Genomic DNA, 54,685 nt, shown 5'->3' on the forward strand with positions numbered 1-54,685 from the left:
CGCCCAGGGCCAGTTCGCCCGATAACAACAATTGCGTCTGCAGCTCGGCGCAAGAACCCAGCGCCATGGAAACGAAGCGCGCGTAATCCTTGGTCGAATGCCGCGCATTGCCTTCGGCGATGTTCGAAGGGATCGATACCGCCGACCGCTGCAGCTGCGCCGTCAGGCCGAACCGTTCGTCGCGCGGAAAGCCCGCGGTCAGTTCGTACACGTTCTTGGCCAAGGTCATCGCCAATTGCCAGACTTCCAGTTCTCGATAGTGCGAGATGCTCATCCCGCCCCTTTCGAGTCCCGAGTCCCGAGTCCCGAGTCCCGCATCGCATCGACGAAACGGTCGAACAGCGGCGACACGTCGTGCGGGCCGGGGCTGGCTTCCGGGTGGCCCTGAAAGCTGAACGCCGGCGCGTCGGTCAGGGCGATGCCCTGGTTGCTGCCGTCGAACAGCGAGCGGTGGGTGATCCGCACGTTGGCCGGCAGGCTGGCTTCGTCGACCGCGAAGCCGTGGTTCTGCGAGGTGATCATCACCCGGCCCGAATCCAGGTCCTGGACCGGGTGGTTGGCGCCGTGGTGGCCGAACTTCATCTTCAGGGTCTTGGCGCCGGAGGCCAGGCCGAGCAACTGGTGGCCCAGGCAGATGCCGAAGGTCGGGATCTTGCGGGCGACGAATTCCTTGATCGCGGCGATCGCGTAGTCGCAGGGCTCCGGGTCGCCGGGGCCGTTGGACAGGAACACGCCGTCCGGATTCAGCGCCAGCACCTCGGCGGCCGGGGTCTGCGCCGGCACCACGGTGACCCGGCAGCCGCGCTCGGCGAGCATGCGCAGGATGTTCAGCTTGACCCCGAAGTCGTAGGCGACCACGTGGAAGCGCGCCGGCGCGTCGACGAAGGCGTTGCGGTCCAGGTCGAGCTGGCCGGCGGTCCATTCGTAGCGCTCGCGGGTGCAGACTTCCTTGGCCAGGTCCATGCCCTTCAGGCCGGGGAACTTGCGCGCGGCTTCCAGCGCCTTCTCGACATTGATCTCGCCCGCCATCAGCGCGCCGTTCTGGGCGCCGGTGTCGCGCAACAGGCGGGTCAGCTTGCGGGTGTCGATGTCGGCGATCGCGACCACGCCGCGCTCGCTCAGCCACTGCGGCAGCGCGACCTGGCTGCGCCAGTTGCTCGGCCGGCGCGGCACGTCGCGCACGATCAGGCCCGAGGCCCAGACCTGGCGCGCCTCGTCGTCCTGGTCCGTGCAGCCGGTGTTGCCGACGTGCGGATAGGTCAGCGTCACCAGCTGGCGCGCGTAGGAGGGATCGGTGAGGATTTCCTGGTAGCCGGTGATCGCGGTGTTGAATACGACTTCGCCGACGCTGAGGCCGGGCGCGCCTACGGAAACGCCCTCGAACACGGTTCCGTCTTCGAGGGCGAGGATTGCGGGTTGGGTCACGGGGGTCGCCTTGGCTGCCGAAGGATCTGATCCCGTGCGCGACTGCGGCAAAACGCGAGTTGCAGCAAAGCGCGGACGCGGTGCTGGACCGGTCCGGCGTTCGGGATTCAGGCGAGCCGGAATTGTAGCGGCGAAGCCCCCCGGGCGCCAGCGTTTGCGCAGCCCGATTCGCCCCGGCCCGCGCGCGGCGGCGCGCGGACGCGGCCGCCGTTCAGGCAGTCGGCCCCGCGGCGGGCAGGCCCGTGCCGGGCCGTCGCGACCGCTGCGGCGGCGCCTGGACGGTGCCCGCCAGGCGTTTCCCCCCTCGCCCGCCCACCTTCGCCGCGGCCCGCTCAGGCCGCCGCGAAGGTCTGCAGCGCAAGGCCCGCGCGGACTGCCCGAGCAAGCCGCTCAAGGCAATGCGCCCGGCCCGAGCAAGCCCGGACCGACCGTTCAGGCCAGGCCGTTCACGTTCCCAGCGAGGGCTTGTAGGTCGCGACCATGTCCTGCATGCGGATGCTCTGGTCGTCGGAGAACGTGGTCATGCACGAGTCGTAGCTGTAGTCCATGAAGTTGGTGATCGGATCCAGGCCGCCGCCCGGGCAGCTGTCGCGGCCGACCGGGCAACCGGAGCTCGGGCTGGCCTGCGGCGGCGTGTCGGCGACGAAATCGCCCGGCTCGCTGCAGCCGCCCTCGAAGGTGTGTTCCAGGCCCAGGTGATGGCCGACTTCGTGGGTGACCGTGTCGCCTTCGTTGTAGTTGCTCGACGAGCCGCCCGGCAGCGATGAATGCAGCACCACCACGCCGTGGCGCTTGGACGACTCGGGATAACTGTCGGGCAGATAGGCATAGCCCAGGTAGCTGCCGGGCTTGCAGGTGTAGATGTTCAGATTGCGCGCCGGATCCACCGCCAGCGCGTTCTTCATCTTCATCTCGTTGTTGACGCAGTTGCCGTACCAGGTGTTGTTGCGGGTCCGGGTCACCCCGGCCAGGGCGAATTGGAAGCCGCGTCCGACGTAGGCGGCGTTGAGCACCCGCATCTGCTCGGCGATGCGGGCGTCGCTGACGTTGCCGGTGTTGTCGGTGCGGGTGACCACGTGGAACCAGACCGGCACGGTCTTGCTCGCCGCCGTCGCCGACCACGCGCCGTTGCGCAACGGCGTAGCGGCGCGCAGCTGCTGCAGGCGGCGCTCGACCTCGCGCCGGCGCTGCGGCGTGGATGGCGGCGCGCCGCAGCGCAGGCCGTCGCGCTGGAAACCGTGCTCGTCGACGATCTGGATCAGCGGCTGGCGCTGGTAGCCCTCGGCGCCGGCCACCACGGTCTCGGCATCGCCGGCGGCGGCCGGCCCGACCAGCAGCGACGCGGCGACCGCAGCGGCTGCGAACATCCCGTTCTTGCCCATGATCTGCCTCCCGGAAAGTAAAAACGCCGCGGATCTGCGGCGTTCTCACTGTGCTCCGGCGCCGGCCCGGCCTGCAGCGCGATTCGCGCCGCAGGCCCGGCGCGGAGCGCGGGCGGCATCACAGATTGGGAAACATCAGCTCGGCCAGGCCGTAGCGCCCCGGCGCCTGATGGGCGACCCGCAGCGCCGCCTCGAGCGCGCCGCGGGCGAAGATGTCGCGGTTGGTGGCGCGGTGGATCAGCTCCAGACGCTCGCCGGCCGCGGCGAACTGCACCGTATGTTCGCCGACGATGTCGCCGGCGCGCAGGCTGGCGTAATGCGGCGCCGCGCCGCGGCCGATCTCCGCCGCCGCGCCCAGGTGCAAGGCCGTGCCGGAGGGCGCGTCGAGCTTGCGGGTGTGGTGCGCCTCGACCACGTCGCAGTCCCAGCCCGGCAGCGCCGCCGCGGCGCGCCGGACCAGCTCGGTCAGCACCGCCACGCCGAGGCTGTAATTGGCTGCCCAGACCACCGCGATGGCGCTGGCGGCCTCGTTGATCGCCGCGTTCTGGGCCGAGCTCAGGCCGGTGGTGCCCGACACCAGGGCCTTGCCGCGCTGCGCGCACAGCGCCAGCACCGGGTCGAAGCCCTGCGGCAGGCTGAAATCGATCGCGACGTCGAACGCCGGCGCGCCGTCGAGCTCGCTGGAGGCGAACTGCGGCACGCCATCGACCACCCGCTGGCTCGGCTGCGAACGCGAGAAAGCGGCGACCACCTGCACGTCGTCGCGCTCGGCCGCCAGGCGCAGCAAGGCCTGGCCCATGCGCCCGGAGGCGCCGTGAATCAACAGTCGTAGGGGTGCGCTCATGCGCGCAGGCTACCGGCTGCGCGGCCGCGACGGCAAGCGCGGCCGCGGCGCCTATTGCTGGTACACCACCTGCGCCTTCAGGTTCGGCCGAACCTTGCGGGCGAAATCGCGGTAGCTGCGGTTGTACTCGTTGCTGCACACCGGCCCGGCGGTCGCATCCTCGATCACCCGGCTCGCCTCCAGCACCTGGCCGTCGAGCTTGTAGCGCGCGACGTAGCTGGAGTCGCCCGAGCGCAGGCTCAGGTCCGGCGGCACCGCGATGACCTTGACCGTCTGCGGAAACTCGATCCGGTAGATTTCCTCCGAACGGCCGCCGCCGCAGGTGCCGTCGCCGGTCAGCTTGTCCAGCGCATCCGTGCCGGCGCTGCCGGTCAGCGCCGCCACCGGCATCGGATTGAAGAACAGCGGACCGAGCGGGAACGCGCCCGGCATCGGCATCGCGTCCTTGACCTCGAACTCGGCGCGGTAACGATGCTCGGCGCGCAAAGGCTTGGGGTCGTCCTGGGTGAAAGTCCCCTGTGCGGTCAGGCCGCTGGACTGGAACAGCTTCTTGACCATGTCCTTGGCGTCTTCGGCGCTGAGCTCGCGCAATCCGGCGCGGGTGCTGATCGCCGGCAAGCCGGCCAGTTCGACCTCGACCTGGCCCTTGACCGAACCGTCCTCGAGGATGACCAGCCGGCTGACCATGCGCTGGCGGTTGCGCAGCGGCGCGAAGCCCGGCGTACGCGCGGCCAGGTCCGGCCGGTCGATGCGCAGCACCGGCTTGCCGGCGATGACCGCCGGCAGCTCGCCGAAGGGAATGCCCTTGGCGGTGGCGTCGACGTACAGATCGAACTGCGGCAGATAGTTCAGCACGTGATTGACGCTGGCCACCACCGGCACCGACGGCAAGCTGTAGACGTTGCCGGCATTGATCAGGGCCTGGGTCGATTCGATGCCCTTGGCCGACAGCAGCGCCTGCAGCAGGGTGGCGTGGTCTTTGCAATCGCCGAGACGGTTATCGAGCACGAAGGCCTGATCGCGCGGCACCACCGCGCCCAGGCCGATGCAGTTGCCGCCGTAGTCGATCTGGGTCGACACCCACTCGTACAGGGCCTGGGCCACCTCGCGCGGGGCGGTCTTGCCGGCGGCGATCTCGTCGGCCAGCTTGCGCACGCGCGCGCTGGGCTCGGCCTTGGGCAGGGCCCGCGCCGCGTAGGCGCGGGCGATGTCGGCATAGCCAGGGAAGGTCGAGAAGGCGAAACCGGGGAAGCGCTCGATCTGGTACACCGAGTAGTCGTTGGTCTCGTCCTCGACCGGTTCGCGGTTGCGGTAGCTCCATTCGATCAGGCGGCGGCCGCCGGCGACCTCGTCGCGCACGGTCTTCAACCCGCCGAAACCGCGCGCCTGCGCGGTCAGCGCCGCCGGAGCGTCGATGCGCACGCGCACGTCGCCGTAGTAACGCTCGCTGCCGCCGAAGCTTTCGATCTCGGAAAAATGGCCGTCGAACATCGGCTGGATCGCGGTCAGGCGGTAATCGATCACCACCGTGTCGCCGACCGCGACCTCGGGGAAGACCACGCTGGTGGTGGCCCGGTCGGAGAACGCCGGACCGCCGCCGGCGCGGCCCTGGTGGGTCTCGACCTGGTAGTTCGACTTGGGCACTTCGACCCGGCGTCCGTCGGCTTTCTGGGTGTAGGCGGCGATCACGTCCAGGCGCTGCAGGCTGGCGCTGTAGCTGATCGAGCGGTGCTTGGCCGCCTCGACCGCGCGCTCTTCCATCACCTTCACCGCCATTTCGCGCCGCTCGCTGTAGGCGCCGTCGGGTTCGATGCGGTAATCCACGTGCAGACGCTCGATCCGCATCGGCTCGGCTTCGGCGGGCTTCGCGGCCGGCGCCTGGGCGGCGGCGGGCGCGGGCGTTTGCGCGGCTTGTGCGCCGGCCATGCCGGCCGACAGACTCAAAGCGATCGCGGCCGAGAGCCGCAACATGATGGTAGGCATCCTTTCGTCCCCGTTTCCCTGAAAGACGGCGCCGGACCGCGTCCGCGCACCGCGCCGCGATGGCGGCGCGCCTGTTCTACCACATCGCCGCGACGCCGCAAGCGGTCGCGAACGATGACGGATCCAGGCACATTGAATCGGCGGCGCGGGGTCGCGGCCGCGGCTTGCGACCGAAGGACATTCCCGCGGGACGCCGCTCCTACCCCAAGGACGCGGTTTCGATCGGTGGCAAGGCGGCCGACGGCGCTGCGCGTCCCGGGTCGCGGCTTATGCCGCTGCTACAGGAAGCGGCGACGCCCTGTCGTTCCTCCACGACGCTTCGGCTGCGCCCCCCCCCTTTGAAAAAAGGGGCCAGAGGGATTTGCCGTTGCCGTTGCTCACGGCTTCGACAGCTATTGCTGTTGCTTTCGCTTCCGCCCCCTGCTCAAGGCCGGTGGAACTGCGCCAGCGAGCGGCGCAGCGAGCCGCCGTCGGGCGAGATCAGGTCGGCGATGCGCCAGCAGCCGCGCTCGTGGACGAACAGCAGCTGCGCGCTGCGCTCGCTGCGTTCCTCGCCCAGCTCGAAGCGATAGGCCACCCGCACCCGGTCCCGGCCCTCGGCCTGGAAACGCGGGTCCACCGCTTCGCCGTCCTGTGCGCCGAGCCAGGGATCGGCGTCGATCGCGCACAGTTCGCCGCCGTCGCGGCAGGCGTGTTCGCTGCGCAGCAACGCCAGCAGCGGCGCGGCGACGGCGTCGCCCAGGCGCTGCGGCGCCTGGTCCCAGAACAGGTAGTGCGAGCGATAGAAGGACTGCGCCACCGCCGTCGGCGTGGCGCCGCTGCAGGCGGCCGCAGCCGGCAACGCGGCCGCCAACGCCAACACGAAGGCGACTGCCCTCGCCGCCCGGCGGGCGAGCGCAGGCCGCGCGATCGGTGTCCGGTTCGGCGTTGCGTGGCGTAGCGGCATCAGGGACTCCATGTCGATGGGAACGAGGCAGCGAGCGTTCGGCGAGGCGCTGCGGATCGCGACGCCTTGCTCTCGGGCGTGCTTTTCTAGCACATCGCTGCGTTCCTGCCCGCCGGCGCGCGCAAGCCGCCACATCGAGCGAAGAATCGTATCGAACCGGATGCCGAGGCCGCGGCCGATCGTGTGCGGGTTGCCGCATCGCGCCTGCGTTTTGGCACCTCGCTCGGGCCGGTGTCGACGCTGTCGGGAGCGCCACCGCAGAAAAGACCGCCTGGCGGCCCTGTCCAGATCCAGCAGCGAGCGGCACGGCGCGCCGCCCGGCCAGGAGGTCATTCGGAACCACCGCCGCAAAAAAAGAAAGGACCGCATGGGCGGCCCTTTCCAAATGCGAACGGCGCAGCACGCCGCCCGGCTCAGGACGTCATCCGGTCCCAGAAGCCCTTGACCCCGTCGAGGAAGGTCGAGGAACGCGGCGAATGCCTGCGCGCGCCGTCGCCGACGAAGGTGGCCTCGAACTTCTCCAGCAGCTCGCGCTGCTCGGGAGTGAGGTTGACCGGCGTCTCCACCGCCACCCGGCAGTACAGATCGCCCGGACGGCGGCTGCGCACCGATTTGACGCCCTTGTCGCGCAGGCGGAACAGCTTGCCGCTCTGGGTCTCGGCCGGAATCCGCAGCTCGACCTCGCCGTCCAGGGTCGGCACCCGGATCGAGTCGCCGAGCGCGGCCTGGGAGATCCGGATCGGCACTTCGCAGTGCAGATCGTCGCCCTCGCGCTGGAAGATCTCGTGCTCGCGCACGCGCACTTCCACGTACAGGTCGCCCGGCGGCGAACCGGCCGGGCCGGCCTCGCCTTCGCCGGTCAGGCGGATCCGGTCGCCGTTGTCGACGCCGGCGGGAATCTTGACCTGCAGGGTCTTGGTCCGCTCCACCCGGCCCTGGCCGTGGCAGTCGCCGCAGGGATTGGCGATGGTCTGGCCGCGCCCGTTGCAGTGCGGGCAGGTCTGCTGCATCGAGAAGATGCCGCGCTGGAAACGCACCTGGCCGCGGCCGTTGCAGGTGGTGCAGGTCTCGACCTTGCCGTCGGCCGAGCCCGAGCCCTTGCAGGTCTCGCACTCGTCCAGGGTCGGGATTTCGATCTGCTTCTCGACTCCGCCGACCGCTTCCTCCAGCGACAGCTCCATCACGTAGCCGATGTCGGCGCCGCGGCGCGGACCGCGCGCTCCGCCGCCGCCGGCACCGCCGAAGATGTTGCCGAAGATGTCGCCGAAGATATCGCCCATGTCGGCGAAGCCGGGACCGCCGGCGCCGCCGCCCATGCCGTGCTCGAACGCGGCATGGCCGTGCTGGTCGTAGGCCCGGCGCTTGTTGGCGTCGGACAGGACTTCGTAGGCCTCCTTGCACTCCTTGAACGAGGCTTCGGCCGCCTTGTCGCCCGGATTGCGGTCCGGGTGGAACTTCATCGCGCAGCGGCGGTAGGCCTTCTTCAGGTCGTCGTCGCCGGCGTTGCGCGCAACGCCCAGCACTTCGTAGTAATCGCGTTTGCTCATGGGCTGGGAATCGGGAGTTGGGAATCGGGAATGGTTGGATCAAAAGCCAACGGCGCGGCGTGCGCGCCGTGAGCTACGGATACGAGAACGGGGAACCGGGTTCCTGACAGGTCGCGGCGCTCGCCGCTGCTCCCATTCCCGATTCCCCATTCCCCATTCCCGGCTTACTTCTTGTCGTCCTTCACTTCGGTGAACTCCGCGTCGACCACGTCGTCGGACTTGGCCGAGGCGGCGCCGGCGTCGCCGGCCGGGGCGTCGGCATGGCCGGCGCCGGCGGCGGCGAACAGCGACTGCGCGGCCTCTTCCAGGGCCCGCGACTTGGCCTCGATCTGGGCCTTGTCGTCGCCCTTCATCGCCGTCTCCAGCTCGGCGATGGCCGACTCGGCGCGGCCGATCGCCTCGCCCGGCAGCTTCTCGCCGTGCTCCTTGATCGCGCTGCGGGCGCTGTGGATCAACGCGTCGGCGTGGTTGCGGGCCTGCACCAGCTCATGGAACTTCTGGTCTTCCTCGCGGTTGGCCTCGGCGTCGGCGACCATCTTGGCGATCTCTTCCTCGGACAGGCCCGAGCCGGCCTTGATCTCGACCTTCTGTTCCTTGTTGGTCTTCTTGTCCTTGGCGCTGACGTGCAGGATGCCGTTGGCGTCGATGTCGAAGGACACCTCGACCTGCGGCATGCCGCGCGGCGCCGGCTCGATGCCGGACAGGTCGAAGCGGGCCAGCGACTTGTTGTAGCGGGCCTGCTCGCGCTCGCCCTGCAGCACGTGCACGGTCACGGCCGACTGGTTGTCCTCGGCGGTGGAGAAGGTCTGCGAGGCCTTGGTCGGGATGGTGGTGTTCTTCTCGATGATCTTGGTGAACACGCCGCCCAGGGTTTCGATGCCCAGCGACAGCGGGGTCACGTCGAGCAGCAGCACGTCCTTGACGTCGCCGGCCATGACGCCGCCCTGGATCGCCGCGCCGACGGCGACGGCTTCGTCCGGGTTGACGTCCTTGCGCGGCTCCTTGCCGAAGAACTCGGCCACCGCCTGGCCGACCTTGGGCATGCGGGTCTGGCCGCCGACCAGGATCACCTCGCTGATGTCGCTGGCGCGCAGGCCGGCGTCGTTCAGGGCGATGCGGCAGGGCTCGATGGTCTTCTTGACCAGGTCCTCGACCAGCGACTCCAGCTTGGCCCGGGTCAGCTTGATGTTGAGGTGCTTCGGACCCGAGGCGTCGGCGGTCACGTACGGCAGGTTGACTTCGGTCTGCTGCGAGGACGACAGCTCGATCTTGGCGCGCTCGGCCGCGTCCTTCAGGCGCTGCAGGGCCAGCGGATCCTTGCGCAGGTCGATGCCCTGGTCCTTCTGGAACTCTTCGACCAAGTAGTCGATGACGCGCTTGTCGAAGTCCTCGCCGCCGAGGAAGGTGTCGCCGTTGGTCGACAGCACTTCGACCTGCATCTCGCCGTCGACCGAGGCGATCTCGATGATCGACACGTCGAAGGTGCCGCCGCCGAGGTCGTACACGGCCACCTTGCGGTCGCCGCCCTTCTTGTCCATGCCGTAGGCCAGCGCGGCCGCGGTCGGCTCGTTGATGATGCGCTTGACTTCCAGGCCGGCGATCTTGCCGGCGTCCTTGGTCGCCTGGCGCTGGCTGTCGTTGAAGTAGGCCGGGACGGTGATCACCGCCTCGGTGACCGGCTCGCCCAGGTAGGCTTCGGCGGTCTTCTTCATCTTGCCCAGCACTTCGGCCGAGATCTGCTGCGGCGCCATCTTCTTGCCGTCCTGGGTCGCGACCCAGGCGTCGCCGTTGTCGTGCGGGACGATCGCGTACGGCACCAGGCCGAGGTCCTTCTGCACTTCGGCGTCGGTCATCTTGCGGCCGATCAGGCGCTTGACCGCGTAGAAGGTGTTCTTCGGATTGGTCACCGCCTGGCGCTTGGCCGAGGCGCCGACCAGGACTTCGCCGTCCTTGGTGAAGGCGACGATCGACGGGGTGGTGCGATCGCCTTCGGAATTCTCGATGACCTTGGCCTTGCCGCCTTCCATGATCGCGACGCAGGAATTGGTCGTGCCCAGGTCGATGCCGATGATCTTGCCCATTGCTGTGCTCCCTCTCGAATGCTTTGGAATTTAAGGGGCGGGGCGCGCTGGGCGCCGGCCGCCGATGTCCGTTATCTGGGGCCCGGTGCCGGGCAGTTCAAGCGCCCGTGCCCTGCCCCGTCGGTCCCGGTACCGGCCCTTCGCCGGTCCCCGGACGCAGGTCTCACGCGTCCTGGCTGACCACCACCAGGGCCGGCCGCAGCAGGCGCTCGTTGAGCAGCCAGCCCTTCTGGTAGACCTGGACCACGTGGTTCGGCGCCACGCCCGGTGCCGGCACCAGGCTCATCGCCTGGTGGTGTTCGGGATTGAACGGCTGGCCGGCCGGGTCGACCGCGACCAGGCCGTTGTCGGCGGCGACCTTGAGCAACTGGCGCAGGGTCAGTTCCATGCCCTGGCGCAGCGCGCCGCTGTCTTCGCCGGCCGCGGCCAGGCCGGCCTCCAGGCTGTCGATCACCGGCAGCAGATCGCCGAGCAGGCGTTCGTTGGCGAACTTGCGCGCCATCTCGATGTCGCGCGCCACGCGCTTGCGCTGGTTATCCAGCTCGGCGCGCTCGCGCAAAGAGTCTTCGCGCAACTTGCCCAGTTCGGCGCGCAGGGCGTCCAGTTCGGACACTTCTGCGGCCGGCGCCTCGTCCTGGGCGGCCTGGGCCGATTCGGGGTTCAGATCGTGTGAGTTCATGCTGGTTCCTGGCGGTCCATCCGCGACAGGGGCAGCTATGGGGCCGCGCCGGCGCCATTCAAGTGCCGGGATCTGCGCCGATCGGCCGGGATCGGCGCCGAGCCGCGGGGTTCGTGAACGGCTGCGCGGTCCGGTCGGCCGGAGCGAAACGCCGTAGCGTTTGCTGTTCGCTCCGTTGCGAAAGGGGGGCTGGGGGATTTGCTCCTGCCTTCCGGGCCGCTTGCGCCGGCCAGCGCGGGTTCGCGGTCGCGGCTGGCGCCGCTCCTACCCGGGAACGCCATCGCCTTTGCTGTTCCCTCTCTGAAAAAGAGGCGCTGCTCTTACAAGGAGCCGGGGTGTTGCGGGGGCTCGCCGCCCTCGCCGGGCTGGAACGCATCGCCGAGCGCGTCGGCGGCGGCCTGCACCACCGGGATGACCCGGTCGTAGGCCATCCGGGTCGGCCCGATCACCCCCAGCACCCCCAGCACCCGGCCGCCGGCGGTGTACGGCGCGGTCACCAGCGACACCCCTTCCAGCGGCGCCAGCCCGGTTTCCTCGCCGATGAAGATCCGCACCCCCGGCGCGCGCACGGTGCGCTCGAGCAACTGCAGGATCTCGCGCTTGCGGGCGAAGGCCTCGAACAGCTCGCGCAGCCGGTCCAGGTCGGCCAGCTCCTGCAGCCCCATCAGCCGGGTCTGCCCGGCCAGGACCATGTCGTCGCCGTCAGGCGCCAGCACCTGCTCGGCCAGCTCCACCGACTGGGCCAGCAGGGCCTGCATCTCGGCCTGGGCATGGCGCAATTCGTGGACCAGGGTGGCGCGGATCTCGGCCACCGGCCGACCGGCGAAATGAGCGTTCAGGTAATTGCTGACCCGCTCCAGCTCGCCGCCGTCGTAGGGCCGGCGAGTCTGGATGATGCGGTTCTGCACGTCCTGGTCGGCGAACACCAGGATCGCCAGCACCCGTTGCGCGTCCAGCGGCACGAAGTCGATGCGCCGGAACGCGAACTGCTCGCGCTTGGGCACGCTGACCACGCCGACGAAATGGGTCATCGCCGACAGCAGCTCGGAAGCGCTGCCGAGCAGGGCCTGGGTGCCCGAGCCGGCCGGCAGTTCGCTGCGCAGCCGCGCGACCTCGCCCTCCGGCAGCGGCCGCACCTGCAACAAAGAGTCGACGAACAGCCGATAGCCTTGCGCGGTCGGCACCCGCCCGGCCGAAGCGTGCGCCGCACTCAGCAGCCCGGCCTCCTCCAGGTCGGCGAGGATGTTGCGGATCGTCGCCGGACTGACGTCCAGCCCGGCGTGCCGGGCCAGGGTCTGCGACCCGACCGGCTCGCCGCTGTGGATGTAGCGGCCGATCAGGGTGCGCAGCAACTGCCGCGCACGCGGGTCGAGGACGGGTTCGGGCGTTCGGCGGGTCATTGGTGTCGATATAGGCGTCGAGGCGAGGAGACGCAAGGCTTCGGCTGCAGCGGGACTCGGGATTCGGGACTCGGGACTCGGAGAAGCCGAGGCGCAGTAGTCGCCCCCCGTCCTTGCTCGCCTTCAACCTCTCGGCCCCGCCCCCCCACTTCGAGTCCCGAGTCCCGAGTCCCGCAGCGCCGCAGCCGCAGCCGCAGCCGCAGCCGCAGCCGCAGCGCACAGTCTCACCTGGTGACCCGCCATTGCCCTACCCTGCGCCGCTGTCCGTCTCCCATTCCCAGGCCGCCGGCCCTCAAGGCACAATCGCCGCCGCATGCTCGCCCATCTCTCGCTCAAGCAATTCGCCGTCGTCAGCGCCGCCGAACTCAGCTTCGGTCCGGGGCTCACCGTCATTTCCGGCGAGACCGGCGCCGGCAAGTCGCTGCTGGTCGACGCGCTCGGCCTGCTGTCGGGGCTGCGCGCCGACAGCGGCGTGGTCCGCCACGGCGCCGACCGCGCCGAGCTGGTCGCCGACTTCACCCTCGACGACGCCCCGCAGGCCGCGCAGTGGCTGCGCGACAACGAACTGGACGAAACCGGCGACGGCGACGTCGCGGTATGCCAGATCCGCCGGGTGATCCGCGCCGACGGCGGCTCGCGGGCCTGGATCAACGGCCGCCCGGTCACCCTGGGCCAGCTCGGCGACCTCGCCGGGCACCTGGTCGAGATCCACGGCCAGCACGAGCACCAGGCGCTGATGTCCAAGGCCAGCCAGCTCGGCCTGCTCGACGCCTACGGCCGCTGCGAGGCCCAGCGCGAACCGGTCGAACGCGCCGCGCGCGCCTGGAGCGCTTTGCTGCGCGAGCGCGAGACCCTGCTCGCCCAGGGCGACGTCAGCGACCGCATCGGCTGGCTCGAACACCAGCACGCCGAACTCGAGCGCGAGGCGCTGGAGCCGGAGGCGCTGGCCAAGCTGCTCGCCGACCACCGCCGCCACGCCCACGCCGCCGGCCTGATCGCCGCCTGCGAAAGCGCCTTCGCCCGGCTCGGCGGCGACGAGGGCCCGTCGCTGACCCGCACCCTGCAGCAGGTGCGCGGCGAGCTGCAGAAGATGAGCGAGCACGAGCCGCGCCTAGGCGAGGTCGAGGCCATGCTCGACCAGGCCGCGATCCAGATCGACGAGGCCGTGTCCCTGCTCGACCGGGTCCGCGACGACCTCGACCTGGACCCCTCCGAGTTCGAGCAGATCGAACACAAGATGGGCCGCCTGCACGAACTGGCGCGCAAGCACCGGATCGCGCCCGAACACCTGGCCGCGACCCGCGACGGCCTGGCCGCCGAGTTGGAACAACTGCGCGGCGCCGGCGAACGCCTGGAGCGCCTGGACGGCGAGATCGAGGCCGCGCGCGCCGGCTGGCGCCGCGCCGCCGACGCGCTCGGCCAGGCCCGCCGCGAGGCGGCGCGCTCGCTCGGCGCGCGCGCCACCGAGCTGATCGGCGAACTGGGCATGGGCGGCGGCCGCTTCGACGTCGCGATCGAACCGCTGGACGAAGACCGCCCCGATCCGCAGGGCGGCGAACGGGTCGAGTTCATGGTCGCGGCCAACCCCGGCCAGCCGGCCCGGCCGCTGCGCAAGGTCGCCTCCGGCGGCGAACTCTCGCGCATCTCGCTGGCGATCGAAGTCGCCGCGTTCGGCCTGGACGCGGTGCCGACCATGGTCTTCGACGAAGTCGACTCCGGCATCGGCGGCGCGGTGGCCGAGATCGTCGGCCAGAAACTGCGCACCCTCGGCGCCAGCCGCCAGGTCCTGTGCGTCACCCACCTGGCCCAGGTCGCCGCCCAGGGCCATGCCCACTACCGGGTCAGCAAGGCCGCCAGCGAAGGCGTCACCCAGAGCGCGGTGGTGGTGCTGGGCGCCAAGCAACGCGAGGAAGAACTCGCCCGCATGCTCGGCGGCATCGAGCTGAGCAAGGAAGTCCGCGCCGCGGCGCGGCGCTTGCTGGCGGATGTGGGGTGAGTTTTGGGGCTCGGGCTTCGGGACTCGGGACTCGGGCTTCGGGACTCGGGACTCGGGACTCGGGACTCGGGACTCGGGACTCGGAAAGATCGTCGTGGTCGCGAATGCGGGAATCCAGGGCGAGCGAGCTGGAACAGAACGCGAGGTTCGGCGCCCGCTTGAGGCGGCGGCCCGCGCGGGCGCCTGCCCCGGAGGCTCGCCTAGGCCGAGGTGAAGCAAGCTTGCGTTCGCGGGAACGACGACATGGGGCCGCCGAGCCTCAGGCGTCGATCCGATCAAAGCCGCCCGCTATTCGAAGCCCGCACCGCGCAGCCGGCCTCATCCCGTCCCGCTCGGCTCGAAAACATAAGGCCCGCATCGAGCGGGCCTTGTTCTGTGCGCCGGTTTCGCGGATCGAAGCTTTCGGTCTGGAACCGCGAACGATCAGGCGGCGCAGAACCGCTCGAACCATTCCCTGCTTCCTCTCCCTCTCCCTCCCCCTCTCCCGACTCGCGGCCCTCAGCGCTTCTTGCGCACGTACAACACCAGGGAATGCTCCTCGATCTCGTAGCCGTGCTTGGCCGCGATCTTGCGCTGCAGTTCCTCGATCTCGGCGCTTTCGAACTCGATGATCTTGCCGGTGTCGATGTCGACCATGTGGTCGTGGTGGTGGCCGCGGTCGAGCTCGTAGACCGACTGGCCGGCTTCGAAATTGTGCTTCAGCACCAGGCCGGCGGACTCGAACTGGGTCAGCACCCGATAGACCGTGGCCAGGCCGATGTCCTCGCCCTTCTCCAGCAGCATCCGGTAGATGTCTTCGGCGGTCATGTGGCGCGGCTTGGATTGCTCCAGCAGCTCCAGGATCCGCATCCGCGGGTGGGTGACCTTGAGTCCGGCGTTGCGCAGGTCTTGCGATTCCATGGCGGTGTTCCTTGCGATCGTTTGCGGCCCGAAGCATCGGGCCCGGGTCTAGACCGGCTGGCCAGGCCGCGAGCGCCTGCGCGTTGAGCGGACTGGGCTGGCTGGGCCGGAATGGCGGATGAACGCGAGGGGTCGCCGCGCGCCCGTGCCCGCCCTTGGTGGGTGCGGGCTTCAGTGTATCATCGGCCCCGTTGCCTTCGACTGCCGCAGACCCCGACCCGATGCGTAAGCTCCTGCTCGTCCTCTCGCTTTCCGTGCTCACCGCCGGCTGCGGCATCATCTACAAGCAGCCGATCTACCAGGGCAACCTGCTGGAAAAGACCGCGGTCGACCAGCTCCAGACCGGGATGAGCAAGCAGCAGGTGCAGATCCTGCTCGGCACCCCGTCGATCGAAGACCCGTTCCACCAGAACCGTTGGGACTACACCTCGACCCAGCGCCTGGACCGCCTCGGCCACACCTCGCGCAAGAACCTGACCCTGTGGTTCGAGAACGACGCCCTGACCAAGTGGGAAGGCGACTACTTCGCCGAGCAGGATCCGGAGATCGCCAAGGCCTCGGTCAAGCAGTTCGGCCGCAACCTGGCCAAGGAAAAGGACAAGAAGCGCCGTCGCGGCGGCTGAACGCCCGCCCCGCCGAGTGCGCGAACGGCCGCCCCAGGGCGGCCGTTTTCGTTGCTGCGCCCTGCGCGCTCGCGTGGCGCACCGGCCCGGGGCTCGGAAGCACGCTCGTTCGCACACTGGCCGGCCCGGCCGGGCGCAGTCGCGCTATTTCTTCGGCGGCGGCTTCAGCGGCCGGTCGGCGGCGCGGCGGCGCCGCGCCTCCTTGGGATCGAGCTGCAAGGGCCGCAGCACTTCGACCCGGTCGCCGTCGCGCAGCGCGGTGTCGGCGCTGGCGCGCACTCCGAACACCGCATAGGCGACGGTGTCCGGGGCGTCCTGCCAGCCGGCCGCGGCCAGCGCCGCGGCCACGGTCGCGCCCTCGGCCAGTTCCAGGGCCAAGGCCTCGTGGCGGCGCGGCCAAGCCCGAACCAGCTCGATCTTCACGTCGCCGCCGCCCCGGCCACCGGCGCGCCGGGCTCGGCGCCGCGGTCGGCGACCCGGACGAAGTCGTCGACCATGCGGTCGGCCAGGCTCTGGAAGCCCAGCGCCAGCGCCGGGCCGAGCAGCTTCACCGCCGGCTCGAACTCCAGGGTCAGGGTGACCTTGCACGCCGACTCGTCCAGGGCGTGGAACTCCCAGCGCCCGCCGAGCTTGCGGAACGGGCCGTCGACCAACTGCAACTCGATGTGATGCGGCGGCGACAGGCTGTTGCGGGTGGTGAACCAGGTCCGCAGCGCGCCCAGGCCCAGGTCCAGCCGCGCGACCATGTGCTGCTCGGAGACTTCCAGGATCTGCGCCTGCTCGCACCAGTCGAAACGGCGCGGATAGGCGGCCACGTCGTTGACCAGCGCGAACATGCGCGCGGCGGAATGTTCGACCAAGGCGGAGCGGCGGATGGTAGGCATCGGGTTCGCTAGTTGGGATCGCAACGCTGGTTTCAAGCCGGCCGGACCGGATCGCCCGTTGCCGCAAACATCGCCGGCCGAGGGTCCGCAGGGCCGCGAAGCCCCCCGCCGCCGCGCCGGCTACTCAAACCGCCTCCGGATCGGAGACAATCGCGGCATGGCTAAAAACACCAACAACAAGGCCGGCAAGGATAAAGGAAAGGGCGCCGCCGGCGGCACCATCGCGCTGCACAAGCGCGCCCGCCACGAATTCCACCTGGAAGAGCGCTTCGAGGCCGGGCTGGCCCTGCAGGGCTGGGAGCTCAAGTCGATCCGCGCCGGACGGGCGAACATCACCGAAAGCTACGCCGTGATCCTGCACGGCGAGATCTACCTGATCGGCTCGCAGATCACCCCGCTGATCTCGGCCTCGACCCACGTCGTCGCCGAGGAACGCCGCACCCGCAAGCTGCTGCTGCACCGGCGCGAGATCGACAACCTGATCGGCCGGGTCCAGCGCGACGGCTACACCGTGGTGCCCACCGCGCTGTACTGGAAGGGCAACAAGGTCAAGATCGAGGTCGCCCTGGCCAAGGGCAAGCAGACCCACGACAAGCGCGAGGCCAGCAAGGAACGCGACTGGGCGCGCGAGAAGCAGCGGGTCATGCGTCGCCACAACCGCGACGCCTGACTCCGCCCCCACCGGTAGGAGCGGCGTAAGCCGCGACCGGGGCCGCGCAGAAACCGCACCCCCACCGCCGCGCATCGACGCCCGACCGTCCTCACTCCCCGCGCGCGGTCTCCAACGGCAAGGTGAAGTAGAACGTCGCGCCTTCGCCTTCGCGCCCCTCGGCGCGGATCGTGCCGCCGTGGCGCTCGACGATGCGCTTGACCGAGGCCAGGCCGATGCCGTGGCCGGCGAAATCCTCGACGCTGTGCAGGCGCTGGAACGGCCGGAACAGCTTGTCGACATAGGCCTGCGGGAAACCGGTGCCGTTGTCGCTGAGGAAGAACTCGCGCCCGCCGCCGGGCAGCTCGCGCAGGCCGAAGGCGATCTGCGCCGGATCGCGGTCGCGGCTGAACTTCCAGGCGTTGCCGAGCAGGTTGCCGAGCAGGTTGCGCAGCAGCGAGGTGTCGCCGACGACCCGCATGCCCGGGTCGATCCGCACCTCGACCGCACGCTGCGGTTCGGCCAGACGCAGCTCTTCGATCAGCTCCGCCGCGATCCGGCTCAGGTCCACGCTCTCGTGCTTGAGTTCGCCGCGCGACAGGCGCGACATCTTCAACAGCGCGTCGATCAGGTCGCCCATCCGCGAGGCCGCCTTGCGCACCCGGCCCAGGTAGTCGCGGCCGGCCGCATCGAGCTGGCCGGCGTATTTCTCGCCGAGGATGCGGCTGAAGCCGTCGATCGCACGCAACGGCGCGCGCAGGTCGTGCGAGACGCTGTAGGCGAAGGCCTCCAGTTCCTGGTTGGCCTGGCTGAGCTCGCGCGTGCGCAGGGCCACGCGCGCCTCCAAGGTGCGGTTGAGCGCGTGCACCCGCGCCTCGGCGCGCAGCCGCTCGGTGACGTCCTCGACCTGGACCAGGCCGGTGATGTCCTGGCCGACGTTGCCCGGCACCGGCGAATAGGTCAGCTGCACCTGGCGGGCGACGCCGTGCTCGCGGTGCAGGCGCCGGGTGGCGCGGTGCACGCCGTCCTCATCGGTGCGCCCGTCGCCTTCCTCCTGGCCGTCGTCGTGTTCCAGCAGGTCCTCGAAACGCCGCCCGTACAAAGACTCGATGCCGGTGCCGACGATCCCGGCCAGCGACGGGTTGGCGTCGACGATGCGGCCTTCGCTGTCGAGCAGCGCCTTGCCGATCGCCGAATACTGCATGGCGCTGCGGAAGCGCGCCTCGCTGCGGCGGAAGTCCTCGGTCATGCGCACGGCGATGTTGCGCGCGCGCGACTCGGTGCGCGCCAGCATCAAGGCGATCCCGTACAGCAGCAACGAAGAGAACAGCCCCAGCGCGAACATGTTGCGCAGCGCGTCCAGGCGCGGCACGGCCTGCTCCACCGGCGTGGACTGGTAGTCGATCCGCCAACTGCGGCCGTAGATGTCGAAGCTGACCCGATGCACGAACGCCGCGGCCTGGCCCTTCATGCCCGGCGCCTCGTACAGCAACGTGTCGCGTCCGCCGCTGCGGTCGTAGATCCGGAACAGCATGTCGTCGTGGCTGCCGCCGAGCGCGGTCTGGACGAAGCGCTCCATCCGGAACGGCACGTACACCCAGCCCTGCATCTCGGCCCGGCGCAGCGACTGCGACGGCGGCCGGCCGCCGCCCAGATACACCGGCAGGGTCAGCAGCAAGCCGGCCGACTTCGGCACCGGCCCGTCCTGGATCAGGTGGATCTTGCCCGACAGCCGGGCCTGGCCGGTGTCCATCGCCGCGGCCATGGCCTCGCGGCGCACCTGCTGCGAATAGATGTCGTAGCCGATCGCGGCGACGTTGTCCGGGGTCCGCGGCTCCAGGAACAGGATCGGCGCATACACCTCGCGCACCCCCTGCGGACGCACCGTCAGCAGCCCGTAGCCGGCGTCGCGCCATTCGTTCTGCAACTGCACCAACAACCGTTGCGGCACGTAACCGGCGAAGCCCAGCCCCAGCGTCGCCGGAAACCGGCGCTGCATGTTCATGCCGTCGACGTAGGCGCGCCACTGCTCGGCGGTCGGCCGCTGCACCGACGCGAACAGCGACACGCCGCCGCGCGCGACCAGCTCGTAATTGACCAGGCGTTGCTGGATCAGCTCGGTGACTTGGGCCGTACGGCCGACGAACTCGGCCTGGGCCGAACGCAGCTCGCGGTCGCGGGCGATGCGCCAGGCGGTGAACACCAGGATCAGCGAACCGATCAGCACGCCCAGCGCCAACAGGTAACCGCGCCGCGGCATCAGTCCGCTCAGCTCGGCATCGTCGTCGCCGGACGCCGAAGGGGCGTGCTCGGCCGGGTCGCTCGTCGTCATCCGATCAAGCATACCTGCCCCTTCGTGTGCGCCGCACTCACGCCCGCCGCCGGGCGCTCAATCCTTGCCCCGTGCCGCGTTTTCCTCGTCCCAGGCGCCGTCCAGCATCAGCCGGTTGATGCACTCCAGGTGTTCGGCGGCGACCTGCCGGCACAGCCGCGGCCAATGCCTTTGCAGGCTCACCGGCCGCCCCTCCCACTGCTGGCAGGCCAGGAAGCGCTCGATCTCGTCGGCCAGTTCCAGCAGCGCGCGGCCGTTGCGGTCGGCGCGTCGGGCCAGTTCGATCCGCCCGCCCCACGGCGACGCAGGCGGGGGCGGCGCATGCGGACGCCCCGACAGCGGATGCCAGGCGCCCGACGCGACCCGCTCCAGCGCCGCCCACCATCGCCGCGCGCGCATCACTTCGCCTCCACCGGCAGGGCCAGCAACTCGGCCGCCTGGATCCGGAAGCCGCAGGCCTGCGCCATCACCAGCGCGCGGCCGCGGGTCGACACGTAGCCGCGCCCACGCATGCGCCGCAGCATCGCGGTCGACACCCCCGCCGCCTCGGCCGCCGCCCGCGCGGTGGCGAAACAGGCGATATACCGTTCGATGGGATTGGGCTCGCGCGCCGGCGCAAGCCGCGGCAGCGGTGCGCCCTCGTCCTGTGCGGCCTGTCGCGATCCCTGCCCGGAACCGCGTCGCGATCCCGCCTTGCCTTTCGAGCCCATGTCCTGATCTCCGGCCTTGCATCCATGCCAGGCCAACTTACCACCACAAATTGCTCTTTTCAACGACCGCAAAGAGTGATGTTTTGGCGAGGGGGTACGCAACAATGAGTTGCGCTATCCTCCCCTCGGCCGGCGGCCCGGGACGGGCGGCGCCCACGTTTAGCCCTGCAGGATGCTCCGGCGAGACCCCATGACCAACGCGCCCCACCAAGAATTCGCCAACCGCCTGCACCAGGCCCTGGATTTTTCCGGATTCGCCAAGGGCCGGGCCCGCACCGGCGCCCTCTCCGCCTACTACGACGTCAGCCGCGAGACCGCCCGCAAATGGCTGGTCGGCCTGGCCCTGCCCGAACTCGAGCGCATGCTGCAGATCGCCGTGCAGCAGCACGTCAGCTTCGAATGGCTGGCCACCGGGCGCGGCACGATCGAAGGCAAATCGCTGTCGGTGCGCGAGAACGCCGCCAAATACAGCGACCCCGACGAACTGCGGCTGATGGGCCTGATGCGCAAACTCTCGCGCAAGAAGCGCCGCGCCCTGATCGAGCTGCTGGACGGCAACTGAGCCGGCGCCGCGGCTGAACCCCCGCTGCGCACGCCCAAGACAAGGCTTGAGAACGCGCCGCCAGGCCCTATACTGAACGCGTCAGCGCAGTTTGGCTGTCCCCGGGGGTGCACTGGCTTCGACGGGGGTCGCGAAATCGCTTGGCGCATGCCGAGGGGGTAGCTTTCCTCGTAAATCCAGCTGCAAACTTCTAGTTGCCAACGACGACAACTACGCTCTCGCCGCTTAAGGCGTAAGCCCCGAAACTGCTTGTGTCCGTGCTCGCAGCGTAGGGTCACTATCACGGAATCGCCCGGAGCGGCCGCCTGCCAGCTCCGGGTCAACCTATAGCAGGCTGGTCCGGGGATGCGCTTTGCGCGCCGTGCTGTCCCGGGACGAGATCCAACGGAGCGCTAAGCATGTAGTGCCGGGGATGGAGTGCCTTCGGACGGCGGTTCGATTCCGCCCACCTCCACCAATACCGATCGAAAGATCGCGAAAGGCCGGAACCTACGGGTTCCGGCTTTTTTCGTTGGACGCCGTGGATGTTCTGGCAATAGCCCGCGAAGCGCCGCTGCGGTCCAACAACCGCCCACGATCAAGCCGGTGCGGTTTTCGCGCCCGCGTTCTGTGCCGCTGCGACATCCGCGCCGGCGGTATCGGGTATATCTCGCCAGGTGTCCGGGCGCGGCATCCAATCGCCGCCCCCCAGCACTACCGCGGCCAGATCCTCCAGCGGATAGCCCAGCAATTCGGAAGCTGCGTCGCCACCGTCGCCGGCTTGCGCGAGCTGCACGAACGCGACGAAAGCATCGTGATCGCGAGCCGCCAAGCCAACCATCTTCTTGGCCAGATCGTAGGACAGCAGGTTGCCGTCGTCGGTGCGCAGGAACGAGGCGCCCGACCAGAACTCCTGAATCCGCTGCGGGTTCCAGAACGCGGCATGCTTGCCTGCGATCTCGGCCGGCGAGTAGAGCTGCGTCCGAGGGTCGGCCAACTGCGGGAACAGGCTGTGTTCGGTGTTGACCGCCATGCCCTCGTTGAGCCACATCGGGATCGGCAGGTGCGACAGCAGGGCGTGGGTCATTTCGTGGGCGATGGTCGCGCGCATGGCGTCGATGTCGCCCTCGAACAGGGCGAAATGCCCGTAACCGGCGCGGATGAACATGCCGCCGGACAGGGCGTACTCGCCGCCGTCCGGGTAGTAGTGGGCGATGTAGTCGTAATACGCATCCTCATCGGCATAAATGAGGCACACATGCTTGCCGCCGCCGGGCGGCAGCGCGAGCTCGCCGAGGTTGCGCACGATCCGGCGCCGGGCCGATTCGCAGAACGACAGGAACGCCTTCGCCCGCTCCGGCGGCAGGGCCGACAACAGCAGGAAGCGGTCCGAGGCCTGCAGGCCGTAGTCCGGCGCCAACGACTCGGCCAGCGCCGTCAGCCAGTGTTCGGCGGCCCGGGTCCAGTAAGCGTCCCGCAACGGCTCCGACCATGAGCCGTCCTCGGCTTGCGCCAGGCGCTCCCAATCCGGGATCGGCTGACGCGTGTCCGCCTGCCAGTGCATGGCCACTTCCGGCGCCGCTACCCCGATCGGCGCAGGACTTGCGGCCGCGGCGGGACCTCCGAACAAACGACGCAAGCGGGCGAGCATATGCGGTCCATGCAAGAGCCTAGCGTCAAGATTAACATCCCGCGCGGAGGCCTCGATTACGCATTCGCACTCAATAACGCGCTCCAATCATACCGACCATGGATCGCGTCCGAAGCCCGTCTGACGGCAGCAGCGCCGCCGCTTCGGACATCCCAAGGCGGCATAGAAGCCGCCTCGTAAACCGGCCGTCGACGGCGACGTCGCAGGCCTCCGGCCGACGCCCCACCTATGGAACGAGCCCATGAAGGAACGCATCAATCAAGCCGCTCAGAAGCTGCTGGACAGCGAGGAAACCGCGCCGCTCAACCGCCTGGTCCAGCGGGTCGCCGAAGAGGCGTTCCGGTTGACCGAATGGCTGACCCTGGCCGCAGCCATCGGCGTGGTCGGCGCCAAATTCGACAACGCGGCGGCAACCGCGATCGGCAAGATCCTGATCGCGGTCATCGCCGCCTATCTCGGGGCCAAACTCGCCCATTGGATCAATGTGTTCTTCGGCAGCGGACGTCCGATCCTGGCGGTCCTGGTCCTTGGGGTGCCCTTCGCCCTCGGATCGGCCTGGCTTATCAGCACCCTGATCGCCGGGTTGATACGGACCGCGGCGGCCTGACCGCGGCGCGCCGACCTGCGGAGGCGTTTACGGGCATAGAATCGGGTCATCGCCACGGGCGCACGCCCAAGGAGCCGGGTCATGGGAACCCCCTGGCAGACAAGGACGATCTGGACCGCCGCCGGCGCGTGCCTGGGCTTTCTGGCCAGCGCCGCGCTGGCGATGCCGTGGCTGGAGCCGCTGCCGGATTACGTGGTCAACGCGGTCGCCGGCGTCTGCACCGCGGCCATCGCCGTACTGGGCGCGTTCTGGCTGTGGCATCGCCAGCAGTTGCACCGCAGCGAGCGGATCAAGCAGACCCTGGTGCTGGTGTTCCAGGACATGATGGAAGACATCAATACCGCGCGCCTGGCCTTGGACCGCACCGGCGCCAAGCGCATCGTGCGCGAGATCGACCCGGACTGGAACGAGGCCGGGATCGATCGTTTCCAGATCCACACCGCGCCGCGCTTGCTCGAGGTCGCGCAGGCCAAGACCTGCATCGCCATCGACCTGTTCCATGCGGTGCAGGATGCGACGCTGTCGTTCCAGGCGCAGGATCTGAAGGCCGTGCTCGCGCTGTACCACATCGCCTGCGAAGCCAAGCGGCAAATCCCGGAAACGCTGAAAGGCGTCCAGGCGCAGATCCAGCGAGGGCAGCTGCCGACACTCGACGCGCGCAACGAGGGGCTGTGGAACGCCGGCGTTTCGCAGTGCGCCTACCATCTCAACCGTCTCGATGGCGGACGGCGGGACTGTTCCTACTTCGATGCGTTCGGCGATACCTACGAGCGCATATCGGCGGTCGCGCGCACTCAGTTCCCGGTGCCGCCGGCATCGCCGGCGCGAAACGCCGCATCCTCGGACCCGGTCGGCGGCGCCAAGCCGCCGACGCTGCAGCATTGGCAGTAAGCGCGGCCTAGCGCGGCCCTGACTCGCTCTAACTCAGCGCACCATCCGCCCGCGGAACGTCGGCACCAACGCGCCTTCGGCCTCTTTGCCGCTGGGCTTCCAGACCACGGTTTGCTTGGGAAAGGAATTGTCGCGGGCGTAGGCGCCGGCCTTGGTCGCGAGCAGCTTGACCGCGCCGCGCGCCTGCGGATTCCAGGCGAACACGCCCTGGCGGCCGTACCAGACCACCGGGGTCTGGGCGTCCAGGCGCAGGTCCGGGCAGAGGACGAAGTCGCGCTGTTCGATCATGCGCAGGGCGCTGGCGGGGATCGAGCGGATGCCCGGGCCGGTGCGCTCGGCGCTGTGGTCGGGGCAGACGCGCGAGGCGCGCTCGATGGCCGCGTCGTACACCGCCCGGTCGGCGCTGGCCTTGCCGCCGCCGCGCTGGCGCTGGGCCTGGGCCGGCAGCGCAGCGATCAAGGCCAGGCCCAGACCGGCGATCAGGATGCGTGAGCGGCAATTCATGGCGACTCCTTACCTACTGCATTGAAGGCGACGGCGCCCCCTCGGGCCGGCGACCGGCGCGAAGCATAGCAACCACAAGTGGCGAGTTCAGCACAATGCGGATCGTGGCGGCGTGGAGACGGCCGCCGCAGCTCGCGGACGCAGGCGCGACTTTGCCGGATCCGGCGCTGCGGCCGCGGCGCCGGCGGCCAAGCCGCCTTGCGCGCCCGCATCTGCGCCCCGCCGCCCCTGTGCTGGGCTCCCGGCCAGGGTAGCCGGGCGAAGTCTCAAGGCCTGCGTCCGGCCTGGCGGGGCCGCTCCAGGCAAGCCCGCTCCAAGCAAGTCCGCTCCAAGCAAGTCCGCTCCAATCAAGTCCGATCCGACCAGGCCCGCCCAACCCATCCCGACCAACCGGTTGCGTTCAACCGGCCCGATAGATGTCCGGCGCATAGCGTTCCATCAGCGTGTGCGGACGGCTCGGCGCGGCGAAGCCGAACTGGGCGTACAGGCCGTGCGCATCGGCGGTGGCCAGGGTGAAACGGCGCAGGCCCTGCAGCTGCGGGTGCGCCAGCACCGCCCGCACCAGGACCTTGCCGTAGCCGCGGCCGCGGTGTTGCGGCAATACGAACACGTCGACCAGGTTGGCGAAGGTGGCGCGGTCGGAAACCACGCGCGCGAACGCGACTTGCTCGGTGCCGAGCAGGCCGGAGAAACACAGCGAATGGGCGATCGCGCGCTCCAGCGTCGCGCGCGGGATGCCTTGCGCCCAGCCGCTATGGTTGGACAGGAAATCGTGGACGCGGCCGAGGTCGATCTCGGCCGGATCGGTGCTGATCCGCAGAACGGGCGTTTCGGTCATCGTGGGCCGCATCGGGCATGCGCCGGTGGCTCTCCGGCCGAGGCCGCCCCGTTCGCGCCGTCGGCGCCGGGACCGCCGACGCAGTCTGCCGACACCGCCGCGCCGCGGTATCGGCCATAGGTCCCGTTGACCGCGGCTCAGCGCTCGTCGCGGCGTTTGCAGCCGCAAGCTTCGGCGTAGACGCGGCTGAGTTCGCGCTTGAGCGCGGCCTGTTCGGCGGCGAGGCGGGCATGATCCGGCGCGGGCGCCGCCGGCGGCGATGGCGAGGGCGGCGATGGCAAGGGCGGCTTCGAGGCGGGCGGCTTCGATACGGACGTGTTCGTTGCGGGCGTGGCTGCTGGGCGGGAAAGCGGCTTCGCTGGGCCCATGGTTCGGCTCCGGGTCGGCATTCGAGGTTCTGCGGCCGAATCTAGCACCGCCCCCGTCCAGGCCATGTCGCCCCGCCGACCCTCGGCCCGGGTCGGGGGCGGTCGCGCCAAACTGGGCAATGCGTCTAATTTTATGCTAAGGTCAGTCCCAATCCAGACAACACCGTCGCTCATCCCATGACCAAAGCCGCCAAGAAGCCCTCGCCGGCCAAGCCGCCGCTCAAGTCCCTGGAACGGGGCAAGGCCACGCTACGCGAGAGCCCGCTCAATCTGCGCGACGCGCCCTACCCGGCGCGCAAGCGCGCGCCGTCGCTGAAGGACCCGGTGCCCGACATCGGCCCGGCGACGCTGAAGGGCTACGTCAGCTATCTGCGCACGGCCACGCCGCTGCAGCGGGTCGCGGTCGAGCGCGAAGGCGTGCCGGCGCAGGTGATCAAGGACATGGCCGCGAGCATGGAATTGCCGGCGGTGCGGATGTTCAACATCCTCGGCATCGCCAAGGCCACCGCGGAGAACAAGGCCGCGCAGCAGGCGCGCATCGCCGGCGCCGGCGGCCAGGCCGCGCTGGGGCTGTTGCGGTTGATGGTGATCGCCCAGTCGATCGTCGACGCCAGCGTGTCGGCGCAGGCCGGCGAGTTCGACCTGGCGCGCTGGCTGGGGCGCTGGATCGAGCAACCGCAGCCGGCCCTGGGCGGCCGTCGTCCGGCCGACCTGCTGGACACGCCCAGCGGTTTCGACGTGGTCGCGCGCCTGCTCGGCTCGCTCGAAAGCGGCGCCTACCAGTGACGCGCCGCGCCGCCGCAAGGACGAGGCCCGGCCGATGAGACTCTGGCGCATCGCCACCGAAACCCGCGCTTACCGCGCCGACGATCTGAGCGGCGCGGGCGCGGCCAAGTACCCGGGCCGCTGGAACGACGACGGCCAGCGCGTGCTCTACACCGCGACCTCGCTGGCCCTGGCCGCGCTGGAAACCGCCGCCTACGTCGACGCGCACGGCCTGCCCCTGAACCGGCACGTGGTCTCGATCGAAGTGCCGGCCGCGGTGTGGAAGGCGCGCGTGCAGTTCACTCCGCACGACTTGCCCGGCGGCTGGGACGCGGTGCCCGCCGGCCAGGCCAGCGTGCGCGTCGGCGCGCAATGGCTGAGCAGCCAGGCCTCGGCGATTTTGCTGGTGCCGTCGGTGATCGTGCCGGAGGAATACAACGCGCTGATCAATCCCGAGCACCGCGACGCGAAGAAGCTGCGCGCGACCGCGGGGCGGCGGTTCCATTACAACGTGTTGTTCCGCGCGCCGTAAGCGCCTGGGGCGGCGCTTGCGTCCGGATCGTCATGCTCGCGGGCGCGGGCATCCACGCACTTCAGCGTCGTGTCGCGTTGGAGACTTCGGAGCGTTGTCGCGGTGAAGCCCTGGATCCCCGCATTCGCGGGGACGACGGTGGGTTGCGTCGCGTCCTTTCAAGCCGTCATGCCCGCGCAGGCGGGCATCCAGCGACTTCAGCGTCAGGCATCGATGACGCCCTGGATCCCCGCCTGCGCGGGGACGTCGACAACGGGGTTTCGCCGCCGACTCCCAGTCAGCCATGGCAGCAGGTTTTTCGCGACGGGCGGGGTTCGTCGCGATTCGCCTCGGCCGTCCCTGGCCCGGAGTTACGTTCCCTGTCGCCGCTTCCCTGCCCCCCTGCCCGGCGGATTCCCTGCCGCCGTTTCAGCCCCGCGCGCTCTCCATGCGCTCGAACGTTCCGTCCTGGTGGAACAAGGGCCCGAACCACGGATGCGCGACGTCGATGCTGACTTCGAACCGCGTCGCATCCAGATCCCTATGCACGAGAACGAAGCGGCCCGGCCAAAGCGGACGCGGCAGCGGCAGGCGCCAGCCTCGCCAGTGCAGGAAATAGCCGTCGTCGACGAACACCAGCCGGTTCGGCAGCACTTCCAGCCGCACCCGCATGCCCAGGCCGCCGCCGAACCGCTCCAGCAACTCGCCGTCGCCGCCCAGGCTCATGCGCGAGCGGAAGCTGAACACCTCGTCGGCGAAGTGGTAGGTGCGGGTCTTCAGCCAGCCCAGGCCCTCGCGCAGAGGCTGCACGTCGAAGCGGAACGGCACCTGTTCGGCGTTGTGGTGCGGCAGCACCCGCTGCGTAGCGGATCAAGCGCGCGAACAGGCCGCCCAAGCGGGTGCAGCGCACCTGGTGCATGGTGCCGAAGTACTCGGCCTGGCCCTCTTCCGGCGCCAGGGCGAAACGCGCGCGGATATGCGGATGCAGCAGCGCCCAGCGCGGGCCGAGCGCGGCGCGCAGCAGCGCGGCCAGGTCGTGCGCGGCGGGCGGCGCGGCGGGCGCCGGCATGCGTTCGCGGTCGTTGCCGGCGAGCGCCGGTTCAACGCAGGCGGCCGGCGCCAGCCGGGCCGTGTTCGACCGTTCCATGGAACTCCCCCGGGTGCTCTCCACCCTCATGATCGAGATGCGGTGCGGGCGCATGGACGGCGAGCGCGCTGTCCAGGCCGGCGTGTAAGAAGCGATGGCGCTGATCGAGCAGGCGCTGCGGTTCGACCTGCGGGCCGTCGAGCAGCATGGTCGCCATCTCGCCGAGCGCGGCGCGCAGCGGCCAGGCCGGCACGCGCAGCCAGGCCGGACGCCGGTGCGCGCGCGCCAGGGCGCGAGCGAACTCGGCCTGGGTGCAGCCGTTCGGCGCGACCAGGTTGTAGGCGCCGCGCACGCCGGGGTGGCGCACCGCGTCCTCGACGAAGGCCAGCACGTCGTCGAGATGGATCCAGGCGAACCACTGCCGGCCTTGGCCGAGCGTGGCCGCGCAGCCCAGCGCCGCGCTCAGCGACAGCATCGGCAGGATCCCGCCGCTGCGGTGCAGGACCAGGCCCAGGCGCAGCGTCGCCATGCGCATGCCCTGCTCGGCGATCGGCGCAGCGGCGCGCTCCCAGGCCGCGCACAGTTCGCTGGCGAAATCGCCGGCGACGGCTTCGGGCGCGCGCCGCTCCGGGCCGCTGCGCGCCTGTGCGCCGTAAATGCCGATCGCGCTGGCCTGCAGCCACAAGGCCGGCCGGCGTTGCGCGCGCTCGCACCAGGCGCGCAATGCGCGCGTCGTGCCGACCCGGCTGGCGAGCAAGGCGCGCTTGCGCGCAGCGCTCCAGCGCCGGCCGACCACCGGCGCGCCGGCCAGGTTGACCACCACGTCGACGGCCTCGTCGTCGCGCAGTTCGGCGGTGTCGGCGATGCAGCGCGCGCGGCCGCCGAAACGCAAGGCGGCGCGGCGCGGATCGCGGCTGAGCACGGTGATGCGGTGGCCGCCGGCGAGCAGTCCCTCGATCAGCGCGGTGCCGATGAAGCCGGTGCCGCCGCTGACCAGGAAATGCTGCTGCGGATGCTCGGCCAGCAACGGCCGCGGCGCCGGTTCGGCCGCGTTGGCGCGCGCGGCCAGGCCGTCGCGCAAAGCGCTCAGGCCGATGCCGAGCGCCGCCGCGCTCAAGGCCCAGGACATCCAGCCGTGCGCGACCGGCGTCAGCGCGCTCGGCAAGACCCAGTCGCCGCGCGTGGCCAGCGCGTAGACCGCGAACATCGCCCCGCCGTTGACCGCCAGGACGGTGTGCAGCACGCGTTCGCTGTTGGGCAGCAAGCGGGTCGCGTCCTCGACCACGAAGTCCCACAGGGTGATGCCGACCTCGACCAGCACCAGCGCCCACACCGCCGCCAGCCACAGCCCTTGCGGCCGCAGCCAGGCGAACACCAGGAACAGCAGGCCGTAGACCAGGCCGCGCGCCGCATGCAGCCGCAGTTCCAGCGCGGCGCTGCGCCGGTTGGCGAGTTTTTCCATCAGCTCGTGATGGGCGACGGTGTCCAGCGCGCCCATCGCGATCTGCAGCAGCAACAGACTCAGAAACAGAGTGTGCAGGTCCATGACCGCGTCCTCAGTAATGCACCGGGCAATGGCCGTCGTCGCAGCGCGGGGCCGGCTCGGTGCCGGCTTCGCGATAGCCGAGCCAGCGCGAGACGCGGTGCCGGTTCGGCGCGATCCAGCGATAGGCGCGCGCGGCGGCGCGGCCGGCGCCGGGCACGCGCAGCGGCCAGGTCAGCCAGCCCAGGCCGACCGCGCGATAGGCCTCGGCGATGCCGGGCACGCCGATCCGCCACTGGCCGTCGGCGCCGCGCACGTGCAGGGCGTTGCGCAGCGCTTCGAGTTCGAAGCCCCAGGCGGCGGGATCGAAGTCGGCCGCGGCGATATCGACCAGGCGCAGCCGGTCGCGGCGGTCGCGCGCCTTGAGCCGGTGCATTTCGGTGCGGCACAGCGGGCAGGCGCGGTCGTACAGGGCGACCACGGGTTCGACGGCGTCGCGGATCGGATCCTTGCTCATGATCATCTCCTACAGTTATTTCGGTAATTACAGAAATTGATGGACAAAAAAGGGGGCGCGGCTCAGGACGGACGCTCGCGCGGCGGCACGGCCTCGGCCTGCGCCGCGGCGGCCTCGCCTTCGTCGGCGAACAGCACGCCACCGCCCTGCGCCTGCGGTTCGGGCAGCGGCTTGGCCGCGCCGCGCACGAACTGCTGGATGCGCGCGCCCATCTTCAGCAGCTTGATCAGGGTCTTGGGATCGAGCCGGTTCATCTCGTCGATCCAGCTGGTGCCGGTCTCCATGAACTCCAGCACCTCGCGCATCCGCGCCAGGGTGGCGCGATCGCGCGGGTCGCTCTGGTCGGGCGGCACTGCGGCGTTGTCGCCGTCGAGCACGGCAGTGCGCAGCATGGTCAGGGTCGGCTCGATCTCGCGCCGGCGGCGCTCCTGCACCACGGCGCGGAAGATGTCCCACACGTCCTTGTAGGTTTCGAAGTGGTCGCGGCGGTCGCCGAGCACGTGCACCACCCGCGCCAGGTTCCAGGACTGCAGCTCGCGCAGGCTGGTGCTGACGTTGGAGCGCGCCAGGTTGAGGGTCTCGCAGATCTCGTCGGCGGTGATCGCGCGCTCGGACAGGAACAGCAGGGCGTGGATCTGGGCCACCGTGCGGTTGACGCCCCAGCGGCTGCCCATCTCGCCCCAGTGGAGGATGAAGCGTTCTTGCAGCGGGCTGAGGGACATGGCGGCCTTCTCTTATTTCTGTTTTGACAGAAATTAATGAAGAAGAGAAAGTCCGTCAATGCCCGTTCGTCGGCGCGGGCGCTCGCCCTGTAGGAGCGGCGTGAGCCGCGACCCCAGATCGCGAAGATCTTGTATCCCTGGCCTTCGGCGTTACAGGCGTCGCAATCTCGGTCGCGGCTCACGCCGCTCCTACAAGGGGCCGCGTCGCAAGTTGGGAGACCGTCCAGGCCCAGGCTGTACCCGTCCGCCCCTCCGTCCGTCGGCCGCACCCCGGCCCCGTCTTACCGGCGCGCCGACTTATTACTAAAATTAGTACATGAGCCTCACCGACCTCCGCCGCGCCCTGCTCGTCTACCTGCACCAGCGCATCGCCGCCGACGGCCTGCCGCCTTCGCAGCAGGAAATCTGCGCGCGCTTCGGCTTCCGCCAGAACCGCTCCGCCGGCTACCACCTGCAGGCCTTGCAGGCGCAGGGGCTGATCGAACTGCGCCCGGGCCGCGCGCGCGGCATCCGCCTGTTGCCGGCCGGGTTGGCCGAGGTCGGTCTGGTCGAGGGCGGATTGATCCCAGCCGGCTTCGACGCCAGCGACGCCTATCTCGCCGAGGCGCCGACGCGCGACGCCCTGCCCCTGCTCGGCCGGGTCGCGGCGGGCGCGCCGATCGGCGCCGACGCCGACATCGAGCGCCACGTTCTGGTCGACCGCAGCCTGTTCTCGCCGCGCCCGGACTACCTGCTGCGGGTGCGCGGCGACTCGATGCGCGAGGACGGCATCTTCGACGGCGATCTGGTCGCGGTGCACCGCACTTCCGAAGCGCGCCACGGCCAGGTCGTGGTGGCGCGGATCGGCGAGGAGATCACCATCAAGCGCTTGAGCATCGGCGCCGACGGCATCGAACTGCTGCCGCGCAATCCCGACTACGCGCCGATCCAGGTCCCGGCCGACGCCGATTTCGCCATCGAAGGCCTGTACTGCGGCCTGGTGCGCGGGGGCTGAGGCCGATGGGCAAGCTGGTCGCCCTCGACGGTCTGATCGACGCGCGCCGGCTGTGGCGCGGCCAGCCGGCGCAGCGCGCGCCCTCGTCCCAGCCCACCGGCCTGGCCGAGCTCGATGCCGCCCTGCCCAGCGGCGGCTGGCCCGAGGCCGCACTCAGCGAGTTGCTGCTGCCGATGCCCGGGGTCGGCGAACTGGAACTGCTGTGGCCGGCGTTGGCGCGGCTTTCGCAGGCGCAGTCTTCGCAGGCCGCGCGCATGATCGCCCTGGTCGATCCGCCTTGGCTGCCGTACGCGCCGGCCTGGCGCAACGCCGGGGTGAGCTTGGCGCGCCTGCAATGGGTGCGCGCCTCGGCGCGCGAGGCGCTGTGGGCGGCCGAGCAATGCCTGCGTTCGGGCGCCTGCGCGGCGGTGCTGTGCTGGCCGCAACGCGCCGACGACCGCGCCCTGCGCCGGCTGCAGGTCGCGGCCGAAACCGGGCAATGCCTGGGCTTCGCGATGCGCGATGCGGGCGCGGCGCGCAACGCCTCGCCGGCCGCGCTGCGCATCGCCATCGACGCCGCGCCGCGCCAGTTGCGAGTGCTCAAGTGCCGCGGCGGCAACGCGCCGACCCGGCCGATCGCGTTTCCGCATCCGACCCATGCCGACCTCGCGCCGGCGGCCGCGACGGTGCGGCCGCCGGCGCTGGCCGCGGCCGGGCCGATTCGTCCGGACGATCGTCCGGACGACCGCCCCATCGCCCCCGCGAACATCGGCAACGCCGGCGCCACCGTCGTCGCCCTGCCGCGCCGCTGAGGACGCCGCCGTGCGCTGGGCCTGCCTGCTGTTGCCGCAACTCGCGTTGGACGTGGTCCTACGCCAGCGCGCCCAGCCGCAGCGCGCGCTGGCCCTGGTCGACGGTCCGCGCGCGCGGCGGCGCCTGTACGCGGTCAACGCCGCCGCGCGCGCGCTCGGGCTCAAGCCCGGCATGTCGCTGATCGCGGCCCAGGCCATCGCCGACGGCTTCGATACCGTCGACCACGATCCCGACGGCACCGAGCGCGCGCGCCAGTTGCTCGCCGCCTGGGCCTATCGCTACAGCTCCCAGGTCAGCACCGAATTCGCCCACGCCGTGGTGCTGGAGGTCGGCCGCAGCCGCGCCCTGTTCGGGCCCTGGCCGCAGTTGCGGCAGCGCCTGGACAGCGAACTGCACGAACTGGGCTTCCGCCATCGCATCGTCGCCGCGCCGAACCCGCACGCGGCGCGGGTGCTGAGCAACCTCGGCGAACATGCCGCGATCGAGCACGCCGCGGTCGACGACGCGCACCTGGAAGCGGCGCTGGCGCAACTGCCGATCGAACGCAGCGGCTTCGACGCCGACACCGTGCAGGCGCTGCAACGCATGGGGCTGCGCCGGCTCGGCGCGCTGTTCGGGTTGCCGCGCGCGCCGCTGGGGCGGCGCTTCGGCGCGGCGCTGCTGACCCATCTGGATGCGTTGCGCGGCCTGGATGCGCCGCCGCTGCGTTATTTCCAGCCGGCCGACCGTTTCGAAGCGCGGATCGAACTCGGCCATGAAGTCGAATCCAGCCAGGCCCTGCTGTTCCCCTTGCGCCGGCTGACCGCCGACCTGGCCGCCTACCTGGCCGGCCGCGACGGCGGCGTGGCGCGTTTCGTGCTGGTGCTGGAACACGAGCCCGGCCTGCACGGCCGCAGCCATCGCCAGACCGAGGTCGCGGTCGGCCTGCTCGCGCCGGAGCGCGACCCGGCGATGCTGTTCGAACTCGCCCGCGGCCGCCTGCAGCAGGCGCAACTGCCGGCGCCGGCGATCGGCCTGCGCCTGCTCGCCGAGGAATTGCCGCCGTTCGTGCCGGCGCGGCGCGATCTGTTCGACCCGCGCCCGCAGCAGGCCGTGCCCTGGGACCAGTTGCGCGAACGCCTGCGCGCCCGGCTCGGCGACGAAGCCGTGTCCGGCCTGGCGGTGCAGGCCGAGCACCGCCCCGAACGCGCCTGGCGCGCGCTGTCGGGCGATGCGCCGGCGCCGCGCGCGGAAGCGGCGGTCGACCCCTTGCCGCCGCGCCCGGGCTGGCTGCTGGACGAGCCCGTGCCGCTGCGCGATCCGGGCCTGCGCGTACTGGCCGGGCCGGAGCGGATCGAATCGGGCTGGTGGGACGAGGACGACGTGCGCCGCGACTATTACCTGGTCGAGACCGCACGCGGCCAGCGCGGCTGGGCCTACCGCGACGCCGGCGGCGACGGCGAGTTCCTGCTCCACGGCTGGTTCGCATGAACGCGCCGCTCGCCGCCAACGGCTGCGCAGGCGCGGCCGCAGCCCTGCCCGATTACGCCGAGTTGCATTGCCTGTCGGCCTTCAGTTTCCAGCGCGGCGCCTCGGTCGCGCAGGAGTTGTTCGAACGCGCCCGCGACCTGGGCTACCGCGCCCTGGCGATCACCGACGAATGCACCCTGGCCGGGATCGTGCGCGCCTGGCAGGCCTCGCGCGACACCGGCGTGGCGCTGATCGTCGGCAGCGAGATCCGCGTCCACGGCGGGCCCAAGCTGGTGCTGCTGGTCGAGCGCGACGCCGGCTATGCCTCGCTGTGCGGGCTGATCACCCTCGCCCGCCGCCGCGCCGGCAAGGGCGAGTACCGCAGCCTGGGCGAAGACTTCGACGGCCGCTGCGACGGCCTGCTGGCGCTGTGGCTGCCCGACGGCGACGAGCGCGACGCGGCCCATGCGGCCTGGCTGCAGCAACGCTTCGGCGGCCGGCTGTGGGTCGCGGTCGGCCTGCACCGCGGCGCCGACGACGCCGCGCGCCTGGCCGCGTTGCGGGCTTTGGCCGCGCGGCACGGCCTGCCCTGCGTCGCCGCGGGCGACGTGCACATGCACGAACGCGGCCGCCGCGCCCTGCAGGACGTGATGACCGCGATCCGCCACCGCTGCACCGTCGCCGAGGCCGGCCGGCGCCTGTTCCCGAACGGCGAGCGTCATCTGCGCATCCGCAAGGCCCTGGCGGCGATCTATCCGCGCGAACTGCTGGACGAAACCCTGCGCATCGCCGAGCGCTGCCGTTTCGACCTGAAACAGGGCCTGGATTACCAATACCCGCACGAACTGGTGCCGGCCGGCGAGACGCCGAAAAGTTGGCTGCCCAAGCTGGTCGCGCGCAGCGCGCTGCGGCGTTGGCCGCAAGGCGTTCCCGAGGACTCGCAGCGCCAGATCGCGCACGAGTTGGGCATCATCGAAAAACTCGAATACGAGTCTTACTTCCTCACCGTACACGACATCGTCGAATTCGCCCGGCGCGAGAAGATCCTCTGCCAGGGCCGCGGCTCGGCGGCCAATTCCATCGTCTGCTACGCCCTGGGCATCACCGAGATCGACCCGACCCGGATGGGCATGCTGTTCGAGCGTTTCATGTCGGTGGAACGCAAAGAGCCGCCCGACATCGACGTCGACTTCGAACACCAGCGCCGCGAGGAAGTGCTGCAGTACGTGTTCGAGAAATACGGTCGCGATCGCGCCGCGCTGACCGCGGTGGCGATCAGCTACCGCGGCCGCAGCGCGGTGCGCAACATCGCCGCCGCGCTGGGCATGCCGCAGGACCAGATCGGCGAGCTGGCGCGCACCCTGGACCGCTGGAGCGAGGACGTGCCCCTGCCCGAGCATCTGCGCGAGCGCGGCTTCGATCCCGACTCGCCCTTGCTGCGCAAGGTGGTGGGCTTGAGCGCGCTGCTGGTCAATGGCGGCTTCCCGCGCCACCTGTCGCAGCATCCGGGCGGCTTCGTGATCTCCGAACGCCCGCTGCACACCCTGGTGCCGGTCGAGAACGCGGCCATGGACGGGCGCACCGTGGTGCAGTGGGACAAGGACGACCTCGACGCCATGGGCCTGCTCAAGGTCGACTGCCTGGCCCTGGGCATGCTGACCGCGATCCGCAAGACCCTGGCCACGCTCAAGGCCCAGGGCGTGGGCGAACTGAGCATGAGCTCGATCAACGCCGGCGGCGACGACCCGGCGGTGTACGACATGATCTGCGAGGCCGACACCATCGGCGTGTTCCAGATCGAATCGCGCGCGCAGATGTCGATGCTGCCGCGGCTGCGGCCGCGCTGCTTCTACGACCTGGTGATCGAGATCGCGATCGTGCGGCCCGGGCCGATCCAGGGCGATATGGTCAATCCCTACCTGCAGCGGCGCAAGAACCCGGAGTTGGTCGAATACCCCTCCGATGCGCTGCGCGAGGTGCTCAAGCGCACCCTCGGCGTGCCGCTGTTCCAGGAGCAGGTGATGCAGATCGCGATCGTCGCCGCGGGCTATCTGCCCGGCGAGGCCGACCAGTTGCGCCGCTCGATGGCGGCCTGGAAGCGCCACGGCGGGCTGGAACCGCACCGGGAGAAACTGCGCGCGGGGATGTTGGAGCGCGGCTACAGCGAAGACTTCGCCCACCGCATCTTCGAGCAGATCAAGGGCTTCGGCAGCTACGGCTTCCCCGAATCGCACGCCGCCAGCTTCGCCCTGATCGCCTACGTCAGCTGCTGGCTCAAGCATTACCACCCGGCCGCGTTCGCCTGCGGGGTGATCAATTCGGCGCCGATGGGCTTCTACACCCACGGCCAGATCCTGCACGACGCGCGTCGCCACGGGGTCACGGTGTTGCCGGTGGACGTGCGCTACAGCGACTGGGACTGCACCCTGGAAACCCTGCCCGGCCGCGGCGGCGGCCAGCACCCGCATGCGATCCGGATGGGCCTGCGCCTGATCTCCGGCTTCGACGAGGCCTCGGCCGAGCGGATCAGCGACGCGCGCGCGCAGGCGCCGTGGCGCGACGTCGACGATCTGTGCGCGCGCGCGGCGCTGGACGCGCGGGTGCGCGCCCTGCTGGCCGATTCGGGCGCCCTGCGCGCGCTGGCCGGGCACCGCCATCGCGCGCGCTGGGCGGTGGCCGGGGTCGACACCCAGTTGCCGCTGTTCGCCGGCGTGGCCCGCGACGAGGCGCCGGTGGCGCTGCCGCTGCCCAGCGCCGGCGAGGACGTGCGCGCCGACTACGCCCTGCTCGGCACCACCCTCGGCCGCCATCCGCTGTCGCTGTTGCGCAGCGCCCTGCACGCGCGGCGCTGCCGGCGCTCCTCGCAGCTGGCTCAGGCCGCCAACGGCAGCCGGGTGCGCTTCGCCGGCCTGGTGACGGTGCGCCAGCATCCCGAGACCTCGGCCGGGGTCACCTTCCTCAGCCTCGAGGACGAGGACGGCACGGTCAACGCGGTGGTCTGGCGCGACCTGGCCCAACGCCAGCGCCGGGTCCTGGTCGAGGCGCGGCTGATGGCGATCGACGCCCGCCTGGAGCGCGTCGACGGCGTCCAGCACCTGATCGTCTCGCGCATGGAAGACCTGACCGCCCTGCTCGGCAACCTCAGCACCCATTCGCGCGACTTCCATTGAGCCGCGGCGATGCGCCGCACCGTGACGGCGGTCGCCGCGCGCGGGTATGCTTGATCCAATTTCGGCAAGGAGGCCTACCGTGGCCATCGGCGAGTATTCGCAGTTCTATCGCGGCAAGCGCATCGTCAACTTCAGCAAGGGCGGCCAAGCCGAGGGCGGCGACGTCGTCTATCGCCTGCACCAGGATTACGACAGCGAGGAGAGCCAGGGCGAGCTGTTCGCCGAGCTGCTGGCGCAGGTGCCGCCGGCCTCGATCGAGGCGCTGGTGATCGGCCCCTGGAGCGAGGCCCACGACGAAGGCCCGACCGGCTACCTGGACGCGCTGATCGAGCGCCGCGCCGAGTTCGGCGCGCTCAAGGGCCTGTTCGTCGGCGACATGACCTACGAGGACTGCGAGATCTCCTGGATCATCCAGGGCGCCTACAACCCGCTGCTGGCCGCCTACCCGCAGTTGGAATCGCTGCGCATCCGCGGCTCCAGCAACCTGGAACTGCAGGCCTTCGACCACGCCCAGCTGCAGGAACTGGCGATCGAATGCGGCGGCCTGCCGTCGAAGATCGTCGACGCCCTGGCCGGCTCCAGCTTGCCGGCGCTGCGCCACCTGGAACTGTGGCTGGGCAGCGACGAATACGGCTTCGACGGCGACCTGGCCACCTACCAGCGCCTGTTGGCCAAGCTGCAACCGGGCCAGCTGCGCTACCTGGGCCTGCGCAACGCCAGCATCGCCGACGAACTGGCGGTGTGGCTGGCGCAGCAGCCGTGGCTGGCCACGCTGCAGACCCTGGACCTGTCGCTGGGCACGATCGGCGACGCCGGCGCGCAGGCGCTGTGCGAAAGCCCGCACCTGGGCTCGATCGAACGCATCGACCTGAGCCATCACTACATCTCGCCGGAGTGGCAGGCCAAGCTGGCCGCCTTGCCGTGCACGGTGGTGCTGGAAGAGCAGGCGGAAGAGTACGAGGGCGAGCGTTACGTCGCGGTCGCCGAGTAAGCCCGTGCCGGCGCGTGCCTGGCTGCTGTTCGGTCCGCGCGACAGCCGGCGGATCCGGGGACTGCGGCAGGCCCTGCAGGCGCGGGGCCTGGATGCGGCGGTGGTCGACTACGCCGACCTGCTGCAACGGCCCGAGCTGGCCGCCGAAGCGCTGGCCGCGCATCCGCAGGCGCTGGTCAAGCTCGAATCGCCGGGCGAAGCGCCGACCCTGCACGCGGCCTTGATCGAACGCGGCTGGCGCCGCCACGGCGGCCCCGGCGCCGCGCCGACCGCGCTGGAACACGGCGAACTGGCGCACCAGCAGCACTGGTACGCCGGCTTCGCCGATCTGCTGGCCGGCCTGCCGGACGCGCCGCGCTATCTCAATCCGCCCGCCGACATCGCCGCGATGAGCGACAAGCTTCTCTGCCAGCAGCGCCTGATCGCCGCCGATGTCGGCGTGCCGCGCTTGCTCGGCGCGATCGAAGGCTACGACTCGCTGCGCCAGCGCCTGGCCGAAACCGGATCCGACCGGGTCTTCGTCAAGGCCCGCTACGGTTCCTCCGGTGCCGGCGTGCTGGCTTACCGCCGCCATCGCGACGGCCGCGAGGTCGCCTACGGCTCGGTCGAAGCGGTCGAACGCGACGGCGGCCTGCGCCTGTACAACTCGCTGCGCCCGCGCCGCTACAGCGACGGCCTGCGGATCGCCCGCCTGATCGATGCCCTGGCCGCGCAAGGCGCCTACGCCGAACGCTGGATCGCCAAGCCGCGCGCGCCCGACGACGACGCCGCGCACTACGACCTGCGCGCGCTCGCGCTGGACGGCCGCGCGCGCCAGCGCGTGGCCCGGGTCAGCCGCAGCCCGCTGACCAACCTGCACCTGGGCAACCGCCGCGGCGCGGTCGAGGACTGGCTCGACCCGGCGCAGAGCCAAGCCCTGGAGACCGCGGTCGAACGCGCCGCACAGGCATTCCCGCGCAGCCGCATGATCGGCTTCGACCTGATCCTGCGCGAACGCCGCAGTTGGGTGCTGGAAGCCAACGCCTTCGGCGACCTGCTGCCGCAACTGCTCTGGCAGGGCCGCGACGCCTACCAGGACCAGGCCATGCTGACTGCGCCCGCGAGCGCGCCGCTGGCCGCCGCCTGATCCGACCATGACCGTGCATACCGACCGTTCCGACGCCGTCGCCTTCGATCCGGCCGCGCCCGACATGCGCGCCATCGTCGGCCGCCGCGATCTGTTGCTGATCACTCTCGACACGCTGCGCTACGACGCCGCCCAGCAATGCTACGAGCGCGGCGAACTGCCGGTGCTGGGTCCGGTGCTGCCGGCCGGCGGCTGGGAGCGCCGGCACACGCCCGGCAGCTTCACCTATGCCGCGCACGCGGCGTTTTTCGCCGGTTTCCTGCCGACCCCGGCGCGGCCGGGGCCGCATCCGCGTTTGTTCGCACTGGAATTCGAGGGCAGCGAAACCACCGACGCGCGCACCTGCGTGCTGCGCGGCCGCGCCGACATCGTTTCGGGCTTGCGAGACCTCGGCTACTACAGCATCTGCCTGGGCGGGGTCGGCTTCTTCAACAAGCGCAACCCGCTCGGCTCGCAGTTCCCCGACCTGTTCGACGAAAGCCACTGGAACCCGGGCTTCGGCGTGACAGCCCCGGACTCGACCGAACGCCAGGTCGCGCTGGCCTGCGAGCGCCTGCGCAGCCCCGAGCTGAGCGAGCGGCGTTGTTTCGCTTTCATCAACGTCTCCGCCCTGCACCAGCCCAACCGCCACTACCTGCCCGGCGCGCTCCGCGACGGCTACGACAGCCATTGCGCCGCGCTGCGCTACGCCGACGCCGCGCTGGCGCCGCTGTTCGCCGCCCTGCGCGAACGCGGCGGCGCCTTCGCCATCGTCTGCTCCGACCACGGCACCGCCTACGGCGAGGACGGCTACCACGGCCACCGCCTCGCCCACGACACGGTGATGACCGTGCCCTACGCGCACTTCCTGCTCGATCCATGACCGCTCCGACCCTCGCCGACCTGCTGCAGCTGCCGCCCTATCAGGCGTATTCGTACTCGTACCCGCACAAGACCGCCTACCGTCCGCTGCAACCGGCGCGGCCGCTGAGCGAGCTGTGGGCCACGGAGCGCCGCGAGGCGCTGTTCCTGTACCTGCACGTGCCGTTCTGTTCCTACCGCTGCGGCTTCTGCAATCTGTTCGCGCTGGCGCGGCCGGCGCCGGCCCAGGTCGAGGCCTATCTGCAGCAGATGGAACGCCAGTTGCGCGCCACCGTCGCGGCGCTGGGCGAGCATCGCTTCGTCCGCTTCGCCCTCGGCGGCGGCACCCCGAGCTATCTCGACGCCGCCCAACTCGGCCGGGTGTTCGAGATGGTGACGCGTCACGCCAACATCGATCTGCGCTCGATCCCGGCCGGGATCGAGGTCTCGCCGGAAACCGTCGACGCGGAAAAACTTCGCCTGTGCCGCGACGCCGGCATCGACCGGGTCAGCATGGGCATCCAGAGCTTCAGCGAGGCCGAAGTGCGCGCGCTGGTGCGGCCGCAGCAACGCGAGGTGGTCGAAGCGGCGATCGCCTGCATCCGCGAACAAGGCGTGCCGACGCTCAACCTGGACCTGATCTACGGCATCGCCGGCCAGAGCGCGGCCAGCTTCGTCGCCTCGATCGACAGCGCGCTGGCGCATGCGCCGGAAGAGATCTACCTGTATCCGCTGTACGTGCGTCCGCTGACCGGGCTGGGCCGGATCGAAGGCAAGCGCGGCAAGCCGGGTTTCGCCGTGCAGGCCGAGCCGCTGGACCCGCGCCTGGCCCTGTACCAGGCCGGCCGCGCGCGCCTGCTCGCCGCCGGCTATACCCAGGTGTCGATGCGCATGTTCCGCGCCCCGCACGCGCCCGACGCCGCCGCGCCGGTGTACTGCTGCCAGAGCGACGGCATGGTCGGGATCGGCTGCGGCGCGCGCTCCTATACCGGCGAGGTGCATTACTCCAGCGAATACGGGGTGGCCCGGCGCAGCGTGGCCGAGATCCTCGAACACTATCTGGCCCGCGACGAGGCCTCGTTCGCGTACGCCGACTACGGCATCGCCCTGGACCAGGACGAACGCCGGCGCCGCCATGCGATCCAGTCGCTGCTGGTGCGGCCGGGCCTGGACCGCGCCGACTACCGCGCGCGCTTCGGCGCCGACTGCCTGCAGCAGTTGCCGCAACTGGCCGAGCTGTTCGAACTCGGCCTGGCCGAAGCGCAGGGCGAACTGATCGCCCTGACCGAGGCCGGCATGGCCCGCGCCGACACCATCGGCCCCTGGCTGGTGTCGTCCGCGGTCGCCGAGCGCATGCGCGACTATCGGCTGGACTGAGCGCCGCCATGCACGCCCACGACCATGCCCGCCTCGTCGCCAGCGGCCGCTTTCCGGCGCCGGCCGACGCGGCCGCGCCGGGCCACCTGTCGGTGCTGTACCGCGGCCGGCTGAGCAGTTGCAATTACGACTGCGGCTACTGCCCCTTCGCCAAGGCCTACGACAGCCGCCAAGCGCTGCGCCGCGACGCCGAAGACCTGCAACGTTTCGTCGACTGGGCCGGGCGGCAACAGCGGCCGCTGTCGATCCTGTTCACGCCCTGGGGCGAGGGCCTGGTGCGCCGCCACTACCGCGACGCGCTGACCGCGCTGAGCCATCTGCCGCAACTGCGCCGGGTCGCGATCCAGACCAACCTGTGCGTCGGCATGCGCTGGCTGGACGCGGTCGACACCCGCCGGTTGGCGCTGTGGTGCACCTATCATCCCAGCCAGGTCGCACGCAGCGCGTTTCTCGCCCGCTGCCGCGAGCTGGACCGGCGCGGCGTGCGCCACAGCGTCGGCATGGTCGCGCTGCGCGAGGACCTGGACGAGATCGAAGCGCTGCGCGCGCAGCTGCCGGCGCGCACGCCGATGTGGCTCAACGCCTTCGACCCGCGCCCGCCGGATTACTACGACGCCGCCCAGGTCGAGCGCCTGCAGCGCATCGACCCGCACTTCCGCTACAACCTGGAGCCCGCGCCCAGCCTCGGCGCGCCCTGCCTGACCGGCGACAGCGTGATCTCGGTCGACGGCGACGGCAACGTGCGCCGCTGTCACTTCGTCGCCGAATCGCTGGGCAACCTCTACGACGGCAGCTACGCCGCCCAGCTGCGCCCGCGCGCCTGCCCGAACGCGCGTTGCGACTGCTACATCGGCTACGCGCACCGCCCGGACTTGCCGTTTCTGCGCGATTACGCCGACGGCGTGCTCGAACGCGTGCCGGCGACGCCGGCCGGCGCCTGAGCTGAGGTACTCTCGCCGCTGCGGCGGCGCGACCGCGCCGCCGCCTTTCCCCTCCGACAAGGACGCCCCCATGCTCCGCAGGACCCGCACCGCCCTCTTCGCCGCCACCCTCGCCGCCTGCGCCGCGCCCGCGCTCGCCGCCCCCGCTGCGCTCACTCCCGAGCAGGTCGCCGAGCTGTACCTGCGCGTCGCCCTGGCTCACGACGGCGAGGCCGGCAAGCGCCTCAACGACTACCTCAAGCCGGCCTTCGGCGGCGAAGACGCGCTCGACCTGGCCGCGCTGGCGGCGGCTCCGAAGGCCCTGGACGACTCGTACGCCACCTTCGCCGACTCGATCCTCGGCTCGCTGCCCAAGGTCGACCCGGCCCAGGCCAAGCCGGCGATCGTCGCGGCGATGAAGAGCCAGTCCAACGCGGTCGCCAAGGCCCAATGCAAGGGCGTGTCGAACCAGCAGCGCCCGAACGAGACCCAGCCGGGCCAGACCATCGCCACGGTGACCTACCGCTGCCAGGTGCCGGCGCTGAACGGCGGCCTGGAACAGATGATGGCCGACAAGGGCGACCCGGCGAGCATGAGCACCCAGGCCCTGCTCGAAGGCTTCGCCGCCTACCGCAAGGCGCTGGACCAGCCGGCCGCGCAGCGCACGGTCGAAGGCCGCATCGACCTGTACGGCGGCGACGGCAAGCCGTGGATGACCGGCAGTTTCGCCGAGGCCATCGATGTGGTCACCGACGGCATGCTCAATCCGTCGGCGCTGGCGCCGAAGAACGCCGAGTAAGCCGTCCCGCTCCGGCAGCGGCGCGTCCGCCAGACGCGCCGTTGTCCGACCCGAATCTGCGCTTGCAGCGATCCCATGACGCCTTCGTCAGCCGCGGCACGCGTGGCCGCCACATCCGAGCTTCACCAGCGCTACGCAGTCGAATTCGCCCGGCTTCGACCGCCGCAGTCACCTCGCTTTGTTCTGACCCACTACTGCATGGAGCTCGCAGTGGAGTATCAGGCCGCCATCGGTTCGGCGAGCGGCGACGGACGCTATGGCGCCTCGCACACGTTGCTGCGCGCCCTGATCGAAACGACGTTCCGCGCGCTTTGGCTGATCTACATCGCCGACGAAGCGGCAGTCGAGAGTTTCGTCAAAGGCAGGATCAAGCCCGACCTCAACGATCTCATCAAATGGATCCGCAACCGCAAGAAGAGCTACCCGCAGCTGGCGCAGTTCGCCTCCGCTTGCGCTAAAAAAGCCGCTGTCTTCCATAGCTATGCGCATGCAGGGATCGAGCAGCTGGTACGCCGCCGCGACGGGTTCGACGAACGCGAACGCATCGCCCTATTGAATTTCGCCGACACGTTCTTGGTGATCAACGGAGAGATCGCCGCTGTCGTTTACGACGATCCGCCGTTGCGGCGGCTCACTCTGGCTCACGCAGCCAGATTGTTCGACGAGTCGCTGTCCCTGGCGGTTCCCGACGCACCCCAGTCCGCCACGCCGCGGCCTCAGATCGAGAGTTTCCTGTTACCCCCTTTACCGAGCCACAGGGGCAGCCCGAGCGCCGCTTGACACAATTCCATAATTCCGGAATATTGGAATCATGGACACCCAAGCTGCTTTGAGCGCCCTGGGCGCGCTCAGCCACGAATCCCGCCTCGCCGCCTTCCGCCAACTGGTCCAGGCCGGCCCGGAAGGGCTGTCGGTCGGCGAACTGCGCGAGCGCCTCGGCCTGCCGCCGGCCACCCTCAGCGCCCACCTCAACGTGTTGCGCGCCGCCGCCCTGGTCGAGGACCAGCGCGAGGGCCGGGTGATCCGGGTCCGTGCCCACTACGCGCAGATGAACGCCCTGCTCGCCTACCTCACCGAAAACTGCTGCGCCGGGTCCGCCGCTTGCGGCCCGGCCCAGTCCTGCTCGCCGCGTCCCACCGGAGCCTCGTCATGAATCGCTTCCACGTGCATCTGAACGTCGCCGACCTGCCCGCCAGCCTGCGCTTCTACACCCAGTTGTTCGCCACCGAGCCGAGCGTGCTCAAGCCCGACTACGCCAAGTGGATGCTCGAAGATCCGCGGATCAACTTCGCCATTTCCGCCACCGGCCGCGCGCCCGGCATCGATCACCTGGGCCTGCAGGTCGACAGCGCCGAAGAGCTGGCCGCGCTCGGCCCGCGCCTGGACGCCGCCGGCGGCAGCGTGGTGCCGGAAGGCGCCGCGGTGTGTTGCTACGCGCGCTCCGACAAGCTGTGGACCGAAGATCCGCAGGGTACCCGCTGGGAGAGCTTCCACACCTTCGGCGACGCCACCAGCTACCACGGCGCCGGCGCGGCCTGCGCCAGCGACGGCGCCAGTTGCACGCCGGACCCGGCGGCGATGAAGCCGGCGCCAGCCCAGCAGGCCGCCGGCGCGAGCTGCTGCGCGCCGCGCTCGGGCTGCTGCTGAGCGCGCGCCGATGCGACTGCGCCCCTGCACCCCGGACGAGCGCGCGCAAGTGCGCGCGCTGCTGATCGAATCGAAGCTGCCGATCGCCGACCTCGACACCGCGAGCATCGACTTCATCGTTGCGGTCGACGCCGAGCGCGTGATCGGCGCGATCGGCCTGGAAGCCTATGCGCAGGCCGGCCTGCTGCGCTCGCTGGCAGTACGCGAAGAGCACCGTGGCAACGGCGTCGGCGACGCCCTGGTGCAGGCGTTGGAAACGCAGGCGCGCGAACGCGGCCTGCATCAGTTGCTGCTGCTGACCGAAACCGCGCAGCCGTTCTTCGCCCGCCGCGGTTACGCGCTGGTCGAACGCCGGCTCGCCCCGCCGGCGCTGCGCGACAGCGCCGAATTCCGCTCGCTGTGCCCGGCCAGCGCCGCGTGCATGCAAAAAGATCTCGGAGACCGCCCGTGAAGCGCGTGCTGTTCGTCTGCATCGAAAATTCCAACCGCAGCCAGATGGCCGAGGCCTTCGCCCGCATCCACGGCGGCGACGCGGTCGAGGCCCTCAGCGCCGGCTCGGCGCCGTCCGGCCGGATCAACCCCAAGGCGGTGCGGTTCATGGCCGAGCTCGGCTACGACCTCAGCGCGCACGCGTCCAAATCGCTGGACCAGGTCGACGGCGAGTTCGACGCGGTGATCACCATGGGCTGCGGCGACGATTGCCCGTGGATTCCGGCGAAGCGGCGCGAGGACTGGGGCCTGCCCGACCCCAAGCACCTGGACGACGACGGCTACCGCGCCGTGCGCGACGAGATTTCCGCGCGCGTGCAAGCCCTGCTGGCCAGCCTGTGAATCCGTTCGCGCGCAAACTGCTGGCCGAATTCCTCGGCACCGCCGCCCTGCTCGCCACCGTGGTCGGCTCGGGGATCATGGGCGTGCGCCTGGCGGCGGGCAACGACGCAGTCGCCCTGCTCGCCAACGCCGCCGCGACCGCGGCCGCGCTGTACGCGCTGATCGCCGTGCTCGGGCCGATCTCCGGCGCGCACTTCAATCCGCTGGCGACCGCGGCGATGCGCCTGCAAGGACGGATCGGCACGGGCGAAGCGCTGGCCTACGTCGCGGTGCAGTTCGTCGCCGCGATCGCCGGCGTGCTGCTGGTGCACGCGATGTTCGAACTGCCGCTGTGGCAACCCGGCACCCAGCAGCGCAGCGGCGCCGCGCAATGGCTCAGCGAAGCGGTCGCCAGCGCCGGCCTGGTGCTGACCATCCTGCTCGGCCTGCGCCATCGCCCCACCGCGGTGCCGGCGCTGGTCGCGGCTTATGTCTTCGCCGGCTATTGGTTCACCGCCAGCACCTGCTTCGCCAATCCCGCGGTGACCGTGGCGCGCGCACTGACCCAGACCTTCGCCGGCATCCGCCCGCAGGACGTGGCCGGGTTCGTCGCCGCGCAATGCCTCGGTCTGGGCGCCGGGCTGGCATTGGCGCGCGCGTTGTTGCCGGCGCAGTCTGCAACGGACGCTGTGGCGCAGGCCGATACGCGTCTCGACGACCCAGCGGCGTCGCGCAGCCAGTAACCGAGTGGATCGGGCCCGCATAAAGCGCCCCGATCCGAGCCGCTTTACCCGCCGGCGCTCCGATTCCCGATTCCCGATTCCCGATTCCCGATTCCCGATTCCCGAGTCCCGAGTCCCGAGTCCCGAGTCCAGCAAAGATTATCGGGACGCCGCGAAACCCGAACGCAAAAACGCATCGGGGCCCGGTTTCCCGAGCCCCGATGCGTCTGCTTTTGGCGTCCCCACGGGGATTCGAACCCCGGTCGCTACCGTGAAAGGGTAATGTCCTAGGCCTCTAGACGATGGGGACAAAACTTGGATCTTGCAGCCCCTTCGAAAACCCTTTCAGTTCCGAAGAGTGGTGGAGCCAGCCGGGATCGAACCGGCGACCTCTACAATGCCATTGTAGCGCTCTCCCAGCTGAGCTATGGCCCCACATGCTGGAAACAACAAACCTGCAACTTTCAACAAAAAAGCCCCAAACCACAGGGCTTTGATGCAAACCGCCCCTTCGGGCGGTCGATGTGGCGTCCCCACGGGGATTCGAACCCCGGTCGCTACCGTGAAAGGGTAATGTCCTAGGCCTCTAGACGATGGGGACAAAACTTGGATCTTGCAGCCCCTTCGAAAACCCTTTCAGTTCCGAAGAGTGGTGGAGCCAGCCGGGATCGAACCGGCGACCTCTACAATGCCATTGTAGCGCTCTCCCAGCTGAGCTATGGCCCCACTGTGCTGGAAAGACGAACATCTTAGCGGGCGTTCAGCGAAGTCGTCAAGCGGTCATCGCTGAATTTTTGCCCTCTCCCGCGAGGCCCGTTCCGAGCGGATCGGGCGACGCCGGGCCGAGTTCGACGGGGCGCAATCTTGTCATGCCATGGCCGCGTTCGGCTAGATACTCGAGCCACTTGCCGAGGAAAGTATTCATGCGCATGCGGTGGCCGATCACTTCCGCCGGCGGCGGGTACATGCCGATCACGTCCTGCCAGCGCCGGCCGACGTAGCAGTGCGTGGCCTCGACCTGGTGCGCGTCGTGATACAGGCGCAAGAACGCGGACGGATCCGGCTCGCCGGTCAGCGGATCCTGCAGGGCGTAGGTCAGGCGCAGCTCGGTGGTGTAGCGATGCTGCTCGAGCACGTCCAGGCGCAGGTCCAGGCCGTCGCCGACGCTGGACAGATAGACGCCGCGGGCCAGTTCGGCCGGTGCGAACAAACGCTGCAGGCGGGCATGGTTCTCCGCATACAGGCCCATCAGCCAGCCGAAACGGCTGAGCCGGGGGATGCGCGCGAGACGGGAAGCGGACGAGGTCATGCTCGCGATCCTACACGCCCGAAGCGGATCGCGGCAGGATTGACGGAATCGCGAAAAACCCTTAATTTATAGGCTCTTTCGCGATGCTCCGGCGAATCGCCGAGCGGCCCCATGCGGCGGCCCCGTTCAGCATCGATCTCCCCTACGCTTCCACGCTCGCCCATCGGCTCACCGACGCATCCGCGGACCGGCGTCCGCCGCGGCGAAGCGCGCGCGGCGAATGCGCGTCGCGCACCCGCCCACGCCCTGCCCGCTCAGAACATCTCGCGGTGGATGCCCAGCGTGGTCATGACCTTGCTCGAGATCTCCTCGATCGAGGTATGGGTGGTACTGAGGGTCGGAATGCGTTCGGCGCGGAACATCATCTCGGCCGCGGCGACCTCGCGCTTGCAGGTCTCCAGTTGCGCATAGCGCGAATTCGGCCGCCGCTCCTGGCGGATCTGTTGCAGCCGAACGGGGTCGATGGTCAGGCCGAACAGCTTGTTGCGGTAGGGGCGCAGCCGCGGCGGCAGGCGGTCGTGCTCCAGGTCTTCCTCGGTCAGCGGATAGTTGGCCGCGCGCACGCCGTAATGCAGGGCCAGGTAGACGCAGGTCGGAGTCTTGCCGGCCCGCGACACCGCGACCAGGATCAGGTCGGCCTCGGCGTAGTCGATGCTGGCGCCGTCATCGTGGGTCAGGGCGAAGTTCATCGCGTTGATGCGGCGGTGGTAGGTGTCGAAGTCGACCAGGCCGTGGGCCTGGCCGATCCGGCGCTGGCGGGTCTCGTGCAGCTCGCGCTCCAGCGGCTCGATGAACGGCGCGAATACGTCCAGCATCAGCGCCCCGCTCTCGGCCAGGGCCGCGCCGACCTCGCCGTCCATGCAGGAATTGATCACCACCGGCCGGACCCCGTACTCCACCGCGGCCTCGCGGATCTTGGCCGCCACCTCCTGGGCCCGCTCCACGCTGTCCACGAACGGGATCCGGTCGGTCACGAACCGGGTCTCGGTGAACTGGGTCAGCAGGCTGTGGCCGATGGTCTCGGCGGTGATGCCGGTGCCGTCGGAAACGTAGAAAACGGGTCGGGTCCCGGCCATCGATCACCTCGTCTGTATACCGCGCCAATACGAAAAAGCCCGCCGGATCAAGCTTGTATGCACCCGACGCCCGGGCGATCATAGCGGTCTTGGCCGCGAACGCGTCCCCGCCCCCCTCGGAGATTGTGTGTCTTGAACGAGAACATCCTCTGGCTGCATGCGCTACGCCTCGACGACCTGGCCCGGGTCGGCGGCAAGAATTCCTCGCTCGGCGAGATGATCGGCCACCTGGCCAACCTCGGCGTCTCGGTGCCGGGCGGCTACGCCACCACCGCCGAGGCTTTCAAGGCCTTCATCGCCCATAACAACCTGCACCAGCGCATCTACGACAAGCTGGCCACGCTCGACGTCGAGGACGTGCCGGCGCTGACCGCGGCCGGCGGCGAGATCCGCGGCTGGGTGATCGACGCGCCGCTGCAGCCGGACCTGGACCGCGACATCCGCGCCGCCTACCGCCAGTTGTCGGCGGAGAACGGCGGCGGCGACGTCGCGGTCGCGGTGCGCTCCTCGGCGACCGCCGAAGACCTGCCCGACGCCTCCTTCGCCGGCCAGCAGGAGACTTTCCTCAACGTGACCGGCGAAGACGACGTCGTGCACAAGGTCAAGGAAGTCTTCGCCAGCCTGTACAACGACCGCGCCATCGCCTACCGCGTGCATCACGGCTTCAAGCACGAAGACGTGTTCCTGTCCGCCGGCGTGCAGCTGATGGTGCGCTCCGATGTCGGCGCCTCCGGCGTGCTGTTCACCCTGGACACCGAGTCCGGCTTCCGCGACGTGGTGTTCATCACCTCCAGCTACGGCCTGGGCGAGATGGTCGTGCAGGGCGCGGTGAACCCGGACGAGTTCTACGTCTACAAGCCCACCCTCGCCCAGGGCAAGCCGGCGATCCTGCGCCGCGCCGTGGGCGCCAAGCAGTTGCGCATGGTGTATTCCGACCGGCCCGGCGAGCGCGTGCGCACCGAGGACACCCCGGCCGAGCTGCGGGTCAAGTTCTCGATCGACGACGCCGACGTGCACGAGCTGGCCAAGCAGGCGCTGGTGATCGAAAAGCATTACGGCCGCCCGATGGACATCGAATGGGCGAAGGACGGCGTCAGCGGCAAGCTGTTCATCGTCCAGGCGCGCCCGGAAACGGTGAAGTCGCGCGCCAAGGCGACCCAGATCGAGCGCTACCAGTTGGAAAAGCGCGGCGAAGTGATCGCCGAAGGCCGCGCGATCGGCCAGAAGATCGGCACCGGCGTGGCGCGCGTGGTGCGCAGCCTGGACGACATGAGCCGGGTCCAGCCCGGCGACGTGCTGGTCGCCGACATGACCGACCCGGACTGGGAACCGGTGATGAAGCGCTCGGCCGCGATCGTGACCAACCGCGGCGGCCGCACCTGCCACGCCGCGATCATCGCCCGCGAGCTCGGCGTGCCGGCCGTGGTCGGTACCGGCAATGCGCTGGACACGATCAAGGACGGCGAGACCATCACCGTCAGCTGCGCCGAGGGCGACACCGGTTTCATCTACGACGGCGCCCTGCCCTTCGCGCGCAACGTCGCCGATCTGGACAAGATGCCGCCGGCGCCGCTCAAGGTGATGATGAACGTCGCCAACCCGGAGCGCGCGTTCGACTTCGCCATGCTGCCCAACGCCGGCGTCGGCCTGGCGCGGCTGGAGATGATCATCGCCAGCCACATCGGCATCCATCCCAAGGCCCTGCTCGAGTACTCGGCGCAGGACGCGGCGACCAAGAAGAAGATCGACGAGAAGATCGCCGGCTACGGCGGCGACCCGGTGCAGTTCTACGTCGACCGCCTGGCCGAAGGCATCGCCACCATCACCGCTTCGTTCGCGCCGCACCCGGTGATCGTGCGCCTGTCGGACTTCAAGTCCAACGAGTACGCCAACCTGATCGGCGGCTCGCGCTACGAGCCGCACGAAGAGAACCCGATGATCGGCTTCCGCGGCGCCAGCCGCTACGTCGATCCGTCCTTCTCCGACGCCTTCGCCCTGGAATGCCAGGCGGTGCTGAAGGTGCGCGAGCAGATGGGCCTGACCAACTGCTGGATCATGATCCCGTTCGTGCGCACCCTGGACGAGGGCCGGCGGGTGATCGAGGTGCTGGAGAAGAACGGCCTGCGCAAGGGCGAGAATGGCTTGCAGATCATCATGATGTGCGAGGTGCCGTCGAACGCTTTGCTGGCCGACGAATTCCTGGAGATCTTCGACGGCTTCTCGATCGGCTCCAACGACCTGACCCAGCTCAGCCTGGGCCTGGACCGCGATTCGGCGATCGTGGCCAAGCTGTTCGACGAACGCGACCCGGCGGTGAAGAAGCTGCTGGCGATGGCCATTTCGGCCGCGCGCGCCAAGGGCAAGTACGTCGGCATCTGCGGCCAGGGCCCCAGCGACCACCCCGACCTGGCCGAGTGGCTGATGGACCAGGGCATCGAGTCGGTGTCGCTGAATCCGGACACCGTGGTCGACACCTGGCTGCGCCTGGCCAAGGCGAAGGCCAAGGCCTGAGCCGGCGATGACCGAAAAGGACGCGATGCAGGCGCTGGTGCCCAAGTCCCTGCTGGGCCTGGAAACCAGCGGCTTCGACCTCGACAAGCTGCTCGCCTGGGCGCAAAGCAAGGGCCTGACCCTGCTCAGCGCCCTGGCGATCCTGCTGATCGGCCTGTGGCTGGCCAAGCGCCTGTCGCGGGCGCTGGAGCGGGTCATGACCCGCGCCAGCATGGAAGTCACCCTGCGCGGTTTCCTGCGCAACATCGCCTACGCGGCGATGGTGGTGGTGGTCGGCGTCGCCACCCTGCAGCAGATCGGCGTGCCGATGACCTCGGTGCTGGCGGTGCTCGGCGCCGCCGGCCTGGCGATCGGCCTGGCGCTGAAGGACTCGCTGTCCAACATCGCCTCCGGGGTGATGCTGATCGTGTTGCGTCCGTTCCGCGCCGGCGACCATGTGCAGGCCGCCGGCGTCGAGGGCACGGTCGAGCAGATCCGGGTCTTCCAGACCCGGCTGCGCACCATCGACAACCGGGTGATCGTGCTGCCGAACAGCCTGATCACCACCGCGGCGATCGTCAATTTCACCGCCAACCCGAAGCGGCGCATCGACCTGACCGTCGGCGTCGGCTACGACGACGACCTCAAGACCGCCAAGGACACTCTGCTGAGCCTGGCCCAGGCGCATGCCAACGTGTTGCAGGACCCGGCGCCGGAAGTGCTGGTCACCGCCCTGGCCGAAAGCAGCGTCAATCTCGAGCTGCGCGCCTGGGTCAAGACCGCCAACCTGATGCGCACCCGCAGCGATCTGGTCGAAGGCATCCGCAACGAGCTGATCGGCAAGGGCCTCAACATCCCCTACCCGCAGCGCGACCTGCACGTCTACCACCACGACGCCGACGGCCGCCCGATCGCCGAGCTGCTGACCAAGTCGATCGCCGACGACGGCGACGTGCCCGCACCGGCCCCGGCCGGCAAGCCCAAGCCCTGAGCAAGGCGCGGCGTCTCCTGCATAACCAAGGGCAGGAGCGACGCCAGTCGCGACCCAGGGACGCGCAGAACCGACAAGGCCGTCGCCCACCATCGAAGCCATGGCCGGCCGCCTGTAGGAGCGGCGTGAGCCGCGACAGCCGAAGCGACGCCATACCGCGCGGCTTTTTCGGAGCCAGCGCCTCTGCGATAAATCCCCCGTCCAAAACAGCCGAAGCCCGGAGGTCCGGGCTTCGGCCGTTGCGCTCGCGTACATCGCTGCGGCTGTCGCGGCTTATGACCGAAGGACATCCCCGTGGGACGCCGCTCCTACACAGTTCCGGCTTCGGAGTAGGTGCGACGCCAGTCGCGACCCAGGGACGCGCAGAACCGACAAGGCCGTCGCCCACCATCGAAGCCATGGCCGGCCCGCCTGTAGGAGCGGCGTGAGCCGCGACAGCCGAAGCGACGCCATACCGCGCCGCTTTTTCGGAGCCAGCGCCTCTGCGATAAATCCCCCGTCCAAAACAGCCGAAGCCCGGAGGTCCGGGCTTCGGTCGTTGCGATCGCGTACATCGCTGCGGCTGTCGCGGCTCACGCTGCTCCTACAGGCCGGCGGGGCAGCAGGGGCCGCTCAGGCCAGCCCGCCGAGCTTGCCCATCGCGCTGCGGTAATGGCGCAGTTCGGCGATCGAGTCCATCACATCGCTCAGCGCGGTGTGCTTGCTGTCCTTGCTGACCCCGGCCAGCACCTCCGGCGCCCAGCGCCGGGCCAGCTCCTTGATCGTGCTGACATCGAGGTTGCGATAGTGGAAATACTTCTCCAACTTCGGCATGCAGCGGTGCAGGAAACGACGGTCCTGGCAGATCGAGTTGCCGCAGATCGGCGAGGTATTCGGCGCCACCCACTGGCCCAGGAACTCCAGGGTGCGGCGCTCGGCCTCCTCCATCGGCACGCCCTGCTCCAGCACCCGCGCCCACAGGCCGGAACGGCCGTGCTGGTTGCGGTTCCACTCGTCCATCGCCTGCAGCCGCTCCAGCGGATGGGCGATGGCCAGCTCCGGGCCCTCGGCCAGCACGTTGAGCTGGGCGTCGGTGACCACGGTGGCGATCTCCAGGATCGAATCCCGGTCGGTGTCCAGCCCGGTCATCTCCAGATCGATCCAGATCAGCCGGTGCTCGTGCCCAGTCTTGTCGGTCATAGCCTCGCCGTCGTGTCCGTGTCGCGGCATGATAGCCGACAGCCCCGCCGCCCCGCCCTCCGCACCGCAATGAGCCAGACCGCCGCCTACGCCCACTACGCGATCCTGACCGCGATGCTGGCCCCCGCGTTCTTCCTGACCGCGACCGCCTCGCTGCTGCTGTCGGCCAACAACCGCCTGGCCCGGGTCATCGACCGCGCCCGGGTGCTGCTGAAGGAACTGGCCGAGACCGAGGACGCCGAGGAGCGCGAGCTGATCGAGCGCCACATCCTGCGCCAGAAACGGCGCAGCCGGATCATCCTGCGCGGCAGCCAGCTGCTGTACACCGCGATCAGCTTCTTCGTCGGCACCAGCCTCAGCGTCGCCGGCGACGCCTTCCTCGGCTACCGGCTCGGCGCGATCCCGACCGTGCTGGCCGCGCTGGGCGTGCTGGCGATGTTCGCCGCCAGCCTGCTGCTGGCGCGCGAATCCGCGCTCGCGGTCGAAGCGGTCAACGAAGAGATGGACCACGGTCACGCCAGCGCGGTCAAGCGCTGGGCCAAGCCGCGCGCCTGATCCGCGTCCGCCGCCGTTGCCTCATCATCGCCCTCGCCCCTCCCGCCGCCTCCGGAGCCCGCCATGGCCGACCCGCTGCAACTGAGCCAGCACTACAGCGTGGTCTCGGCGATGATCACCCCGGCGTTCTTCCTGACCGCCACCGCCTCGCTGCTGGTGTCGTCGAACAACCGCCTGGCGCGCATCGTCGACCGCCTGCGCCAGCAGTTGGCGACCCTGGAAGCGACCAGCGACGAAGCGACCCGGGTCTACCTGGAAGCGCGCATCATCCTGCACCGGCGGCGGGTGCGGCTGGTGCTGATCTGCCTGCAGTTGCTGTACGGCGCGATGACCGCCTTCGTCGCCACCAGCCTGGCGATCGGCATCGACCAGTTCACCGAATTCCGCTACCTGCGCGGCGTACCGACCGGGCTGGCGATGTGCGGCGTGCTGCTGGTGCTGGCGGCCTCGGTCAACCTCGGCCGCGAAGCGCGGATGAGCGTGACCATGCTCGACGCAGAGGTGAAGCGCGAGTTCGACCGCGACAACCCGCGCCGGCCGTGACGCGTCACGCGCCGACCGGCGGCTTGCCGCGCTTGCGGC

Annotated in this window: 55 protein-coding genes, 4 tRNA genes, 1 other RNA gene and 1 pseudogene (2 of these 61 running past the window's edge); 29 read left to right on the plus strand and 32 right to left on the minus strand. The window is 70.0% G+C overall.

Going from position 1 to position 54,685, the window contains the following annotated elements; all coding sequences use genetic code 11:
* The 10 genes from AC3A57_RS05310 to hrcA form a co-directional block, all read right to left on the minus strand.
* On the minus strand, nt 1–274 hold the 5' portion of the coding sequence (locus AC3A57_RS05310) for a four helix bundle protein (protein WP_487577945.1). The gene continues 131 nt to the left of window position 1, outside the view; only the first 274 of its 405 coding nucleotides appear in the window; it begins with the start codon at nt 272–274; its stop codon lies off the left edge, out of view.
* Entirely contained in the window at nt 271–1,425 is a 1,155-nt protein-coding gene (gene carA / locus AC3A57_RS05315; RefSeq protein ID WP_487577946.1) for a glutamine-hydrolyzing carbamoyl-phosphate synthase small subunit, read from the minus strand. The genes AC3A57_RS05310 and carA overlap by 4 nt, the downstream gene beginning before the upstream one ends.
* A 446-nt stretch (nt 1,426–1,871) precedes the next feature.
* Nucleotides 1,872–2,807, minus strand: coding sequence for a zinc metalloprotease (locus AC3A57_RS05320; protein WP_487577947.1), 936 nt, complete (start codon nt 2,805–2,807; stop codon nt 1,872–1,874).
* A gap of 118 nt (nt 2,808–2,925) precedes the next feature.
* Nucleotides 2,926–3,651, minus strand: a complete 726-nt coding sequence (gene dapB, locus AC3A57_RS05325) for a 4-hydroxy-tetrahydrodipicolinate reductase (RefSeq protein WP_487577948.1) — start codon at nt 3,649–3,651, stop codon at nt 2,926–2,928.
* Between the two features lie 51 nt (nt 3,652–3,702).
* Nucleotides 3,703–5,634, minus strand: a complete 1,932-nt coding sequence (locus AC3A57_RS05330; RefSeq protein WP_487577949.1) for a DUF3857 domain-containing protein — start codon at nt 5,632–5,634, stop codon at nt 3,703–3,705.
* 424 nt (nt 5,635–6,058) lie between these two features.
* Nucleotides 6,059–6,913, minus strand: a complete 855-nt coding sequence (locus AC3A57_RS05335) for a hypothetical protein (protein WP_487577950.1) — start codon at nt 6,911–6,913, stop codon at nt 6,059–6,061.
* Between the two features lie 80 nt (nt 6,914–6,993).
* Nucleotides 6,994–8,127: a molecular chaperone DnaJ gene (gene dnaJ, locus AC3A57_RS05340; RefSeq protein WP_487577951.1), complete on the minus strand. Its 1,134-nt coding sequence runs from the start codon at nt 8,125–8,127 to the stop codon at nt 6,994–6,996.
* A 164-nt stretch (nt 8,128–8,291) separates the two neighbouring features.
* Entirely contained in the window at nt 8,292–10,208 is a 1,917-nt protein-coding gene (gene dnaK, locus AC3A57_RS05345) for a molecular chaperone DnaK (protein WP_487577952.1), read from the minus strand.
* Between the two features lie 163 nt (nt 10,209–10,371).
* A complete protein-coding gene (grpE, locus tag AC3A57_RS05350) occupies nt 10,372–10,887 on the minus strand; it encodes a nucleotide exchange factor GrpE (protein WP_487577953.1) in 516 nt (171 codons plus the stop codon).
* A 320-nt stretch (nt 10,888–11,207) separates the two neighbouring features.
* Nucleotides 11,208–12,287, minus strand: a complete 1,080-nt coding sequence (gene hrcA, locus AC3A57_RS05355) for a heat-inducible transcriptional repressor HrcA (protein WP_487577954.1) — start codon at nt 12,285–12,287, stop codon at nt 11,208–11,210.
* Between the two features lie 313 nt (nt 12,288–12,600).
* On the opposite strand from hrcA, the gene recN reads away from it, so the two are divergent.
* Nucleotides 12,601–14,283, plus strand: coding sequence for a DNA repair protein RecN (recN, locus tag AC3A57_RS05360; protein ID WP_221672522.1), 1,683 nt, complete (start codon nt 12,601–12,603; stop codon nt 14,281–14,283).
* 498 nt (nt 14,284–14,781) lie between these two features.
* Here the strand turns inward: recN and fur are convergent, their stop codons facing one another.
* Nucleotides 14,782–15,183 (minus strand): ferric iron uptake transcriptional regulator, encoded by a 402-nt coding sequence (gene fur / locus AC3A57_RS05365; protein WP_064749231.1) that lies wholly within the window; start codon nt 15,181–15,183, stop codon nt 14,782–14,784.
* 221 nt (nt 15,184–15,404) lie between these two features.
* On the opposite strand from fur, the gene AC3A57_RS05370 reads away from it, so the two are divergent.
* Entirely contained in the window at nt 15,405–15,806 is a 402-nt protein-coding gene (locus AC3A57_RS05370; RefSeq protein WP_487577955.1) for an outer membrane protein assembly factor BamE, read from the plus strand.
* 144 nt (nt 15,807–15,950) lie between these two features.
* Here AC3A57_RS05370 and AC3A57_RS05375 read toward each other — a convergent pair whose 3' ends face one another.
* On the minus strand, nt 15,951–16,229 hold the full coding sequence (locus AC3A57_RS05375) for an RnfH family protein (RefSeq protein WP_487577956.1): 279 nt from the start codon (nt 16,227–16,229) through the stop codon (nt 15,951–15,953).
* Nucleotides 16,226–16,690, minus strand: a complete 465-nt coding sequence (locus tag AC3A57_RS05380; protein WP_221672519.1) for a type II toxin-antitoxin system RatA family toxin — start codon at nt 16,688–16,690, stop codon at nt 16,226–16,228. Before AC3A57_RS05380 ends, AC3A57_RS05375 begins: the two co-directional genes overlap by 4 nt.
* A gap of 157 nt (nt 16,691–16,847) precedes the next feature.
* On the opposite strand from AC3A57_RS05380, the gene smpB reads away from it, so the two are divergent.
* Complete coding sequence (smpB, locus tag AC3A57_RS05385; RefSeq protein ID WP_064749235.1) at nt 16,848–17,360, plus strand: SsrA-binding protein SmpB; 513 nt, start codon at nt 16,848–16,850, stop codon at nt 17,358–17,360.
* A 91-nt stretch (nt 17,361–17,451) separates the two neighbouring features.
* Here smpB and AC3A57_RS05390 read toward each other — a convergent pair whose 3' ends face one another.
* From AC3A57_RS05390 to AC3A57_RS05400, 3 genes are read right to left on the minus strand one after another with little or no spacing between them, the layout of a single operon-like run.
* Nucleotides 17,452–19,671: a CHASE domain-containing protein gene (locus tag AC3A57_RS05390; RefSeq protein ID WP_487577957.1), complete on the minus strand. Its 2,220-nt coding sequence runs from the start codon at nt 19,669–19,671 to the stop codon at nt 17,452–17,454.
* Between the two features lie 57 nt (nt 19,672–19,728).
* Nucleotides 19,729–20,070: a hypothetical protein gene (locus AC3A57_RS05395; RefSeq protein WP_487577958.1), complete on the minus strand. Its 342-nt coding sequence runs from the start codon at nt 20,068–20,070 to the stop codon at nt 19,729–19,731.
* Nucleotides 20,070–20,381: a hypothetical protein gene (locus tag AC3A57_RS05400; RefSeq protein WP_487577959.1), complete on the minus strand. Its 312-nt coding sequence runs from the start codon at nt 20,379–20,381 to the stop codon at nt 20,070–20,072. Before AC3A57_RS05400 ends, AC3A57_RS05395 begins: the two co-directional genes overlap by 1 nt.
* 190 nt (nt 20,382–20,571) lie before the next feature.
* Between AC3A57_RS05400 and AC3A57_RS05405 the strand changes: the two genes are divergently transcribed.
* Nucleotides 20,572–20,943: a helix-turn-helix domain-containing protein gene (locus AC3A57_RS05405; RefSeq protein WP_031373591.1), complete on the plus strand. Its 372-nt coding sequence runs from the start codon at nt 20,572–20,574 to the stop codon at nt 20,941–20,943.
* A gap of 103 nt (nt 20,944–21,046) precedes the next feature.
* Nucleotides 21,047–21,400, plus strand: a transfer-messenger RNA (tmRNA) gene (gene ssrA, locus AC3A57_RS05410).
* Nucleotides 21,401–21,520: 120 nt separating this feature from the next.
* Here the strand turns inward: ssrA and AC3A57_RS05415 are convergent.
* Nucleotides 21,521–22,660: a hypothetical protein gene (locus tag AC3A57_RS05415; protein WP_487577960.1), complete on the minus strand. Its 1,140-nt coding sequence runs from the start codon at nt 22,658–22,660 to the stop codon at nt 21,521–21,523.
* A gap of 154 nt (nt 22,661–22,814) precedes the next feature.
* Here AC3A57_RS05415 and AC3A57_RS05420 point away from each other — a divergent pair, with 154 nt between their 5' ends.
* Entirely contained in the window at nt 22,815–23,180 is a 366-nt protein-coding gene (locus AC3A57_RS05420; RefSeq protein WP_487577961.1) for a hypothetical protein, read from the plus strand.
* An 81-nt stretch (nt 23,181–23,261) separates the two neighbouring features.
* On the plus strand, nt 23,262–24,071 hold the full coding sequence (locus tag AC3A57_RS05425; RefSeq protein ID WP_487577962.1) for a hypothetical protein: 810 nt from the start codon (nt 23,262–23,264) through the stop codon (nt 24,069–24,071).
* A gap of 33 nt (nt 24,072–24,104) precedes the next feature.
* On the opposite strand, the gene AC3A57_RS05430 is transcribed toward AC3A57_RS05425, so the two are convergent.
* From AC3A57_RS05430 to AC3A57_RS05440, 3 genes are all read right to left on the minus strand, one after another.
* On the minus strand, nt 24,105–24,575 hold the full coding sequence (locus AC3A57_RS05430) for a hypothetical protein (RefSeq protein WP_487577963.1): 471 nt from the start codon (nt 24,573–24,575) through the stop codon (nt 24,105–24,107).
* A 400-nt stretch (nt 24,576–24,975) separates the two neighbouring features.
* Nucleotides 24,976–25,413 (minus strand): GNAT family N-acetyltransferase, encoded by a 438-nt coding sequence (locus AC3A57_RS05435; protein WP_487577964.1) that lies wholly within the window; start codon nt 25,411–25,413, stop codon nt 24,976–24,978.
* 137 nt (nt 25,414–25,550) lie between these two features.
* On the minus strand, nt 25,551–25,781 hold the full coding sequence (locus AC3A57_RS05440; protein WP_487577965.1) for a hypothetical protein: 231 nt from the start codon (nt 25,779–25,781) through the stop codon (nt 25,551–25,553).
* Between the two features lie 177 nt (nt 25,782–25,958).
* Between AC3A57_RS05440 and AC3A57_RS05445 the strand changes: the two genes are divergently transcribed.
* Together AC3A57_RS05445 and AC3A57_RS05450 are read left to right on the plus strand one after the other, a co-directional pair.
* Entirely contained in the window at nt 25,959–26,567 is a 609-nt protein-coding gene (locus tag AC3A57_RS05445; protein WP_487577966.1) for an antitoxin Xre/MbcA/ParS toxin-binding domain-containing protein, read from the plus strand.
* A 34-nt stretch (nt 26,568–26,601) separates the two neighbouring features.
* Entirely contained in the window at nt 26,602–27,078 is a 477-nt protein-coding gene (locus AC3A57_RS05450) for an RES family NAD+ phosphorylase (RefSeq protein ID WP_221672506.1), read from the plus strand.
* A 408-nt stretch (nt 27,079–27,486) separates the two neighbouring features.
* Here the strand turns inward: AC3A57_RS05450 and AC3A57_RS05455 are convergent, their stop codons facing one another.
* The 4 genes from AC3A57_RS05455 to AC3A57_RS05470 all read right to left on the minus strand — a co-directional run bounded on the left by AC3A57_RS05455 (nt 27,487) and on the right by AC3A57_RS05470 (nt 30,866).
* On the minus strand, nt 27,487–27,912 hold the full coding sequence (locus AC3A57_RS05455; RefSeq protein WP_487577967.1) for a DUF4166 domain-containing protein: 426 nt from the start codon (nt 27,910–27,912) through the stop codon (nt 27,487–27,489).
* Nucleotides 27,913–28,157: 245 nt separating this feature from the next.
* Complete coding sequence (locus AC3A57_RS05460) at nt 28,158–29,690, minus strand: TIGR01777 family oxidoreductase (protein ID WP_487577968.1); 1,533 nt, start codon at nt 29,688–29,690, stop codon at nt 28,158–28,160.
* Between the two features lie 10 nt (nt 29,691–29,700).
* Nucleotides 29,701–30,144, minus strand: coding sequence for a thiol-disulfide oxidoreductase DCC family protein (locus AC3A57_RS05465; RefSeq protein ID WP_221672503.1), 444 nt, complete (start codon nt 30,142–30,144; stop codon nt 29,701–29,703).
* Nucleotides 30,145–30,206: 62 nt separating this feature from the next.
* Entirely contained in the window at nt 30,207–30,866 is a 660-nt protein-coding gene (locus tag AC3A57_RS05470) for a GbsR/MarR family transcriptional regulator (RefSeq protein WP_487577969.1), read from the minus strand.
* Nucleotides 30,867–31,182: 316 nt separating this feature from the next.
* On the opposite strand from AC3A57_RS05470, the gene lexA reads away from it, so the two are divergent.
* The 16 genes and pseudogenes from lexA (at nt 31,183) to AC3A57_RS05550 (ending at nt 46,524) form a co-directional block, all read left to right on the plus strand.
* Nucleotides 31,183–31,860 (plus strand): transcriptional repressor LexA, encoded by a 678-nt coding sequence (gene lexA / locus AC3A57_RS05475; RefSeq protein ID WP_487577970.1) that lies wholly within the window; start codon nt 31,183–31,185, stop codon nt 31,858–31,860.
* 5 nt (nt 31,861–31,865) lie between these two features.
* A pseudogene (gene imuA, locus AC3A57_RS05480) lies at nt 31,866–32,477 on the plus strand (translesion DNA synthesis-associated protein ImuA); the annotation flags it as partial.
* Nucleotides 32,478–32,661: 184 nt separating this feature from the next.
* A complete protein-coding gene (locus AC3A57_RS05485) occupies nt 32,662–34,122 on the plus strand; it encodes a Y-family DNA polymerase (RefSeq protein WP_487577971.1) in 1,461 nt (486 codons plus the stop codon).
* Entirely contained in the window at nt 34,119–37,271 is a 3,153-nt protein-coding gene (locus AC3A57_RS05490; protein WP_487577972.1) for an error-prone DNA polymerase, read from the plus strand. Before AC3A57_RS05485 ends, AC3A57_RS05490 begins: the two co-directional genes overlap by 4 nt.
* 79 nt (nt 37,272–37,350) lie before the next feature.
* Nucleotides 37,351–38,262, plus strand: coding sequence for an STM4015 family protein (locus AC3A57_RS05495; protein WP_487577973.1), 912 nt, complete (start codon nt 37,351–37,353; stop codon nt 38,260–38,262).
* 25 nt (nt 38,263–38,287) lie between these two features.
* Nucleotides 38,288–39,388: an STM4014 family protein gene (locus AC3A57_RS05500; protein WP_487578401.1), complete on the plus strand. Its 1,101-nt coding sequence runs from the start codon at nt 38,288–38,290 to the stop codon at nt 39,386–39,388.
* A gap of 7 nt (nt 39,389–39,395) precedes the next feature.
* The gene (locus tag AC3A57_RS05505) at nt 39,396–40,250 is read left to right on the plus strand and encodes an STM4013/SEN3800 family hydrolase (protein WP_487577974.1); all 855 of its coding nucleotides are present in this window, start codon (nt 39,396–39,398) and stop codon (nt 40,248–40,250) included.
* A complete protein-coding gene (locus AC3A57_RS05510; RefSeq protein WP_487577975.1) occupies nt 40,247–41,605 on the plus strand; it encodes an STM4012 family radical SAM protein in 1,359 nt (452 codons plus the stop codon). Before AC3A57_RS05505 ends, AC3A57_RS05510 begins: the two co-directional genes overlap by 4 nt.
* Nucleotides 41,606–41,613: 8 nt before the next feature.
* Complete coding sequence (locus AC3A57_RS05515) at nt 41,614–42,546, plus strand: STM4011 family radical SAM protein (RefSeq protein WP_487577976.1); 933 nt, start codon at nt 41,614–41,616, stop codon at nt 42,544–42,546.
* Between the two features lie 70 nt (nt 42,547–42,616).
* Nucleotides 42,617–43,324, plus strand: a complete 708-nt coding sequence (locus AC3A57_RS05520; RefSeq protein ID WP_487577977.1) for a hypothetical protein — start codon at nt 42,617–42,619, stop codon at nt 43,322–43,324.
* 210 nt (nt 43,325–43,534) lie between these two features.
* Nucleotides 43,535–44,104: a DUF6988 family protein gene (locus AC3A57_RS05525; protein ID WP_487577978.1), complete on the plus strand. Its 570-nt coding sequence runs from the start codon at nt 43,535–43,537 to the stop codon at nt 44,102–44,104.
* A 31-nt stretch (nt 44,105–44,135) separates the two neighbouring features.
* Entirely contained in the window at nt 44,136–44,477 is a 342-nt protein-coding gene (locus AC3A57_RS05530; protein ID WP_221672491.1) for an ArsR/SmtB family transcription factor, read from the plus strand.
* The gene (locus tag AC3A57_RS05535) at nt 44,474–44,971 is read left to right on the plus strand and encodes an ArsI/CadI family heavy metal resistance metalloenzyme (RefSeq protein WP_487577979.1); all 498 of its coding nucleotides are present in this window, start codon (nt 44,474–44,476) and stop codon (nt 44,969–44,971) included. Before AC3A57_RS05530 ends, AC3A57_RS05535 begins: the two co-directional genes overlap by 4 nt.
* Before the next feature lie 10 nt (nt 44,972–44,981).
* On the plus strand, nt 44,982–45,422 hold the full coding sequence (arsN2, locus tag AC3A57_RS05540; RefSeq protein WP_487577980.1) for an arsenic resistance N-acetyltransferase ArsN2: 441 nt from the start codon (nt 44,982–44,984) through the stop codon (nt 45,420–45,422).
* Nucleotides 45,419–45,802: an arsenate reductase ArsC gene (locus tag AC3A57_RS05545; RefSeq protein WP_487577981.1), complete on the plus strand. Its 384-nt coding sequence runs from the start codon at nt 45,419–45,421 to the stop codon at nt 45,800–45,802. Before arsN2 ends, AC3A57_RS05545 begins: the two co-directional genes overlap by 4 nt.
* Complete coding sequence (locus AC3A57_RS05550) at nt 45,799–46,524, plus strand: aquaporin (RefSeq protein WP_487577982.1); 726 nt, start codon at nt 45,799–45,801, stop codon at nt 46,522–46,524. The genes AC3A57_RS05545 and AC3A57_RS05550 overlap by 4 nt, the downstream gene beginning before the upstream one ends.
* 213 nt (nt 46,525–46,737) lie before the next feature.
* Here AC3A57_RS05550 and AC3A57_RS05555 read toward each other — a convergent pair.
* The 6 genes from AC3A57_RS05555 to ppsR form a co-directional block, all read right to left on the minus strand.
* Nucleotides 46,738–46,813: transfer RNA gene (locus AC3A57_RS05555), tRNA-Glu, on the minus strand.
* Between the two features lie 49 nt (nt 46,814–46,862).
* Nucleotides 46,863–46,938, minus strand: a tRNA-Ala gene (locus AC3A57_RS05560).
* Between the two features lie 90 nt (nt 46,939–47,028).
* A tRNA-Glu gene (locus AC3A57_RS05565) sits at nt 47,029–47,104 on the minus strand.
* A 49-nt stretch (nt 47,105–47,153) separates the two neighbouring features.
* Nucleotides 47,154–47,229: transfer RNA gene (locus AC3A57_RS05570), tRNA-Ala, on the minus strand.
* Nucleotides 47,230–47,275: 46 nt separating this feature from the next.
* Entirely contained in the window at nt 47,276–47,812 is a 537-nt protein-coding gene (locus tag AC3A57_RS05575; protein ID WP_487577983.1) for a DUF1249 domain-containing protein, read from the minus strand.
* A gap of 254 nt (nt 47,813–48,066) precedes the next feature.
* Nucleotides 48,067–48,888 (minus strand): posphoenolpyruvate synthetase regulatory kinase/phosphorylase PpsR, encoded by an 822-nt coding sequence (gene ppsR / locus AC3A57_RS05580; RefSeq protein ID WP_487577984.1) that lies wholly within the window; start codon nt 48,886–48,888, stop codon nt 48,067–48,069.
* Between the two features lie 132 nt (nt 48,889–49,020).
* On the opposite strand from ppsR, the gene ppsA reads away from it, so the two are divergent.
* Both ppsA and AC3A57_RS05590 read left to right on the plus strand, forming a co-directional pair.
* Nucleotides 49,021–51,399 carry a phosphoenolpyruvate synthase gene (gene ppsA / locus AC3A57_RS05585; RefSeq protein ID WP_487577985.1) on the plus strand — a complete coding sequence of 793 codons (2,379 nt, stop codon included), beginning with the start codon at nt 49,021–49,023 and terminating at the stop codon, nt 51,397–51,399.
* Nucleotides 51,400–51,406: 7 nt separating this feature from the next.
* A complete protein-coding gene (locus tag AC3A57_RS05590; RefSeq protein ID WP_487577986.1) occupies nt 51,407–52,369 on the plus strand; it encodes a mechanosensitive ion channel family protein in 963 nt (320 codons plus the stop codon).
* Between the two features lie 612 nt (nt 52,370–52,981).
* Here AC3A57_RS05590 and orn read toward each other — a convergent pair.
* On the minus strand, nt 52,982–53,548 hold the full coding sequence (gene orn, locus AC3A57_RS05595) for an oligoribonuclease (RefSeq protein WP_487577987.1): 567 nt from the start codon (nt 53,546–53,548) through the stop codon (nt 52,982–52,984).
* Nucleotides 53,549–53,617: 69 nt separating this feature from the next.
* Here orn and AC3A57_RS05600 point away from each other — a divergent pair, with 69 nt between their 5' ends.
* Together AC3A57_RS05600 and AC3A57_RS05605 are read left to right on the plus strand one after the other, a co-directional pair.
* A complete protein-coding gene (locus AC3A57_RS05600; RefSeq protein ID WP_487577988.1) occupies nt 53,618–54,103 on the plus strand; it encodes a DUF2721 domain-containing protein in 486 nt (161 codons plus the stop codon).
* Between the two features lie 63 nt (nt 54,104–54,166).
* Entirely contained in the window at nt 54,167–54,646 is a 480-nt protein-coding gene (locus AC3A57_RS05605) for a DUF2721 domain-containing protein (protein WP_221672480.1), read from the plus strand.
* Between the two features lie 4 nt (nt 54,647–54,650).
* On the opposite strand, the gene tadA is transcribed toward AC3A57_RS05605, so the two are convergent.
* Nucleotides 54,651–54,685: the 3' end of a tRNA adenosine(34) deaminase TadA gene (gene tadA, locus AC3A57_RS05610; protein ID WP_487577989.1), read on the minus strand. 454 nt of this gene lie beyond the right edge of the window; 35 of the gene's 489 nt are visible here — the last part of the coding sequence; the start codon falls outside the window, past its right edge; its stop codon occupies nt 54,651–54,653.

Source organism: Lysobacter sp. Soil_C_15 (assembly GCF_057657315.1).

Excerpts from the sequence above, each read along its gene's own strand:
- AC3A57_RS05320 (WP_487577947.1), bottom strand. The coding sequence starts at position 2,807 with ATGGGCAAGAACGGGATGTTCGCAGCCGCTGCGGTCGCCGCGTCGCTG.
- dapB (WP_487577948.1), bottom strand. The coding sequence starts at position 3,651 with ATGAGCGCACCCCTACGACTGTTGATTCACGGCGCCTCCGGGCGCATG.
- AC3A57_RS05330 (WP_487577949.1), bottom strand. The coding sequence starts at position 5,634 with ATGCCTACCATCATGTTGCGGCTCTCGGCCGCGATCGCTTTGAGTCTG.
- AC3A57_RS05335 (WP_487577950.1), bottom strand. The coding sequence starts at position 6,913 with ATGACCTCCTGGCCGGGCGGCGCGCCGTGCCGCTCGCTGCTGGATCTG.
- dnaJ (WP_487577951.1), bottom strand. The coding sequence starts at position 8,127 with ATGAGCAAACGCGATTACTACGAAGTGCTGGGCGTTGCGCGCAACGCC.
- dnaK (WP_487577952.1), bottom strand. The coding sequence starts at position 10,208 with ATGGGCAAGATCATCGGCATCGACCTGGGCACGACCAATTCCTGCGTC.
- grpE (WP_487577953.1), bottom strand. The coding sequence starts at position 10,887 with ATGAACTCACACGATCTGAACCCCGAATCGGCCCAGGCCGCCCAGGAC.
- hrcA (WP_487577954.1), bottom strand. The coding sequence starts at position 12,287 with ATGACCCGCCGAACGCCCGAACCCGTCCTCGACCCGCGTGCGCGGCAG.
- recN (WP_221672522.1), top strand. The coding sequence starts at position 12,601 with ATGCTCGCCCATCTCTCGCTCAAGCAATTCGCCGTCGTCAGCGCCGCC.
- fur (WP_064749231.1), bottom strand. The coding sequence starts at position 15,183 with ATGGAATCGCAAGACCTGCGCAACGCCGGACTCAAGGTCACCCACCCG.
- AC3A57_RS05370 (WP_487577955.1), top strand. The coding sequence starts at position 15,405 with ATGCGTAAGCTCCTGCTCGTCCTCTCGCTTTCCGTGCTCACCGCCGGC.
- AC3A57_RS05380 (WP_221672519.1), bottom strand. The coding sequence starts at position 16,690 with ATGCCTACCATCCGCCGCTCCGCCTTGGTCGAACATTCCGCCGCGCGC.
- smpB (WP_064749235.1), top strand. The coding sequence starts at position 16,848 with ATGGCTAAAAACACCAACAACAAGGCCGGCAAGGATAAAGGAAAGGGC.
- AC3A57_RS05390 (WP_487577957.1), bottom strand. The coding sequence starts at position 19,671 with ATGACGACGAGCGACCCGGCCGAGCACGCCCCTTCGGCGTCCGGCGAC.
- AC3A57_RS05395 (WP_487577958.1), bottom strand. The coding sequence starts at position 20,070 with ATGCGCGCGCGGCGATGGTGGGCGGCGCTGGAGCGGGTCGCGTCGGGC.
- AC3A57_RS05400 (WP_487577959.1), bottom strand. The coding sequence starts at position 20,381 with ATGGGCTCGAAAGGCAAGGCGGGATCGCGACGCGGTTCCGGGCAGGGA.
- AC3A57_RS05405 (WP_031373591.1), top strand. The coding sequence starts at position 20,572 with ATGACCAACGCGCCCCACCAAGAATTCGCCAACCGCCTGCACCAGGCC.
- AC3A57_RS05420 (WP_487577961.1), top strand. The coding sequence starts at position 22,815 with ATGAAGGAACGCATCAATCAAGCCGCTCAGAAGCTGCTGGACAGCGAG.
- AC3A57_RS05425 (WP_487577962.1), top strand. The coding sequence starts at position 23,262 with ATGGGAACCCCCTGGCAGACAAGGACGATCTGGACCGCCGCCGGCGCG.
- AC3A57_RS05430 (WP_487577963.1), bottom strand. The coding sequence starts at position 24,575 with ATGAATTGCCGCTCACGCATCCTGATCGCCGGTCTGGGCCTGGCCTTG.
- AC3A57_RS05435 (WP_487577964.1), bottom strand. The coding sequence starts at position 25,413 with ATGACCGAAACGCCCGTTCTGCGGATCAGCACCGATCCGGCCGAGATC.
- AC3A57_RS05440 (WP_487577965.1), bottom strand. The coding sequence starts at position 25,781 with ATGGGCCCAGCGAAGCCGCTTTCCCGCCCAGCAGCCACGCCCGCAACG.
- AC3A57_RS05445 (WP_487577966.1), top strand. The coding sequence starts at position 25,959 with ATGACCAAAGCCGCCAAGAAGCCCTCGCCGGCCAAGCCGCCGCTCAAG.
- AC3A57_RS05450 (WP_221672506.1), top strand. The coding sequence starts at position 26,602 with ATGAGACTCTGGCGCATCGCCACCGAAACCCGCGCTTACCGCGCCGAC.
- AC3A57_RS05460 (WP_487577968.1), bottom strand. The coding sequence starts at position 29,690 with ATGGACCTGCACACTCTGTTTCTGAGTCTGTTGCTGCTGCAGATCGCG.
- AC3A57_RS05465 (WP_221672503.1), bottom strand. The coding sequence starts at position 30,144 with ATGAGCAAGGATCCGATCCGCGACGCCGTCGAACCCGTGGTCGCCCTG.
- AC3A57_RS05470 (WP_487577969.1), bottom strand. The coding sequence starts at position 30,866 with ATGTCCCTCAGCCCGCTGCAAGAACGCTTCATCCTCCACTGGGGCGAG.
- lexA (WP_487577970.1), top strand. The coding sequence starts at position 31,183 with ATGAGCCTCACCGACCTCCGCCGCGCCCTGCTCGTCTACCTGCACCAG.
- AC3A57_RS05490 (WP_487577972.1), top strand. The coding sequence starts at position 34,119 with ATGAACGCGCCGCTCGCCGCCAACGGCTGCGCAGGCGCGGCCGCAGCC.
- AC3A57_RS05505 (WP_487577974.1), top strand. The coding sequence starts at position 39,396 with ATGACCGTGCATACCGACCGTTCCGACGCCGTCGCCTTCGATCCGGCC.
- AC3A57_RS05510 (WP_487577975.1), top strand. The coding sequence starts at position 40,247 with ATGACCGCTCCGACCCTCGCCGACCTGCTGCAGCTGCCGCCCTATCAG.
- AC3A57_RS05515 (WP_487577976.1), top strand. The coding sequence starts at position 41,614 with ATGCACGCCCACGACCATGCCCGCCTCGTCGCCAGCGGCCGCTTTCCG.
- AC3A57_RS05520 (WP_487577977.1), top strand. The coding sequence starts at position 42,617 with ATGCTCCGCAGGACCCGCACCGCCCTCTTCGCCGCCACCCTCGCCGCC.
- AC3A57_RS05530 (WP_221672491.1), top strand. The coding sequence starts at position 44,136 with ATGGACACCCAAGCTGCTTTGAGCGCCCTGGGCGCGCTCAGCCACGAA.
- AC3A57_RS05535 (WP_487577979.1), top strand. The coding sequence starts at position 44,474 with ATGAATCGCTTCCACGTGCATCTGAACGTCGCCGACCTGCCCGCCAGC.
- arsN2 (WP_487577980.1), top strand. The coding sequence starts at position 44,982 with ATGCGACTGCGCCCCTGCACCCCGGACGAGCGCGCGCAAGTGCGCGCG.
- AC3A57_RS05575 (WP_487577983.1), bottom strand. The coding sequence starts at position 47,812 with ATGACCTCGTCCGCTTCCCGTCTCGCGCGCATCCCCCGGCTCAGCCGT.
- ppsR (WP_487577984.1), bottom strand. The coding sequence starts at position 48,888 with ATGGCCGGGACCCGACCCGTTTTCTACGTTTCCGACGGCACCGGCATC.
- AC3A57_RS05590 (WP_487577986.1), top strand. The coding sequence starts at position 51,407 with ATGACCGAAAAGGACGCGATGCAGGCGCTGGTGCCCAAGTCCCTGCTG.
- orn (WP_487577987.1), bottom strand. The coding sequence starts at position 53,548 with ATGACCGACAAGACTGGGCACGAGCACCGGCTGATCTGGATCGATCTG.
- AC3A57_RS05600 (WP_487577988.1), top strand. The coding sequence starts at position 53,618 with ATGAGCCAGACCGCCGCCTACGCCCACTACGCGATCCTGACCGCGATG.
- AC3A57_RS05605 (WP_221672480.1), top strand. The coding sequence starts at position 54,167 with ATGGCCGACCCGCTGCAACTGAGCCAGCACTACAGCGTGGTCTCGGCG.